Below are 55,010 nucleotides of genomic sequence, written 5' to 3'. Positions count from 1 at the left end.
TCGAGTTCGGCAAGCACCGCGACGTGCTGGGCTTCGACATCAACACGCGGCGCATCGAGGAACTGCGCGCCGGGCGCGACCACACCCTGGAAGTCGATGGTCCGGAGCTCGCCCAGGCCGGGCACCTGCGCTATTCGTCGGACCCCGCCGAGCTGGCCGCGGCGAACGTGTTCATCGTCACCGTCCCCACGCCCATCGACGAGTACAAGCAGCCCGACCTGACGCCCCTGGAGCGCGCCAGCGAGACCATCGGCCGCATCCTCAAGCGCGGCGACATCGTCATCTACGAATCCACGGTCTACCCCGGTGCCACCGAAGAGGTCTGCGTGCCGGTGCTGGAACGCATCTCCGGCCTGAAGTTCAACGTCGATTTCCATGCGGGCTACAGCCCCGAGCGCATCAACCCGGGCGACAAGCAGCACCGCGTTTCCACCATCCGCAAGGTCACCTCGGGTTCCACGCCCGAAGTCGCCGATCTGGTCGACGCGCTGTACCGCCAGATCATCACGGCGGGCACGCACAAGGCACCCTCGATCAAGGTCGCCGAGGCCGCCAAGGTCATCGAGAACACCCAGCGCGACGTGAACATCGCCCTGATCAACGAACTGGCCCTGATCTTCAACCGCCTGGGCATCGACACGCTGGACGTGCTGCAGGCCGCCGGCACCAAGTGGAACTTCCTGCCTTTCCGGCCGGGCCTGGTCGGCGGGCATTGCATCGGCGTCGATCCTTATTATCTGACCCACAAGGCGCAGTCCATCGGCTACCACCCGGAAATCATCCTGGCCGGTCGCCGCCTGAACGATTCCATGGGCGGCTACGTGGTGTCTCAACTGGTCAAGACCATGACCAAGCGCCGCATCCAGGTGCAGGGCTCGCGCGTGCTGGTGATGGGCCTGACCTTCAAGGAAAACTGCCCCGACCTGCGCAACACCCGCGTCGTGGACATCGTGCACGAGCTGGGCGAATACAGCATCGACGTGGACGTCTACGACCCCTGGGTCGACGCGGCCGAGGCGCAGCACGAATACGGTCTCACGCCGGTCGCCAGTCCGGCCGTGGGCGCCTACGACGGCATCATCCTGGCGGTGGCGCACGAGCAGTTCGCCGCCATGGGTGCCGCCGCGCTGCGCGCGCTGGGCAAACCCGAACACGTGCTGTACGACCTGAAATACGTGCTCGCCGCCGGCGAGTCCGACCTGCGTCTCTGAGGCTCCGGCATGACTTCCCGCTACGAATCCGTCCTGGCCGAACTGCAGGCGCACCCCCGTACCTGGCTGGTGACGGGCTGCGCCGGTTTCATCGGCTCCAACCTGCTGGAAACCCTGCTGGGCCTGGAGCAGACCGTCGTCGGCCTGGACAATTTCTCCACCGGCTACCAGCGCAACCTGGACGAGGTCGAATCCCGCGTCCGCCCCGGGCAATGGGCGCGCTTCCGTTTCATCGAGGGCGACATCCGCGATCTGGATACCTGCAACCAGGCGGTCAAGGGCGTGCACCACGTGTTGCACCAGGCGGCGCTGGGCTCGGTGCCGCGTTCGCTGAACGATCCGATCACCACCAACGCGGTCAACGTCGGCGGCCAGCTCAACATGCTGGTGGCGGCGCGCGACGCCCAGGTCGAATCCTTCGTCTATGCGGCCTCCAGTTCCACCTACGGCGACCATCCCGGCTTGCCCAAGGTCGAGGACCAGATCGGCAAGCCGCTGTCGCCCTACGCGGTCACCAAGTACGTCAACGAACTGTACGCCGACGTATTCGCCCGCGCCTACGGTTTCAAGGCCGTCGGCCTGCGCTATTTCAACGTCTTCGGCCAGCGCCAGGACCCGGACGGCGCCTACGCGGCCGTGATCCCGAAATGGGTGTCGTCCATGATCCGCGACCAGGAGGTCGTGATCAACGGCGACGGCGAGACCAGCCGCGATTTCTGCTACATCGACAACGTCGTCCAGGCCAACGTGCTGGCGTCCCTGGCCGGTTCCGAGGGGGTCAACCAGGTCTACAACGTCGCCTTCAACGCCCGCACCTCGCTGAACGAATTGTTCGGGCACCTGCGCGACATCCTGGGGCGCAACGGCGTGGCTTACGCGCGCGAGCCGCGCCACGCCGATTTCCGCGCGGGCGACGTGCGCCATTCCCAGGCCGACATCGCCAAGGCGCGCGGCCTGCTGGGCTACGAGCCGCGATTCGACATCCTGCGGGGCCTGGAAGTCGCCATGCCCTGGTACGTCCAGTTCCTGAGCTGACCGTGGCGTGCGGGTCCGACGCGTGAGGGCTTGTTGACGTGATCGCGCCGCTGAAGCGCCGGCTGGCGGGCCTGCACGCCGATCATCGCCGCATCGCCCTGGGGGCGGCCCGCGTGGCCTTCTTCCTGCTGATGGGCAAGGCCGTGGGCGCGGTCAAGGAAATGGCGGTAGCCTACCGCTACGGTGTCAGCGACGCGGTGGACGCCTATCAGTTCACCCTGACGATCGCCAACTGGCTGCCGGTGACGCTGGTCGGAGCCTGTTCCGTGGTGCTGATCCCGGCCCTGGTGCGCAGCCGCCAGGGGGAATCCGCCCAGCACGGCCGTTTCCTGGGCGAACTGCAGGCCTGGGCCTGGGCGCTGGGCGCCGCGGCGGCCGTCCTGCTGGGGCTGGCCTGGCCGATGGTCCTGGACGTGGCGGGGCAGGGCCTGTCGCCCGCCGTCCGCGACATGAGCCTCCTGCTGATCCTGGGCTTCGCGCCGGCCGCCTTCTTCACGATCTGGACGGGCCTGGGCGCGGCCCGCCTGCGGGCGCACGAACGCCACATCAACACCCTGCTCGACAGTGTGCCGGCTCTGGCGATCCTGATCTGCGTGCTGGCGGCGCCCGCGGGCGCCGGGGTGCTGCCGCTGCTCTGGGGCACGCTGCTGGGCTATGCCATCCAGGCCGTGTGGCAGGATCTCCTGGCCCGGCGCGCGGACCGCGTGCCGGTCCGGCCGCGCCTGAGCCGGCACGCGCCGCAATGGTCCAGCCTGGCGGCCGCCGCCGGGATCATGCTGGTCGGGCAACTGGCCATGAGTTTCGTCGGTCCCATCGACCAGTACACGGCGGCCGGGCTGGGCGCCAACGCCAATGCGACCCTGGGCTATGCGGCGCGGCTGCTGTCGTTGATGATCGGCCTGGGGGCGGCCTCGGTCGGCCGCGCGGCCCTGCCGGTGCTGGCCGACATCCAGGCCCGGGGCGACGCGGCGCACGCCCGCGCCATGGCGCTGAAATGGTCGTTCGCCCTGCTGGGGCTTGGCGCCGTCGCGGTGCTGGTCGGCTGGTGGCTGGCGCCCTGGCTGGTGTCGCTGCTGTTCGAGCGCGGCGCCTTCACGGCGCAGGACACGGCCGCCGTGGCGCACGTGCTGCGCTGGGGCATGCTGCAACTGCCGTTCTATTTCGGCGTGCTGATCCTGGTGCAGCTTTTGGCCAGTCAGAACCGCTATGGCTGGATGGCCGCGATCGCCGTCCTGAATTTCGGCCTCAAGGCCTGGATGAACACTGTGTTCGCGCCGTCCATGGGCGCGGCGGGCATCATGCTGGCGACCGCCCTCATGTACGCCCTGTCCTATGCCTGCTACCTGGGTCTGGCCTGGCGCGTGCGGCCGGAGAAGGAGTCCGCATGACCGCCGACCGGGTCGACCTGATGATCGTGATCCATTCGCTGCGGGGCGGCGGCGCCGAGCGCGTGGCCGTGGACCTGGCCGCCGGCTGGCGCGCGCGCGGCTGCCAGGTGATGATCGTGACCCAGACGGACGACCGCCAGGATGCCTATCCGCTGCCGGAAGGCGTGCAGCGCCACGCCCTGGGTCTGGCCGGAGACAGCGCGGGCCCGGTGGGCGCCCTGTGGGGCAATCTGCTGAGGGTCCTGGCGCTGCGCCGGCTGGTGCAGCGCCATCGTCCGGCCGTCGTGCTGGGCATGATGACCCGGGGCTCGGTGCTGGCGGTGCTGGCCGCGCGGGGGCGCAGCCGCGTGATCGCCACCGAGCACGCCCATCCTCCCAGCCTGCCGTTGCCGGCGTTCTGGGAACGGCTGCGCCGCTGGACCTATCCGCGCGCCGACGCGGTCGTCGCACTGACCCGGGGGACGGCGCAGTGGCTCGACGAGCATCTGCCCGGCGTGCGCACCCAGGTCATTCCCAACGCCGTGCGCTGGCCGCTGGTCGATGGCGTGCCCGCGCTGGAGCCGCCGTGTACGCGCGACCGCCGCCGGCTGCTGGCCGTGGGCCGGCTGCATCCGGTCAAGGGATTCGACGGCCTGCTGCGGGCCTTCGCCCAGCTGGCGGCGCTGTTTCCCGACTGGGACCTGACCATCCTGGGCGAGGGGGAACAGCGCGGGGAGCTCGAAGCCCTGCGCGACGAACTGGGCCTGGGCGGACGCGTCAGCCTGCCGGGGCGCGTCGGCAACATGGCGGCCTGGTACGGCGCCTCGGACCTGTACGTGCTCAGTTCCCAGGCCGAAGGCTTGTCCAACACCCTGATCGAGGCCATGGCCTGCGGGCTGCCGTGCGTGGCCACCGATTGCGACACCGGACCCCGGGAGATCATCCGGGAGGGACTGGACGGCGTGCTGGTCCGGCCGATCGACGATCCGGACGCACTGGCCGCCGGGCTGGCGGCGCTGATGGCCGACCCCGGCCTGCGGACCCGGCTGGCCAGCCGCGCCGTCGACGCGCGCGACCGCTTCGGCACCGCGCGCATCATGGCCCTGTGGGAACAGGTGTTCCAGGGCCGGAGGATCGACTGAAATGCGGCTCTTGTTCCTCGTCAGCTCCCTGCATGGCGGCGGCGCCGAGCGCGTGGCCGCCACCCTGGCCAATGCCTGGGCGCGGCGCGGCGACGAAGTCACCCTGGTGTGCTGCTATTCCGGGCACGGCCGTTGCGATCAGGTCCTGGATCCGGGCGTGCGCCTGCTGTGGCTGGCCGACCGGGTGCGCGGTCCGTCCTGGTTGCGTCCCCTGGTCAAGCTCGCCGCCCTGCGGCGCCTGGCGCGGGAATGCCGGCCCGACCGGGTGCTGTCCTTCCTGACCAACGTCAACGTCACGGCGCTGCTGGCCCTGCGCGGCCTGGGCCTGCCGGTCGTCGTCGGCGAACGCACCGATCCCGCCCACAGCGTCAACCTGGAACCCGTACTGCGCCGGCTGCGGCGCTGGACCTATCCCTGGGCGCGCCGCGTCGCTGTCCAGACCTGGCGCAGCGCGCGCCATCTGCGGCAGGTCGCGCCGGGCGTGCGCCGCATCGCGGTGATCCCCAATCCGCTGCCCGACGGGCTGCCGGAGCGCCGGATCCGCGAGCCGGCGGGGCCACGCCGCACGCTGGCCGCGCTGGGGCGCTTCAACCCCGTCAAGCAGTTCGACCGGCTGATCGAATGCTTCGCCGCGCTCGCCCCGCAGTGTCCGGACTGGGACCTGTGCATCTGGGGCGACGGCCCCCGGCGCGAGGACTGCCTGCGGCGCGTCCGGGATCTGGGGCTGGAATCCCGCGTCAGGCTGCCCGGCTTCAGCCGGACCCCCTGGGAAGACTTGGCCACGGCCCATGCCTTCGTGCTGAATTCCCGCGTCGAGGGTTTTCCGAACGCGCTGCTGGAAGCCATGGCCCTGGGGCTGCCCTGCGTGGCGACCGACTGCCCCTCCGGGCCGTCGGAACTGACGCTGGATGGCCGCCTGGCCGAGCTGGTTCCCCTGGACGACGAGGCGGCTCTGGGTCGGGCCCTGCTGCGGGTGATGCGCGCCGGCTCCGCCGAGCGCGAGGCCCTGGGCCGGGCGGCGGCCGAGTCGGTTCGGGCCCGCTACGGGCTGGACGCCGTCCTGCGAGCCTGGGATGATGCCTGGACGGATGCGGACGGGACGATCGGCGCCGAGGACCAGGGCGGCAACGCGCCCCGGTCGGCGCCCTGAGTGCCCGCGATGGTCCCGATGGTCGAGGAAACTTCATGAACGGAAACGAAGCGGGCCAGCCCGCCAACCCCCGGCCGGCCGGCGGTCCCGGATCCACGGAGGATCGGGCGCCCCTGCGGGTCATGCACGTGATTTCGGGGCTGCTGCACGGCGGCGCCGAGACCGTGCTGTTCCGCCTGGTCACGGCGCCCGGCGGCACGGTCCGGCACACGGTCGTGTCCATGCGCGGCGAAGGCGTCATGGGCGCGCGGCTGCGCGAGGCCGGCGTCGAGGTGGTCTGCCTGGACATGCAGGGCTGGACCGGGAACGTCCGCGGCCTGTGGCGGCTGTACCGGCTGCTGCGCGCGCGTCGTCCCGACGTGGTGCAGACCTGGATGTATCACGCCGACCTGATCGGCGGCCTCGTGGCGCGTCTGACCGGCATCCGCGCCGTGGCCTGGGGCGTGCGCAATTCGGGCGTCAGTCTCGGGGAAAGCAGCCGGTCTTCCCGCGCGGCGGCCTGGGCCTGCGCCCGGGTGTCGGGCTGGGTGCCGGGCGTCATCGTCGCCTGCGCCCGCAAGGCGGCCGAGGTCCATCGGGCCTGGGGATACCGCGCCGACCGGATCCTGGTGGTGCCCAACGGCTACGACCTGGACGTCTGGCACCCGGATCCGGCGGGGACCGCCGGATTGCGCGCCCGCTGGGGCGTGCCCGAGGGTGCGCCGCTGCTGGGCAGCGTGGCGCGCTGGAATCCCTTGAAAGATCATGAGAACCTGCTGGCGGCGCTTGCCCTGTGCGTGCGCGCTCATCCGGACCTGCGCTGCGTGCTGATCGGACTGGGCATGTCGCGCGACAATGCGGACCTGATCGCTCTGGCGCGGCATTACGGCCTGCTGGACCACCTGATCTTTCTGGGGCGGCGCGACGATGTCCCGGAACTGATGCGGGCGCTGGACATTCACGTGCTGTCGAGCAAGGCCGAAGGCTTTCCCAACGTGGTCTCCGAGGCCATGGCCTCCGGCGTGGCCTGCGTCGTGACCGACGTGGGGGACGCGGCCGACATCGTGGGCGAGCACGGCTGGGTCGTGCCGCCGGGCGACGCGGTGGCCCTGGCGGGCGCCATCGATCAGGCGGTGGGCGCCGTGCGCGACGCCGGCTGGCCGGCGCGGCGCGATGCGGCCCGGGCGTCCGTCGAGCGGCGCTACAGCCTGGGGGCCATGGTGGATCGCTACGAAACCGTCTGGCGCCGGCTGGCCGCCGATTTCCCGGCGGCCGGGCCGACCGGCGAAGCGGTTGCGGCGGTTCCGGCCGCGGCCCGGGCTTCGGCGGAAGCGGGCGGACCGGCCCCGGCGCCCCGGCTGCTGTTTTTCATCACCAATCCGGCATTCCTGGTATCGCACCGGCTGCCGGTCGCCCTGGCCGCCCGCGACGCGGGCTACGAAGTGCACGTCGCGTCCATGGGCGGCCCGGCGGTGGCGCGGATCGAGGCGCTGGGCCTGACACACCACGTCCTGCCCCTGTCGCGCACCAGCATGCGGCCCTGGACCGAGGCCCGCAGCCTGTGGGCGATCTGGCGCCTGTTCCGCCGGGTGCGGCCCGGCCTGGTGCACGCCGTCACCCTCAAGTCCGTGCTCTACGGCGGCATCGCCGCCCGCCTGGCCGGGGTGCCCGCTTATGTCGCGGCGATTTCCGGTCTGGGCTACGTGTTCATCCAGGGCTCCGGGCTGCGCGGCGTGCTGCGGCGACTGGCCCTGGTCCTGTATCGCCTGGCCCTGGGGCATCCGAACAGCCGGGTGATTTTCCAGAACACCGCCGACCGCGACGTACTGGAGCGGGCCGGCGCCGTGCGTCCCGACCAGGCCGTGCTGCTGCGCGGCTCGGGCGTCGATCTGGACAGGTTCGCGCCCCAACCCTGGCCGGAAGGGCCCGTGACCGTCGCGATGGCCAGCAGGCTGCTGCACGACAAGGGTGTGCGGGAGTTCGTCGAGGCGGCCCGGACGTCCGCGGCGCGCGGCGAAGGGCTGCGCTGGCGGCTGGCCGGCAGCCTGGATCCGGAGAATCCGGCTTCGGTGACGGCCGGCGAACTGGAGGCCTGGCGGACGGAGGGGACGATCGAGTACGTGGGCGAATGCGCGGACGTCGCCGGCTTCTACGCGCAGGCGCACATCGTGGCGCTGCCGTCCTACCGCGAGGGTCTGCCCAAGTCCCTGATCGAGGCGGCTGCCTGCGGCCGGCCGGTGGTGACCACGGACGTGCCGGGGTGCCGGGACGCCATCGAGCCCGGGGTCAGCGGCGTGCTGGTGCCACCCCGGGATGCGCGGACGCTGGCCGACGCGGTCGCGGCCCTGGCCGGGGACGAGCAGCGGCGGGTCCGCATGGGCGCCGCGGGCCGGGTGCTGGCGGAACGCGATTTCGGCCTGGACCGGATCGTCCGGGCTCACCTGGACGTGTATCGAGAGCTGGCGCCTCCAGGACGTTGAGCCTGTTTTCCGCTCGCCGCATTCGGCGCATGACGATGCATAGCAGCAGACCCCGCCCTGAGAGGCGGGGTCTGTGCGTTTGAGAATACAACGATCGCGGGTCCGTGTTTTCCCTAGTAGTGCATTTTCCATACGAAACTATAATTTGTATACAGAAATTTGTTTTGTATAAAAACTCCATGAACAGCACACAAAAAAACCCGACGGCCCAGTCGGTCTATGAGGATGTCAGAACACTCCTCGGCGGCATGATGCAGGACATCACGGAGCCGGTTCGTGTCCGGGAGGAAGACCTCGCCAATCAGCTGGGTGTCAGCCGGACGCCCGTGCGCGAAGCGCTGATCCGGCTGGAAAGCACCGGTCTGGTCAGCCTGCGCCCGGGGCGCGGGGCCTTGCTCTCGCCGGTGACGGACGAGGAATACATCGAATGGCTGCAACTGCGCGAGATGCTCGAAGGTTTTGCCGCGCACGAGGCCGCGCTGAACGCTTCCCAGCGCGACGTGGAGCGTCTGCGGGCGTTGTTCGCGCCTTTCCTGGTGGAGTCCGGGGAGCGGGATGCGAATGCCTATGCGCAGGCCAACGTGACCTTCCACGAGGAGATCATCGCGCTGGCGAACAACCGCCTGCTGGAAAAAGTGTGGGCCGCCTTCGGGCACCGCCAGACGACGTTCCGGCGGCAGACGATCAAGCGGCTGCATCGCGGCGAGGATTCCCTGCGCGAGCATCTCGCGATGATCGACGCGATCGAGCAGCGCGACGCCGGCCTGGCGGAACGGCTGGCGCGCGATCACGTGCATAGCCTGCTCGTGGCGTTCAGGCGGTTCATCCGGAGCGGGGCTCCGGCGTCCGATGCCTGAGCGGCTCCATTGATGTGTGGCGAGAGGTGATTTTCAAATGAAATTCCTGAGTTTTCTTGATCGAGAAGAGTCGAGGCTCGGCTTGTTGAAGGATGACGGCAAGGTCGTGGATCTTTCCGCGCTGCTGGCGGCCTGTCCTGACCACGGCCTGCCGTTCGTACCGGCGGACGTCGGTGAACTGATCGGGTTGGGTACGGCGGCCCTGGACGCCGTCGAGACCTGCCTGCGGCGGGCTGATGCGGCCGACGCAGCGGGACGTGGTTTCGCGGAGCTGCGTGTGACGGCGCCTCTGCGCCTGAAGAAGAATCTCTTTTGTGTGGGCCGGAACTATCGGGACCATATCATCGAGGGCAACCTGGCGCGCGGCCGGCCGGCTGACCTGTTCCCGACCGCCATCGAGTTTTTTACCAAACCGCCCACGGCGGTCATCGGACACGGCGATCAAGTGCCGAGGTACGCCAGCCTGACGGACAGCCTGGATTATGAGGTCGAACTCGCCATCGTCATCGGTCGCCGTGGCCGGGACATCGCCCGTGCCGATGCGCTGGACCATGTGTTCGGGTACACGATCGTCAACGACATCACCGCCCGCGACCTGCAGCAGCGCCATGGGCAGTGGTTCAAGGGCAAGGGACTGGATGCCACGTGCCCCATGGGGCCTGTGGTCGTCCATCGTTCCGCCATCGCCAACGCGAACGATCTCGATATTTCGCTGACCGTGAACGGGGAATTGCGGCAGTCGGACAACACGTCGTCAATGATCTTCGACGTGCGGACGATCATCGAGCAGCTTTCGGCGGGGATGACGCTGGAGCCGGGCGATGTCATCGCCACCGGCACACCCAGGGGCGTGGGCTTCGCCATGACGCCTCCCGCATGCCTGAAGGTGGGGGATGTCGTCTCGGCCTCCGTGCAGCACATCGGCACGCTGACCAATACCGTATCGGAGTGATGCGCCGGCATCGTGCCGCCATCCGTACACAGGAGAAACACATGACTCTGCCTGAACATCTGGCGCCGTTCGCGAGCGGCGAACTGGCCTCCCGCTACGTTGACGTGGGGACTCTGCTCTGGAAGCCGACGCCCACACCCGGCATCGATATGAAGATCCTTCTGGACATCCCGGAAACCGGTCTGATGACCGCGTTGTTCCGCTGGCAACCCGGTACCGCCTTGCCGTTGCACGAGCATGTGGAGATCGAGCAGACCTATGTGCTCAGTGGCAGCATCGTCGACGACGAGGGCGAAGTCCGGGAAGGTGATTACGTCTGGCGCCCGAAAGGCAACCGGCATATCGCCCGCTCCCCCAATGGAGCGCTGGTCCTGTCGTTCTTTCTGAAACCGAACAAATTTCTCGAAGGCTCGCTGGCCGGGCAGGAACTGAGGTGATCCGGCCACTCGAGGTGGCGGGTTTTAAAAGTCAAAGCATAGGAGACACATCCATGTCGTTCAAAGTGAAATCGACCGCAGTCTGCCTGACGGCGGTTCTGCTGGCTTGCGTGGCCGGACAGGCGTCGGCCGACGTCAAGGACCGCAGCATGAAATTCAGCTACGCGGTCAGCGCCAGCAATCCCGTGGGCCTGGCCGTCCAGAAATTCGTCGACGTCGCACGCGAAAAGAGCGGCGGCAAGTTCAAGATCACCGGCTATCCCGATGCCCAGTTGGGCAACGAAATCCAGTCCATGTCCTCCGCGCAGGGCGGCATCGTCGAGCTGTCGGTGGTGTCCACGGCTGGCGCCGCCGGCAATGTCAAGGAACTGGGGATCTTCGACCTGCCGTTCCTGTTCCATAGTATCGAGGAGGCCGACGCGGTCATCGACGGGCCTGTCGGCCAGCGCCTGCTGGAGAAGTTCTCCGCCAAGAACCTCGTGGGCCTGTGCTATTGGGACTATGGTTTTCGCCAGGTCACCAATAGCAAGCATCCGATTCGCAAGCTCGAGGACTTCAATGACCTGAAGCTGCGGGTTCTGCAGAATCGCATCTATATCGATACATTCAAGGCCCTGGGTGCCAACCCGCTGCCGCTGCCGTACTCGGAGACCTATACGGCGCTCGAAAGCAAGGCCATCGACGGGCAGGAAAGCTCCTTCCTCGTCACCAAGAGCAGCGGCTACCAGGAAATCCAGAAGTACCTGACGGAAACCAAGCATGTGTTTCTGCCCGCCGTGGTGATGGCAAGCAAGCGGTTCTGGGATCGTCTGAGTGCGGAAGAACAGGCCGTGCTGCGCGATTCGTGCGCGGAGTCGGTCACGTATTTCCGCGAAGTCAGCCGCAAGATGGAAAAGGATGTCGTGCAGGAGCTGGTTGGCGCCGGCATGGAGTTCAACAAGATCGATCCGGCGGAAAAGGCCCGCATGGTCGAGGCGACGGCCTCCGTGACCGCGAAGTACAAGACGGAGCTGGGCGCCGAGCTCGTTGACGAGACGCTGGCGGCCATCCAGAAGGTCCGCGGACAGCAGTAAGGACCATCGAAACCCCGCATGCCCGGCTGGCCGGGCATGCCTTCTTGATTGGAGCGCCCATGTCGAAACTGATCGGGGCCTACGACGCTTTATTGAAAGTCGCCATCGTCGCCTGTCTCGTCGCCATGGTCGTCATGGTGTTCGCCAATGTCGTGATGCGCTATGTCTTCAACACGGGGCTGCCCGTATCGGAGGAACTGGCGCGCTGGTGCTTCGTCTGGCTGACTTTCCTGGGGTCGATCCTTGTGTTGCGCGAACGTTCGCACCTGGGCGTCGACGTGGTGGTGCAGGCCCTGGCGCCCAAGGTCCGCAAGCTGTGCCTGATCGTCGCCTGTGTCCTGATGATCTATGCCACATGGCTGATCCTCATGGGCAGCATCGAGCAGACGCGCCTGAATTACGAGGCGACGGCGCCGGCTTCCGGGCTTTCGCAGGCCTGGTTCTTCGGGGTCGGAATCGTGTTCGCGGTGTCGACCGGATTCATCCTGCTGCATCAGTTGTACGTGCTGTTCAGAACGCCCGCCGATCGGCTGGGCGCCATGACGGAAAACATTTCCCCGGGAGCCGATTGATGACGCTCGCCCTGTTCATTTTCGTGCTGTTCGCCGGGCTCGCGATCGGACTGCCCGTCGCCTACGCGCTGATCCTGACGGGCGTCGCCCTGATGTACCAGCTCGATTTCTTCGACGCCCAGATCGTCGCCCAGAACTTGCTCAATGGAGCGGACAGTTTTCCTCTGATGGCGGTGCCGTTCTTCATGCTGGCGGGCGCCGTCATGAATGCGGGTGGTCTGTCGCAGCGCATCGTGAGTCTGGCCCTGGCCCTGGTCGGGCACATCCGGGGCGGCCTGGGGTATGTGACCATTTTGGCCGCCAGCATCCTGGCGAGCCTGTCGGGCTCCGCCGCCGCGGACGCGGCCGCCTTGTCGGCTCTGCTGGTCCCGATGATGATGAAAGCGGGGAACTCCAGGGGGCGGTCCGGCGGGCTGGTCGCCTCGTCGGGCATCATTGCCCTGGTCATCCCGCCGTCGATCGGCCTGATCCTGATCGGGGTGACCGGGAATATCTCGATCACCGGTCTGTTCATGGCAGGGATCTTCCCCGGCATCCTGATGGCGCTGTGCCTGTGCGCCACTTGGTTCCTGGTCTCGCGCAAGGACGATATCCGGCCGTTGCCCAAAGTGCCCGTGAAAGAAGTGCTGGCCTTGCTGGTCGAGAGTTTCTGGGCGCTGCTGCTGCCGGTGATCATCATCGTGGGCTTGCGCTTCGGGGTCTTCACTCCGACGGAAGCCGGGGTCGTGGCCGCCGTTTATGCATTGCTGGTGGCGACCTGCATCTACCGGGAACTGCATCTCCGCGATCTCTATGCTGTCTTCCTGGAATCGGCCAAGATGAGCGCCATGGTGATGTTCCTGGTAGCCGGTGCGCTGGTGTCGGGCTGGATGATCACGGTCGCCGGCCTGCCCCAGCAGGTGGTCTCCATCGTGGAACCGGTCAAGGACTCGCCGACTCTGTTGATGCTGGTGATCGTCGGCCTGGTGCTGGTGGTCGGGACAGCCATGGACATGATCCCGATCGTGCTCATTCTGATTCCCGTTCTGCTGCCCGCTGTGGTGGCCGCGGGCATCGATCCGGTCTACTTCGGCATCGTGTTCATGCTGGCGTGCTCGATCGGGCTGATCACTCCGCCGGTGGGTGCCGTGCTCAATGTGGTGGCGGGTGTGACCAAGGCCAGGATGATCGAAATCATCGTGGGTGTCTGGCCCTTCCTCGTGGCCCAGTGCGTGGCCTTGCTGCTGCTGGTGTTGTTCCCGCAGCTCGTGCTGGCGCCTTACCGATGGATCATGGGCTAGTACATCATCCTGTAAATAGGTTTAATAATTATCGGGTTGCAAATACGGCTGCAAGAGTGTGGCGACCACCTGTGCCATCTCGTCGAGCGAGCCTGTACCTGGCAACGGTTCCCAACGCCCACTATGGCTTCGAAAAGCCGCGCCATAATGATTGCGGCCCAACTCGGTCAGCCGCGCCACCACGGTCAACTGTTCATCGTCCACACGTTTGATCAGCAGATGGTGCCCGTAGGCTTGCGTAGCGATCTGCTCATGGCCGAGCAGGTGGCGCAGTTGTCGTTGCAAGTGGGTGGCGTGTTCTTTGGCGGATAAGGCTGGCATGTCGCTCCTCGTTATGATTCGCCGGTTTGTAGCGGATAGCCCCGGAAACTCCATTTGAACGGGCGTGCCGCCTGATTATGCGTGCGGACAAATTGTGCCGTGCGCTCGCGCAGGTGCGCAGTGCTGGTGTGACTGGCATGGCGCAGCACTCGGCGTGTATACCGGGCAAACCAGAGTTCGATCTGATTGACCCAGCTCGCGTGCAATGGCGTGAAGTGAAAGTGAAACCGTCCGGCATGCCGCGCATTGAACGCCTGCCAGACGGCCTGGGCGCGATGCGTGTTCAAATTATCCCAGACGACATGCACCTGCTGGTCAGGGTACGCAGCGGCCAGACGCTCCATGAAGGCCAGCAAATCGGCCTGGGTGCGCCGATCGCCACAGTCCGCCGTCACCTGCCCGGTATGCACATCCAGCGCGGCGATCAACGACTGGGTGCCATGGCGGACATACTCAAACTCGTGTCGACGCAGCCGCCCCGGCGCGGGATCGCGGCCCCGGTGCTTGCGCTCAGTCGCCTGAATACCGGTCTTCTCGTCGATGCTAAGCACCACCGCATCTCGAGGCGCCCTGCGGTACAACTTGCAAATCTCGTTGACCTTCTCGCGAAAGGCCGGATCCGGACTATGCAGCCATTGCTGGATCCGATGCGGCCGCACGTCGCCGGCCTGCAAGATGCGCTGCACATGGCTGCGGCTGATCCGTGCAACGACGCCGCGCGCCATCGCGCGCGCCACGAGCTCGTCAAGCGTGGGCGTGACTCGCCCATCAGACTCTTGTGCTTCGCACGCCAGTGCGATCAGCTGCAGCCGCTCTTCGTGCGTGATGCGCGCCGGGCGACCGCTGCGTTCGCCTTCACGAATACCCTGGGCGCCTTGCTGAGCAATGCGCTTGCGCCACAGGCAGACCGTTTGCACCGATACCCCCAGTTTGCGCGCAATGACCGTGCTGCCATGGCCCTCATGCGCCTCCAAGGCGATTCGTGCACGCATCACATCGCGCTGCGTAGCGGTCTTGCGCGCGATCAGCGACAGCAGTTCCTGTCGGTCCTTCTTTGCCAGCTTCACTGGGGTTGCAGGGCGGCCTCGGTTCATCTCGTCATGATAGCCGAGGCGATTAATTATTCAAAGCATTTAAGGGACGATGTACTAGTGTCCTGTCTGGCTAATTCCGATCCTTACCTTCGGCGCCTGGGCTGGCCATGCTGCGTTGCTTGTCCACCTCACCGCTTGCAAGCGGTTCGGATTCGTCAGGCACGGAGCAGTCCGCAGGGACTGCTCCGTGTCCAGACTCATCCTCGCGATAGCACCGGCTATCGCTGCGGTTTGCGCCTTGCCTGACAAGCCCATGCATCCGAATTCAAGTGACCAAACTCACCAGACAGGACACTAGGACCGTGGCCGGTCGCGGGCCCGGACGGGCAGCGATCGCGCCGGAAAACGAAGGAGAAATATCGTGCGTGAAACGAATGGTGTGCAAGGGTGCCGGGTCATGGTTTCAGCCGGTGCGTCGGGTATCGGCCTGGCCATCGCACGTGCCTTCCGCCAGGAAGGCGCTCAGGTGCAGGTCTGCGACCTGTCCGAGGACGCGCTGCGAGAGGCGGGGCGCGTCTTGCCGGGCATCGGGACGTTTCGCGCGGATGTTTCCGATCCCGCCGCCGTCGATCGATGGTTCGGCCATGCTCTGGATGCGCTGGGCGGTCTCGACGTCCTCGTCAACAACGCGGGGGTCGCGGGTCCGACCGTGGCGCTGGAAGACCTTTCCGTGGAAGACTGGGATCGGACCTTGAGCGTCAATGTGCGAGGGCATTTTCTGTGCACCCGCCGGGCCATACCGGCACTGAAGCGCTCGGACCGTGGGGCGATCATCAACGTGAGTTCGGTGGCGGGGCGTCTGGGATATCCATTCCGCGTTCCCTACGCGGCTTCAAAATGGGCCGTTGTTGGCATGACGCAGAGCCTGGCCATCGAGCTGGGCGATCATGACATCACGGTCAACGCCTTGCTGCCCGGCATCGTGGAAAGCCGGCGCGTCGTCGAGGTCGTGGCTGCGAAGGCTCGCGTCCGGGGAATATCCGAGGCCGACCAGCAGGCAGAAATGCTGGAACACGTGGCTCTGCGCCGCATGGTGCCCATGGACCACATCGCCGATACGGCGCTGTTCCTGGCTTCGCGCACGGGGCGCAGTATCACGGGACAGAGCATGAACGTGTGCGCGGGCGTGCAGACCTTGCGGTGAGCGCCGACACGCGTGACGTATCAAGGGACGCGGGCGAAGGCCGGCGAGCCTGGCGGATTTCGAGGAGAAGTGGATGAATACCGATTATCTGAAGGAAATTTTCGGCCTGCGGGGGCGGACCGCGTTGATCACCGGGGCGGGATCCGGGCTCGGCCATGCCATCGCTGTCTGTCTGGGGCAGGCGGGGGCGCGGATCGTGGTCAATGATCTGGACCTGCCGCGTTGCGAGGCGGCTGTGGCGGAACTGGCGCGGCAGGGGGTGGATGCCCGGCCCGCGCCGTTCGACGTCTCCGACCACGAGGCGGTGCGGCGGGCCGTGGCGGACTTGGCGGCGCGGGGATGGGCGGTCGACGTGCTGGTCAGCAACGCGGGCAACCAGAATCGCATGCCCCTGATCGAGCAGGCGCCCGAAGCCTGGCGGTCCTTATTCAAGGTGCACGTCGACGGCGCCTTCAATTGCGTGCAGGCGGTGCTGCCGCACATGGCGGCCCGGGGAGATGGACGCATCATCCTGATGTCGTCCGTGGCGGCGATGGCCAGCATGCCGGGCATCTCGGCCTACGCTTCCGCCAAGGGGGCGCTGGCCGCGCTGATGCGTTCCGTGGCCGTCGAGTACGGGGAAAAGGGTATTACCTGCAATGCGCTGGCGCCCGGCTTCGTCAGGACGCGGTTCACGGAGGCGCTGCAGGAACAGGCGCGGTTCAATGCGTTCCTGGAGGATTCCGTGCCCTTGAGGCGTTGGGCCGAACCGGAGGACATCGCTCCGGCGGTCCTGTACCTCGCTTCCAGGGCGGGGAGTTTCGTGAACGGCCACCTGCTCGCCATCGACGGTGGCCTGCTGGCCAGGATGTGAGGGAGGTTCGCCGATGAATGAATCAGGCACGTTCCTGCATGTCGTGATGATGCGGTTCGAGGAAGACGTCGACGAGCGCTTCCATCGTCAGGTCGAGGAACATGCGCAGCGGGTGAGGCGCGAGTGCGCGGGCGTTCTGATGTATCACTACGGCGCGAATGTCGCCGACCGGTCCCAGGGGTACACACATGCGACCAGCGCGCTGTTCGTCGATGCCGCCGCGCATGACGCCTACCAGACGAGCCCGGCGCACGTCGAGATGAAGCGGCTCATGATGGACCGCATCGCCCGCATCGCGGTGTACGACGGCCTGATCCCGACCGGCGTCCGCCTGGGTTAGAGGTCCGGGTCCGCAGGCGGCAGCTCGACGGACGGGACCTGGTCCAGCGGCGCGCTCAGCAGGCGGTCGATCTGGGCGTAGGTCTGGTCGATCAGATCGCGGCCGATGGCGGTCTCGATCAGGCGGTATTGGGCTTCGACCAGCGGGGCGACCCGATCATAGACCGCCCGTCCCCGCGGCGTCAGGCTGATGATGATCCGACGCTGGTCGTGCGGGGAGCGTTCGCGCACGATGAGGTCCTGGGTCTGCATCCGGCTCAGTACCCCGACCATGCTCGGGCTGAGGATCTGGCAGGCGTCGCACAACTGATTGGGTTCCAGCGGACCCTGCTCCCGCAGGGTGCGCACGATCCGCCATTGCTGTTCGGTCAGGCCGTAGTGCGTCAGGATCCCGCGAAAATGGCTCAGCAGGACATCGCGCGCCTTCAGCAGCAGCTGAGGCAGATTTCGGTGGATTTTCGGTGTGCTCATGTCGCTCCGGTTTCAGTGCTTGACATTACTAATATGTTAGCTTTATAGTGCCTGAAAACAATAACATGTTAGTGAATCGGCCATCGTAACGGGCCGATCCCCGCGGAACTCTGATATTGCCCCCGTTTTTCGTAGTCCTTAGTTCGGGGTTCAGGCAGCGATTTTATAGTGATTCGCGTGCCAGATTTTTTCGTATTCCATTGGACTGGTGTAGCCCAGTGCCGAATGCAGTCGCCGGTGGTTGTAGAACGTAATCCAGTCCATCACGGCAACTCTGGCTGCGCGGTGGGAAGCAAACTTTCGGCCATCAAAGCAAGCGGCCTTCAAACGCGCCCAGAGGCTCTCTGTTGGCGCATTATCCCAACAGTCTCCCTTCCTGCTCATCGACGGATGGATCTTCCAGGTGCGCAGCGCCTGCTGGAAGTCATGGCTGCAATACTGGGCGCCCCTGTCGCTGTGGAAGATCAGTCCCGGTGCCGGTCGGCGGCGCAAATAGGCCATCTCCAGGGCATCCTTGACCAAGCTGGTCTGCATGTGCGGCTTCAGGCTCCAGCCAACGATCTTACGGCTGAACAGGTCGATCACGGCCGCCAAGTACAACCACCCTTGGTCCGTACGCAAATACGTGATGTCGCCGCACCAGATCCGGTCCGGTTGCGGCGGATTGAATTGCCGCTTCACCAGATTTGGGGCTACTGGCAAGGCATGCCTGCTGTCGGTCGTCACAACATATTTGCGTTTGACGCGAGCGCGTATTCCGTGGGCTTTCATCAGCAACCGAACCCGCTCCTTTCCTACCTTCAGCCCACGTCGCCGAAGCTCCCGATAGATCCTCGGCCAGCCGTACTCTGCCTTCACCTCACGGTGGATGACGCAAATGTGAGCCAGTACCCGTTCATCGGGCAAGCGAGTACCTGCCGAGACACGTCCAGAACGCTGCCAGCCGTAGTAGCCGCTTTCGCTGACACACAACACCCTGCACATCGCACGAATCGGCCAGCGACCTTTCATTTTTTGAATCCAGGCGTACTTTGCAGCGTGTCCAGCGCAAAGTACGCCGCGGCTTTTTTTGCAATGTCACGCTCCATCCGAAGCTGGGCATTCTCAGCTTTCAGACGGGCAATCTCCATCTGTTCCACCGAGACTGGCGCTGTCGCTTTCGTGGGCCCTGGGCCTAGATCCCCGAGCTCGTGTTGACGTACCCAGTTGCCTAAACTTGCCTTCGGAATCCCCAGCGAATCGGCCACGGCACGGATTGACGATCCCGCCAGCACCTGACGCACACTCTCTTGCTTGAACTCCTGCGTGTACTTCGCACGCCTTCTCAAATCTGTCATTTCTTACTCCTTGAGTTCCAATTTAACTGGAACTAAGGACTTCGTCATTCAGGGGCAAGCTCACTCCCGCCTTCGCCCGGAGAAGACATATGCAACGAAGATTCGCCGCGCTGGCCCTGACGCTGGCCGCCTCCATCTGCACCTCCGCTTCCGCCCAGGAAGTCACCCTCAAGATCGCGCATTTCCTGCCCTCCGGCGCCCCGGCACAGAAACAGGTGCTCGAGCCCTGGTGCGCGGATCTCGCCCAGGCCTCCGATGGCCGGATCGCGTGTCAATTTTATCCAGCCATGCAGCTCGGCGGCACGCCGGGCCAGCTGGCCGATCAGGCCCTGCGGGGCGTGGCCGACATCGTCTGGACGGCGCCCGGCTATTCGGCGGGCCGCTTTCCCGTGATCGAGGCCATGGAACTGCCCTTCGTCGTGCGCGACGCGGCGTCCGGCAGCCGTGCCGCCTGGAAGTTCTACGAGCGGCACGCCCGGAAGGAATTCTCGAAGTATAGGGTGCTGGCCGTGCACGTGGACGGCGGCGTGGCTCTGCACACCGCCAACCGCCCGGTGGCGGGCCTCGCGGACATCAAGGGACTGAAGCTGCGCACGCCCACGCGCATGGCCTCCAGAATCCTGGAGGTCCTGGGAGGGGAGCCGGTTTCCATGCCGCCCGGCCAGGTCACCGAAGCCATTTCCAAGGGTGTGGTCGATGGCGCCATGGGCGCCTGGGAAGTCGTGCTGCCCACCAAGCTGGACGAGGTGACCAAGTACCACATCCAGCCAAAGGCCGGCCAGACCTACCCGTCGACCACGGTGCTGGCGGTGCTGATGAACCAGCAGAAATACGACAGCTTGCCGGACGATCTGAAGACAATCATCGACGAGCGCAGCGGCCCGCCCCTGGTCGAGCGTTTCGGCAAGGTCTGGGACGACGTGGCCGCGCAGACGCGCGCCCGCGTCGAGTCGACCGGCGGCAAGGTGCTCGACATCGGAGAATCCGACCTTCGCGCCATGAAGAACGCGGCCCGGCCGGTCGAGGCCGCGTGGCGCGCGGAAATGGACGAGAAGGGCTATGACGGCCCGCAACTGTCCGACACCGCGCGCGCGTTCGCCCGCGAGTGACGGGGGCCGCCATGGATCGCGCAAATGCGGAAATGACCCGCCGCGGCGGCGGCTGGGGCCTGCTCAGCCGGCTGTCCGAGGCGCTGGCGCTGGGCGGGGGACTGCTGTTCATCGCCCTGGTCGCGATGTCGCTGGTGTCCATCGTCGGGCGCAAGCTGGGCTTCGGATCGATCACCGGCGACGTCGAGATGATGCAGGTGGGAACGGCGGTGGCCGCCGCCGCCTTCCTGCCCTACTGCACGCTGGTGGGCGACCATCTGCGCGTGGACATCTTCACGGAAAAACTGCCCGCCGCGGTCAAGGGCCGCGTGGACGCCGTGTGCGAACTGCTGTTCGGCGCCGTCCTGCTGACGCTGGCCTGGCGCACCGCGCTGTCGGCCCTGCACCTGCATGAGACCGGGGACTACACCACACTGCTGGGCCTGCCCATCTGGATGCCGGTGGCGGCCATGGTGCCCAGCCTGCTGCTGACGGTGGCGTGCTCGGCCTGGCGGGTGCGGGCGGCCCTGGGGCATGCGGGCTACCGCAGTCGCAAGGAGCAGATGGCCGTGGATCAAGGAGTATCGGCATGAGCGGAATCCTGATCGGCCTGACCGGCTTCGCCGGATTGCTGGTGATGCTGCTGTGCCGGGTCCAGATCGCGATCGCCATGCTGCTGGCCGGCGTGGGGATCTATCTGGCCGCCAGCGGCGGGATGGCGACGGGCCTGCTGTATACCTTGAACGACCTGGTCTACGCGCGCCTGTCGAACTACGATCTGTCGGTGGTGCCGCTGTTCATCCTGATGGGCCAGTTCGCCACCCACGGCGGCCTGTCCAAGGCGCTGTTCGACGCGGCCGGCAAGCTGATCGGCCATTGGCGCGGCGGCATGGCCATGGCGTCCGTGGCGGCCTGCGCGTCCTTCGGCGCCATCTGCGGCTCGTCGCTGGCGACCGCCGCCACGATGGGCCAGGTGGCCCTGCCCGAACTGCGCGCGCACGGCTTTCCGGCCGTCTGGCCACGGGCACGCTGGCGGCCAGCGGCACGCTGGGGATCCTGATCCCGCCCTCGGTGCCGCTGATCATCTACGCGGTGCTGGTTCAGGATTCCATCGGCAAGCTGTTCATGGCCGCAGTGATTCCCGGCATCCTGGCCGCGTTGGGCTACCTGGTCGTGATCCGCATCCTCGTCACGCGCGATCCGGAATCCGGCCCCACCGGCACCCGGGCGCCCCTGTCCGAGGCCCTGGCCGCGCTGGTGCGCGTCGTGCCCATCATGCTGGTGTTCCTGGTCGTGGTCGTGGGCATCTATGGTGGCTGGGCCAATCCGACCGAGGCCGCGTCCGTCGGGGCGGGGGCCTGCGGCCTGCTGGCCCTGGCCGGCGGCATGGGCTGGACGGGTGTGCGCGAAAGCCTGCTGGGCACGGCGCGCGTCACCGGCATGATCTTCATGGTGCTGATCGGCGCGGACCTGCTGAATTCCTCGCTGGCCCTGTCGCAGATGCCGACCGAACTGGCCCGGTGGGTGGTGCACAGCGGCATGCCGCCCCTGATGGTGCTGTTCTCGATCCTGCTGGTCTATATTCTGCTGGGCTGTGTCATGGATTCCCTGGCCATGATCCTGCTGACGATCCCGATCTTCTACCCCATGATCATGGGTCTGGATTTCTTCGGCCCGTCGGCGGGCGACAAATCCATCTGGTTCGGCATCATGACGCTGATGGTGGTCGAGATCGGCCTGGTGCATCCACCCGTCGGCATGAACCTGTACATCATCAACAAGCTGGCCAGGGACGTCTCGATGAAGGAAACGGCGCTGGGAGTGATGCCCTTCCTGGCCTCGGATTTCCTGCGGATCATCGTGCTGGCCCTGTTCCCCGGCATCACCCTGTGGCTGATCCACGTCCTGGGCTAGTGTTCTGTTTGAATGGGTCAAACAGGACGCCGGCAACCCGTCCGTCGCCGAAACATGATGAAAACAAAGACCATCCTGCTCCCCGACGCCGCCGTGTACGGCGTCATCATGAACGACACCGTCAGCGTGTCGCGCCTGGGCGAGGCCGCGCTGCAGCCGCCGTACGAGGGGCTGCCGGCCGCTCCGGTCCTGTACCTCAAGCCACGCAACACCTGGATGCCGGACGGCGGCGCCGTGCGGCTGCCGGCCGGCGAGCATGCGGTCGAGATCGGTGCCGTGATCGGCCTGCGCATGGGGCGGGATGTCGCCCGGCTGCGGCTGGAATCCGCTCTGGAGGCCGTCGATGCCTGCCTGCTGGCCGCCGACCTGAGCCTGCCGCACGCCGACTACTATCGGCCGGCCATCCGCCAGAAATGCTTCGATGGATCTCTGCCCATGCGGCTGCTGCCGCCGCGCGCGGTCCGCGAACTGTCGTCCCTGGTCCTCGAAACCTGGATCGACGGCGTCCGCCGCGAGGAGCGCAGCCTGGCCGACCTGCTGCGCGCGCCGGCCAGGCTGCTGGCCGATGTGACCGAATTCATGACCCTGCGCCAGGGCGACGTGCTGCTGACCGGGGTCGTCCACCGATCGCCCGAGGCCCGGGCGGGGGCTTCCGTGCGTGTCGAAGCGCCGGGACTGGCCCGGCTGGGATTCACCGTGGAAACCGAGGAGGAACCGGCATGAGGCACGCGCGTATCGCCTGGCAAGGCGCGATCCATGCGGTGGTCGTCGAGGATGACGGCACGCTGCGCCTGGCCGACGGCCGTGCGGCCCCTTCGGAGGGAGTCGTCTGGCTGCCGCCGGCGCGGATCGGCACGGCCTTCGCGCTCGGGCTGAACTATGCCGATCATGCCGCGGAGCTGGCCTTCAAGGCGCCTGAGGTTCCGCTGGTCTTCCTGAAAGGCCCCAACACCTTCATCGGCCACCGGGCGGCCACCCGGCGCCCGGAGGGGGTGCGCAGCATGCACTATGAATGCGAGCTGGCCGTGGTCATCGGCCGCGGCGGGCGCGGCATCCGCCGCGAGCACGCCTACGCGCACGTCGCCGGCTACACCGTGGCCAACGACTATGCCATCCGCGACTACCTGGAAAACTGGTACCGGCCCAATCTGCGGGTGAAGAACCGCGACGGCTGCACGCCCATCGGTCCCTGGATGGTCGACCGCGATGACGTGCCCGATCCCATGACCCTGGCGCTGCGCACTCGCATCAATGGCCAGGTCGTGCAGCAGGGCACGACCGCCGACATGATCTTCGACATCCCGTTCCTGATCGAATACTTGTCGTCCTTCATGACCCTGTCGCCGGGGGACGTGATCCTGACCGGCACTCCGCAAGGGCTGGCCGAGACCCGACCCGGGGACGTGGTCGAAACCGAGATCGAATCCGTGGGCCGCCTGGTCAACACCATCGTGGGCGACGAGGCCCTCCATTCCCCAATCTCCAACCAGGGATGAGTCATTCATGATCAAGCATCTGATCGCCGGGCGCGAGGTCGAAAGCGCCGACGTTTTCGAAACCCTGAACCCCGCGACGGGCGAAATCCTGGCCGAAGTCGCCAGCGGCGGCGCCGCCGAGGTCGATCGGGCCGTGCGGGCGGCACAAGAGGCCTTTCCGGCCTGGGCGGCCCGGCCGGCCGCCGACCGCGCGGCCATCCTGCATCGCCTGGGCGAGCTGATCACGCGCGACGTGCCCGAGCTGTCCCGCCTGGAAACCCGGGACACCGGCCAGGTCATCGGCCAGACCGGCAAGGCGCTGGTGCCGCGCGCGGCCAATAACTTTCATTTCTTCGCCGAGCAGATCCAGCGGCTGGACGGTGAAAGCTATCCCTCGGACACGGGCCACCTGAACGTCACGATGTGGCAGCCGGTCGGGGTCTGCGCCCTGATCTCGCCCTGGAACGTGCCCTTCATGACGGCGACCTGGAAGCTCGCACCCTGCCTGGCGTTCGGCAACACGGCCGTGATGAAGATGAGCGAGCTGTCGCCCCTGACCGTGGACCGCCTGGGACGGCTGGCCCTGGAGGCCGGTGTGCCTCCGGGGGTGTTCAACATCGTGCACGGCTACGGCGCCACGGCCGGAGAGGCGCTGGTGTCGCATGCCGGCGTGCGAGCCGTGTCCTTCACCGGCTCGACCGCCACCGGCCACCGCATCGTGCGCGCCGCGGGCCTGAAGAAGTTCTCCATGGAACTGGGGGGCAAGTCGCCGTTCATCGTGTTCGACGACGCCGACTACGAGCGGGCGCTGGACGCCGCCGTTTTCATGATCTTCTCGAACAACGGCGAACGCTGCACGGCGGGCAGCCGCATCCTGGTCCAGCGCGGCATCTACGAGCGCTTCCAGGCCGACTTCGCCGCCCGGGCGCAGCGCCTGGCGGTGGGCGATCCGCTTGATCCCAAGACCATCGTCGGGCCGATGATCTCGGCCGGCCACCTGGGCAAGGTCACGGGCTGCATCGAGGCCGGCCGGCGCGAAGGTGCCCGCCTGCTGTGCGGGGGCGGCACGCCGGACGTGGGTGCGGCCTTCCGGGGCGGCAACTGGGTCCAGCCCACTGTCTTCGCCAATGTGGGCAACAAGATGAGCATCGCCCAGGACGAGATCTTCGGCCCGGTGGCCTGCCTGATCCCGTTCGACGACGAGGCCCAGGCCCTGGCCATCGCCAACGACACGCCCTACGGGCTGTCGTCCTACGTCTGGACCGAAAGCACCGGTCGGGCCCTGCGCATGGCGCGCGGCATCGAGGCCGGCATGGTGTTCGTCAACAGCCAGAACGTGCGCGACCTGCGCCAGCCCTTCGGCGGCGTCAAGGCCTCGGGCACCGGGCGCGAGGGCGGCCATTACAGCTACGAGGTGTTCTGCGAAGCCAAGAACATCTGCATCTCATATGGGGATCATCCGATCCCCCGCTGGGGCGTCTGAACTCCAGCCAACATTGCCTCATCATCCCCCTACGGAGGAGACACCATGGGTAAGCTCGCTTTGACCGCGAAGATCACGCACGTGCCGTCGATGTACCTGTCCGAGCTGGACGGGCCGCACAAAGGCTGCCGCCAGGCCGCCATCGATGGCCACGAGGAAATCGGCCGCCGTTGCCGTGAACTGGGCGTGGATACGATCGTCGTGTTCGACACGCACTGGCTGGTGAATTCCGGGTATCACATCAATTGCGCCCCCCATTTCAAGGGCGTGTACACCAGCCATGAACTGCCGCACTTCATTCGCGACATGGCGTATGAATACGACGGCAATCCGGCGCTGGGCAAGCTCCTGGCCGATGCCAGCACGGCGGCCGGCGTGCGCACGCGCGCGCACGAAATCGCCAGCCTGGAACTGGAATACGGCACGCTGGTGCCGATGCGCTACATGAACGCGGATCGCCAGTTCAAGGTGGTCTCGGTGGCCTCGCTGTGCACCGTCCACGACATGGAGGATTCGGCCCGGATCGGCGCGGCCATGCGCCGCGCGGTCGAGGAGCAGTACGACGGCACGGTCGCCTTCCTCGCCAGCGGCTCGCTGTCGCATCGCTTCGCCCAGAACGGCGTGGCGGAGGATTATCTGTTCAAGATCTGGAGCCCGTTCCTGGAAACCGTGGACCATGCCGTGATCGACATGTGGAAGCGCGGCGACTGGGCGACGTTCTGCGAAATGCTGCCCGAATACAACGCCAAGTGCCATGGCGAGGGCAATATGCACGACACCGCCATGCTGCTGGGCGCGCTGGGCTGGGACCGGTATCGGGGCCAGGCGGAAATCGTCACCCCGTATTTCGGCAGCTCGGGCACAGGTCAGATCAACGCGGTCCTGCCGGTCCAGTAAATCCCGGCTTTCCCGGTCCCGCGCGGCCGGCCCCGGCGGGCCGCGCGGATCGCCCCCCGGCGCCGGGCCGGGGACCGATTCCCGCATCCAGGGTCACATACCATGGCACATCTGATTTTCGAATATTCAGGCAATCTCGCTCAGGAAGGCGACATGCCCGGCCTGCTGCGCAAGGCCAACCACGTCCTGATCGACACCGGCCTGTTTCCGCCGGGCGGCATCCGCTCGCGCGCCTTGCGCCTGGAGGAGTATTGCGTGGCCGAGGGCGACCACGACGACGCCTTCGTGCACGCCACCGTCAAGATCGGCGCGGGCCGCGATCCGCAGGCTGTACGCGACACCGCGCAGGCGCTGTTCGACGTGATGAAGCGGCATTTCGATGCGCTGTTCCAGCGCCGCACCCTGGCCCTGTCCCTGGAATTGTCCGAATTCTCCGAGGCGGGTACGCTCAAGCACAACAACATCCATGCCCGCTATGCCAAACGCTGACACGGCCGCCGCCGCGGTTGCCGCCGATCGTCCGCGGACGCCCGCCCAGGGGGGCCTGTCCAGGGACGCCATCGCCCGCGTCGCCGCTTCCCTGCGCGAGGCCGAGCGCACCCGCATCCAGGTGCGCGCGCCGTCCCTGGACCATCCAGAGATCACGATCGAGGACGCCTACGCCATCCAGAGCGAGGGCATCCGCCTGAAGCTCCAGGAAGGCCGACGCGTCATCGGCCGCAAGATCGGCCTGACCTCGCGCGCCATGCAGCGGTCCTCGCGGATCGAGGAACCCGACTACGGTGTGCTGCTCGACGACATGCTGTTCGAGAACGGCCAGGATATCCCCTTTGAACGCTTCATCGCGCCCATGGTCGAGGTCGAGCTGGTGTTCCACCTGACTCGCGACCTGATCGGGCCGGACGTCACGCTGTTCGACGTGCTGGATGCCACCGACTACGTCATGCCCGCCATCGAGCTCATCGATGCGCGCTGTCATCGCGTCGATCCGGCGACCGGGAGGCCGCGCCTGGTGATGGACACGATCTCGGACAATGCCGCCGACGCCGGGCTCGTGCTGGGCGGGCGGGCGATCCGTCCCATGGACCTGGACCTGCGCTGGGCCGGCGCGCTGCTGATGCGCAACGGCGTGATCGAGGAAACCGGGGTGGCCGCCGGAGTGCTGAACCACCCGGCCAACGGCATCGTCTGGCTGGCGCGCAAGCTGGCCCCGCACGGCGTCGGCCTGACGGCGGGGCAACTGATCCTGTCGGGGTCTTTCACGCGGCCGGTGGCCGCCCGTCCCGGGGACACCTTCCACGTCGATTACGGCCCCCTGGGCAGCATCTCCAACCGTTTCGTTTAGGGTCTGTTCACACTAATCTGTCCCTTTCGGCCCTCGCTTAGGAGAACCCGCATGTCCGCACTTCACAATTCGTTCAAGGCCACGCTGCGTGGCGACGGTACGCCGCGCATCGGCCTGTTCCTGGGCCTGGGCGATCCCGGCGTGGCGGAACTGCTGGGCGGCACCGGCTTCGACTGGCTGCTGATCGACGGCGAACACGGCCCCAATGACCTGCGCACCGTCCTTGCGCAACTGTGGGCGCTCCAAGGCGGCGAGGCCGATGTCCTGGTGCGCGTCGTCGACCACGATCCGGCGCGCATCAAGCAGATGCTGGACATCGGCGTCCAGTCCCTGCTGGTGCCGATGGTGGACTCGGCCGAGCAGGCCAGAGACCTGGTGCGGGCCACCCGCTACCCGCCCGCCGGGATCCGCGGAGTGGGCACGGCGATGGCGCGCGCGGCGCGCTGGAACGGGGTGCCGGACTACCTGGGGCAGGCCGATGGCGAGATCTGCCTGATCGTCCAGGCCGAATCCCGCGCCGGCCTGGAGGCCCTGGACGACATCCTGGCCGTGGACGGCGTGGACGCGGTGTTCATCGGCCCCTCGGATCTGGCCGCTTCGATGGGGCGCCTGGGCAGCCCGGACCACCCTGAAGTCCGCGCCGCCGTGCTTGGCGCCATCGGGAAGATCGCCCGCAGCGGCAAGGCCGCCGGCGTGTTCGCCACCCGCCTGGACGCCGCCCGCGTCTACGTCCAGGCGGGCGCCCGTTTCGTGGCTCTGGGCACCGATACGTTGCTGCTGCGGCAGTCGGCGGCCGGCCTGGCGCAGGCCTTTCGCTCCGGCGCCGACCAGGCGGCCGGGACCGGGTATTGACGATTCGGCCGGCGTGCCCGCGCTGTTTCGGGCGGCTTCTTTCCTGTCGCCGGGCACCGCGCCCTGGAGAGGGGTGCGGCCTGCTCGCCGCAAGTCGGATCAATAGTTGATATCGGATCAGTGTTTTCCCGATGGAACAACTCGCAAGGTCATTTGTTCCATTGACGGGACATTAGGACATCCATAGAGTTCCCTTCATGGGAACCTCAATGCCTCTTCCGAAATATCACCAGATCTACCTCGTCTTGCGCGAGCAGCTGCAGGAGGGGCGTTTCGATCTGGACGGCGTGCCTGGTGAGCATGCGCTGGCCGATCAGTTCAATGTGGCCCGCATCACCATCCGCAAGGCGATGGAAATGCTGGTGGCCGATGGGCTGGTGTCGCGTCGGCCCGGACTGGGAACCTGGCCCGTGCGCGGCAAGGTGGGCGCTCACGGTGTCGCGGCGGCCGGCAAGCCGCAGAAGGCGCACCTGACCGGCTTGCTGGAAAACATCGTCAACATGGGATTGCGCACCTCGGTGCGGGTGCTCGACAGCGCGCTGGTCGGCGCGTCGCCCGCCGTGGCGGATGCCCTGGGCATCGACCTGGGCGCGCCCGTGCACAAGAGTCTGCGCGTGCGCAGCACCGAAGCCGGCCCGCTTTCCTACATCACCACCTATGTGCCGCAGGCCGTCGCCGATTTCACCCGCGAGGATCTGGAGCGCGAGCCGCTGCTGATGTTGCTGGAGTCAGCCGGCGTGGAGTTCGGCGGCGCGACGCAGACCATTTCCGCGCGCCTGGCCGATGCGCAGATCGCTCGTCACCTGGACGTGTCGGTGGGTTCGGCCCTGTTGTCGGTGACGCGCGTCGTGCATGACATGAATGACCGGCCCGTGCAGTTGCTGTCGGGTCTGTACCGGCCGGATCGCTATCAGTATCAGTTGCAGCTGTCACGCGTCGGCAGCATTGACGCGAAGGTCTGGGTCAGCGAAGAGCTATCGGCCCAATTTCATTGATTCCCCTGGAGATCTTTCCATGAGCTCGCGTCGTACCTTTCTATGCCAATCCGCCGCCGCCGCGGCGATGTTGTCCTCGCCCTGGATCGTCCGCGCTCAAGGCGTCGCGCCGGTGAAGGTCGGCGTGCTGCACCCGGTGACCGGGGCGCTGGCCTATTCCGGGCAGCAATGCCGGCTGGGCGCGCTGCTGGCCATCGACGATGTCAACCGGGCGGGGGGCATCAAGTCCCTGGGCGGGGCGCCCTTGAAGGCCGTTCTGGGCGATGCCCAGTCCCGCCCGGAGGCCGGTTCGGCCGAGGTGGAGAAGATGAATCAGGAAGGCGTGTCGGCCATCGTGGGCGCGTATGCGTCGGCGATCTGTCTGGCGACGACGCAGACCGCGGCCAAATACGACCTGCCGCATGTGGTGGACGTGGGCGTGGCCGACCAGATCGTCGAGCGCGGCCTGAAGAACACGTTCCGTTTCGGCCCCGGTTATCGGATGTGCAGCGAACGCGCGATCACCGACCTGGCCGCCCTGAACGACGCCGCCGGCAAACCGGCCAAGACCGTGATGATCGTCCACGAGGATTCGCTCTTCGGCACAGGCACGGCGGCGCTGCTGTCCAAATCGTTGCCGCGGCACGGGTTCGAGGTGATGGACGTGCTTAAGCACCCGAATCCCACCAGGGACTTCAACAATATCGTGCTGCGGATGAAGCCGGCGAACCCCGACATTGTGATTCCAGCCAATTATTACAACGAATACGCCCTGCTGCTGCGCGCCATGAGGCAGCAGAAAGTCCAGCCGAAGGCGATCTATTCGGTACTGGGAGGCGCCGCCTCCAGGTAGGAGGCTGCGCTGGACCGCGCGGAATCCTACCTGGAGGCGGGCGCCGATGCACTGTTCGTCGAGGCTTTGCGCACGCCTGAGCACATGCGGGCGGCCTGCGCGCGTTTCGCGCAGCGCGCGCCGCTATTGGCCAATATGGTCGAGGGCGGCAAAACACCGGTGCAGGGGGTCGATGCGCTGGCGGAGATGGGGTTTCGCATCGTCATTTTCCCCGGCGGCACGGCGCGGGCGGTGGCGCATACCTTGCGGGACTACTACGGCAGCCTGCGCCGTCAGGGCTCGACCCTGCCCTGGAAGGACAGGATGCTGGATTTCGACGGCCTGAACGCCGTGATCGGCACGCCCGAACTGCTGGAGCGGGGACGGCGCTACGGTGGCTGAGGCCGTGTCGTCAGAACGGCAGTTCCCGTCCAGGTAGCAGTTCGGCGATAGCGGCGCGGAATTCGTCCTGGATCCGCGCGAGGGCCTCGGGCGTGTCGCCCTCGAAGCGCAGCACCACCACGGGCGTCGTGTTGGACGCCCGCGCCAGGCCGAAGCCGTCCGGATATTCGGCGCGGATGCCGTCGATCGTGACGCGGTCCGTGGCGCCGGGGAAGCGGCCCTCGGTCTGCAGGCGGCGGATGAAGGTGTGCGGTTCGCCCTCGGCCATGGGCAGCTTCAGTTCGGGGGTGGAGACTCCCTGGGGCAGGGATTCCAGCACCTGGCCCGGATCGTCGCTGCGCGACAGGATTTCCAGCAGGCGGGCGCCGGCATAGAGGCCGTCGTCGAAGCCGTGCCAGCGCTCCTTGAAGAAGATGTGGCCGCTCATTTCGCCAGCCAGGGGCGCGCCGGTCTCCGCCAGGCGCGCCTTGATCAGCGAATGCCCCGTCTGCGACATCAGCGGCGTGCCGCCGGCCTCGCGGATGGCCCGGCCCAGGTGGCGGCTGCACTTGACGTCGAAGATGATGTCCGCGCCCGGTTGGCGCCGCAGGATGTCGCGCGCGAACAGAATCATCTGGCGGTCGGGCCAGACGATCTGGCCGGAACGAGTGACCACGCCCAGGCGGTCGGCGTCGCCGTCGAAGGCCAGGCCCAGTTCGCAGTCGGTGTTTTGCAGGTGGGCGATCAGGTCCCGGAGATTGGCAGGGTCCGCCGGATCGGGGTGGTGGTTGGGGAACAGGCCATCGACCTCGCAATACAGTTCGTCGACCGCGCAGCCCAGCGCCCGGAACAGGCGCGCGGCGGCCACACCGCCCACGCCATTGCCGCAGTCGATGGCGATGCGCATGGGGCGCGCCAGACGGATGTGGCCGGCGATCTCGCGGATGTAGGTATCCACCAGGTCCGTGGCGACGCTCAGCCCCGGGGTCGCGCCCGCAGGCGGCTGGATGCCGTCCATGGCCTGGCGCAGGGCCTGGATGTCGTCGCCGTGCAGGGTGCGCCCAGCCATCATCATCTTGAAGCCGTTGTAGTCGGGCGGGTTGTGGCTGCCGGTGACGGCGACCCCCGAACCGCTGCCGTCGCGGCAGGCGGCGTAGTACACCAGGGGTGTGTGCGCCAGGCCCAGATCCACCGTATTGATTCCGCCCGCGTGCAGGCCGGTCTTGACGGCATGGGCCAGCCCGCGGCTGCTCAGGCGCCCGTCGTAGCCGATCGCCAGGCTGCGCACGCCTTCGCGCCGGGCCTGGGCGGCCAGGGCAAGCCCCAGGCGGTGCGCGAAGGGCTCGTTGATCTGTCCGGGCACGGTGCCGCGGATGTCGTAGGCCTTGAAGACGGCGGAAGGCAAGGAGTCGCTCATGGGGTGTTCCGGCGGAAAAATCGGCTAGGGAAGGTCTGAGCCAGTCGGGCGGAAAGCGGGCGCCGCGGATCGGGATGGGATGCAAGGCGCGAACCGCAGCCATCGCCGGTGCTATGGCGAGGATGAGCAACGCCGCAGACCGCCCGAGACCGCAGATGCACGCGGCGTGAGGACTGGTTCAGACCTTCCCTCCATTATCGCCGATTAGAATAGAAGGTTCTTGTCATCGAAAGGCCCCTTCCCCATCGTCGGGCCGCTGGATTACGAAAGCCATGGATCATCTGGATGCTTTGCGCGCGACGGTCGGCGCCGCGCAGGTGCTGACCGGCGCGGATGCGCTGCCCTGGGAAACGGACTGGCGAGAACGCTATCGCGGCCGGTCGCTGGCCGTGGTGCGGCCCGGCACGACCGACGAGGTCGCCGCGGTCGTGCGCCTGTGCGCGCAGGCCGGCCTGCCGGTGATTCCCCAGGGGGGCAACACCGGGCTGTGCGGCGGGGCGACGCCCGACGACTCCGGCCGGGCGGTGATCCTGTCGCTGCGGCGCCTGAACCGAATCCGCGGCATCGATACCGACAACGACACGATGGAAGTCGAGGCCGGCTGCGTCCTGCAGTCCGTGCAGCAGGCTGCGCGCGAGGCCGGCCGGCTGTTTCCCCTCAGCCTGGCGGCCGAAGGCAGCTGCACGATCGGCGGTAACCTGGCCACCAACGCGGGCGGCACGCAGGTCCTGCGCTACGGGAACATGCGCGAGCTGGCCCTGGGGCTGGAGGTCGTCACCGCCCAGGGGGACGTCTGGCACGGTCTGCTCGGCCTGCGCAAGGACAATACCGGCTATGACCTGCGCGACCTGTTCATCGGCAGCGAGGGCACGCTGGGCATCATCACGGCGGCGACCCTGAAACTGCATCCGCTGCCGGTGGCGCGCTGCACCGCGCTGCTGGCCCTGGATTCGATCGAATCGGCCATCGCCATGCTGGGACGTGCCCGCGCGGGCCTGGGCGCTTCACTGACCGGCTTCGAGCTGATGGCGGGCGGTTGTCTCCAGGACGTGGTGCGCTGTTTCCCGCAGCAGCGCCTGCCCTTCGAGGGGCCGTCGGCGGACATGCCCTGGTACGCGCTGCTGGAACTGTCGGACAGCGAGTCCGAGGCCCATGCCCGCGAGCGTTTCGAGGTCGTGGTGGGCGAGGCCATCGAGGCCGGCGTCGTTCTGGACGCGGTGATCGCCGAGTCCATGGCGCAAAGCCATGCGCTCTGGCACCTGCGTGAAAGCATTCCCCTGGCGGAAAAGGAATCCGGCAAGAGCATCAAGCACGACGTCTCGATCCCGGTGTCGCGCATGGCTGAGTTCGTCCTGGGCACCAATGCCGCGCTGCAGGCCGCGTTCCCCGGGATCCGCCACGTGATCTTCGGCCACCTGGGCGACGGCAACCTGCACTACAACGTCGCGCGCGGCGCGGACTGGGCCGAAGGCCGGTTGCTGGCGCGCCAGGACGCGGTCTACGAACTGGTGCACGACCGCGTGCACGCGGTGGGCGGCTCGATCAGCGCGGAACACGGGGTGGGGCAGCTCAAGCGCGACGTGCTGCCGCACTACAAGGATCCGGTGGAAATGGCCCTGATGCATCGCATCAAGTCGGCCCTGGATCCCCGGGGCATCATGAATCCAGGCAAGGTGCTGGCCCCCTGAAATCCGGCCCGGGCTCGCAGCGCCTGCCGGCCGCCCGGCGGATTCGGCGGGTCCCTGAAGGGGTGGCGCCGCGCGGCCGGCCCGGCGCGCCGGCTGCCGGCCGGGGAGGGGTTCCGGGCTATGATGGCGCTTTCCTCCACTCACTTTGGAAGCTGTCGTCATGACCATTCAGCGCATCGAACCGGGCGCCCGCATGAGCGGGGCCGTCGTCCATGGCAATACTGTCTACCTGTCGGGCCAGGTGGGCCACGAGGGAGACGACATCCAGGCCCAGGCGCGCACGGCGCTGGCCAAAGTCGATCGCCTGCTGGCCCAGGTCGGCAGCCACAAGTCCCGCATCCTGCAGGCCACGATCTGGCTGGCCGACATGGCCGACTTCCAGGCCATGAACCCGGTCTGGGAGGCCTGGATCGATCCCGCCAACCCGCCGGCCCGCGCCACGGGCGAGGCGCGCCTGGCCGCGCCGGGCCTGAAGTTCGAGGTGATCATCGTCGCCGCGCTCAACGGTTGAGCTTCGGCGCCCGGGCTTGTCACGTTGCGTTGCAAATGCACCTCGCCACTTGCAAGCGGTGAGGTGGACAAGCAACGCAGCATGGCGAGCCCAGGCGCCGCAGGTAAGGATCGGAATCAGCCGGACAGGACACTAGTCCGATGAAACAGAAGAATTGCACCGGATGCGGTGAGACGGATCTGCGTACTTCCACTTCAGTGGCTTGGCATTCTTGTTGTACCGACGGATATAGCGCATGAGCTTCTTGTGCAAGTCGGTGGTGCTGGTGAAGATGCCGCGAGCGATGACATCGCGCTGGATGCGGCCGAACCAGTTCTCTACCTGGTTCAACCAGGAAGTGTAGGTGGGCGTGAAATGCATCGAGACGTTGGGATGATCGACAAGGAAGGCATCGACCACCGCGGTCTTGTGGCTGCTGACGTTGTCGCAGATGACGTGAATCTCGCGCCCTTTGGGCTGGCTGGCGACCACGTCGATGAGGAAGGCGACGAATTGCGCGCTGGTGTGACGTGCCGCCGTCTTGCCCACCACCTCGCCGGTGGTGGTATTCAATGCGGCAAACAGGCTGAGCGTGCCATTGCGCTTGTATTCAAAGCCATGGCTCTCGGCACGTCCGGGCGACAGCGGCAGCATCCGATCCTTGCGGTCGAGCGCCTGAATCGCCGTCTTCTCATCCACGCAGAACACGGCGGCATGGGTCGGCGGGTTCAGATACAGACCAATCACATCGGCGGCTTTGGCCTCGAAATCCGGATCGTTGGAGACCATGTGCCGATCCACGCGATGGGGCTTCAGGTCATGACGGCGCCAAATACGCTGCACGTCCATGAACGAAATGCCCAACTCGGCCGCCAACTTGCGGCTGCTCCAGTGAGTCGAACCGTCCTTCGGCTTGCGCTTGAGCGTGTAGTCGAGCACGCGGGCCTCCAAGCGCGGCAAGTTGCGGCGCGGCGCACGTCCCGAGTGCCGACCGTACAAACCCGCCAGCCGCTCTTCGCTAAAGCGCGCTTTCCACGTCGCAATGAAGCGCGAATCGCAGCCCAGCGTATTCATGATCGCGTCCCGCGACATCCCGTCATCGAGCAGAAGAATCAGCTTCGCGCGTCGCACCTGCGCCACTGGCGCCGCGCGCTTGCGCTGCAAGCTGGTCAGTTCATCCCGTTCGGCCTTGCTCAGGTTCATTTTTCCCATGCATCCCATATGGGGTGCGATCTCATTGTTTCAATGGACTAGCGCTTCTGGCAGCCCGGGCAGAAATAGGTGGCGCGCTGGCCCTGGACAATGCGCCGGATCGGCGTGGCGCAGCGCGGACAGGGCTGGCCTTCGCGTTCGTAGACGGCCGCGTGCAGCGTGAAGTATGCGCCCGGGGCGCCTTGGGCGTTGACGTAGTCGCGCAGCGTGCTTCCGCCCGATTCCAGCGCCTGGCTCAGGGTCTGCAGGATCGCCGCGTGCAGCCGGGCGCTGCGCGGGCGCGACAGGCGCGCGCCCGGCAGGCGCGGGTCGATACCGGCCAGGAACAGCGATTCGGACGCGTAGATGTTGCCCACGCCCACGACGATCCGCCCGCCCAGCAGCAGTTGCTTGACCGACTGGCGGCGCCCCAGCAGTCCCGCGTGCAGGACGCCGGGGGTGAAGGCCGGGTCGAAGGGCTCGACGCCCAGCCCGGCGAGCAGCGGGTGGGTTTCGGGCGGACCGTCCCCGGCCGGATGCCACAGGACCGCCCCGAAGCGGCGCGGGTCGTGCAGCAGGAAACGGGCATCGTCGAAGCGCCATTCCACGTGGTCGTGCTTGCGCAGCGGCTCGTCCATCGGCACCCGCCGCAGGGACCCCGACATGCCCAGGTGCACGATCTGGGTGCCTTGCGGGAACCGGATCAGCAGGTATTTTCCCCGGCGCTCGCAGGCCAGGACCTCGGCATCGCGGACCCGGTCGGGCAGGTCGTCCGGTACGGGCCAGCGCAGCCGGGATTCGTGTACGATCAGGCGTCGCAGGACACGCCCGGGCATGACCGTGGCAATTCCACGACGGGTTGTTTCGACTTCTGGCAGTTCCGGCATGGCAGGGTGATAACATCCACTTTCGATGACGCAATTTTGCCACCAGACGCGGTTTCTTCCTGCGTTCCGGCCATGGTTACCGCAAATGAGATTTCCCGCTTCCGTGATTCCCGTTGTGCTGGCGCTGGCCGCCGCACACGAGACGGCGTGGGCTGCGCCTCCCGCAGCCGCGCCGGCCGATCCGGTCGAAACCATTCATTTGCGTAGCGGCGAGCCGCCCGCCGTTAATCTCACCCCCGAACTGCTGTACCGCCTGCTGGTGGCCGAACTGTCCGCCCAGCGCGGGCAGTTCGACGATGCGGCCCAGGAACTGCTGTCCCTGGCGCGCGACACGCTGGATCCCCGGCTGGCGCGCCGTGCTTTCCAGATGTCCATGACGGGGCGCAACCTGGCGCTGGCGCTGCGCGCGGCCCGCGAATGGGCCGCCCTGGACCCGTCCAACCCCGAGGCGGTGGCCGCTTCCCTGGCGCTGTCGGCCTCCAGCGGCCAGACCGAAGGCCTGGCCCGGACGCTGTCGCGCCGCATCGCCACGGCCGAGGACCAGGACCAGGCCATCGTCCAGGCCGCCGGGATCGTCTCCAAGATGACGGACAAGCGCCTGGCCCTGGACGTGCTGGACAAGGCCCTGGCGGGCGTGTCGGACACTTCGGCGCTCGCCCGCCTGGCGCTGGCCGACGCCGCGTGGGCGGCGGGCGAGCCCGTGCGCGCCGTCGACGAGGCCCGCCGCGCCCAGGCGCTGGATCCGGATTCGCAGGATGCCGCCCAGCGGGTGCTGGAATATGGACTGCGGGTCGAACCTGTCCAGGCCATCAAGGACACCTACGCCTACCTGGACCGTCACCCGGATCGTCGCGGCCTGCAGTTGCTGCTGGTCAGCCGCCTGACGGGGCGGGGTTCGTTCGACGAGGCCCTGGGCCTGCTCGACCGCATGCGCCGTCGCGCCCCGGAAGACTTCGACCTGCTCTACACCGAGGCGGAGGTCAATGCCCGGGCCGGCCGCTACGACGAGGCCAAATCCCTGCTGGGCCAGTACATCACGATCCAGCAGCAGCGGCGCCAGGCGATCCGCGACGATTCCACCAACGCCCAGGCCGACGTGTCCGATGCGCGGCTGCTGCTGGTGCAGATCGCCGAGCGCCAGAACGACCTGCGCGAGGCCATCCGCCAGTTGCGGAACATCGACGAGCCGTCGTTGCTCTTCCAGGCGCGCACGCACGAGGCCGTGCTGTACGGCAAGCTGGGCGACCTGAGCCAGGCGCGCGCGATCCTGGATGCCATCAAGCCCGCCGACCGCCGCGAGCGGGCCGTCGTGCGCCTGACCCTGGCCTCCATCTACCGGGACGCGGGGCGCACCGACCAGGCGGTCGAACTGCTCAAGGCGTCCGACCTGGAAATGCCCGACACTCCGGAAATCAAGTACGACCTGGGCATGCTGCTGCACCAGCAGGGCAAGACGGCGGAATTCGAGGCTCTGATGCGCCGCGTGATCGAGCTCGATCCCGACAACGCCAATGCCTACAATTCGCTGGGCTACACCTTCGTCGAACAGAACCGCAACCTGGACGAGGCGCGCGACCTGCTGGAGCGGGCCCTGGAACTCGACCCCGACAACGCCTATATCCTGGACAGCGTCGGCTGGTACCTGTTCCGTATCCGCGACTACCAGGGGGCGCTGGAATACCTGCGCCGTTCCTACGACCAGCTGCCCGCCGCCGACGTGGCCGCGCACCTGGGCGAGACATTGTGGGCGCTGAACCGGCACGATGAGGCCCGGCGCATCTGGGCCGAAGGCCGCAAGGCCGATCCCGACAGCGCGGCCTTGAAGGAAACGTTGGACCGCCTGGGAGTCAAGCTGCCATGAGGGCCGGTTTCGCCGCCCGTCCGTTGCACTTCGTGTGCGGCTTCGCCTCGCCTGTCCGACACCTGCGGCGTGTCTGGCCGGCATTGGCGCTGGCCGGCCTGCTGGCCGCCTGCGCCGGCCCCCAGCGCATCGGCGGCCAGGGTCCCGCCTTCGAGCGGCAGGGCCGCTTCGCCGTCAATCTGCAGCCGGCGGGCGCCGCGCCCTACGCGGCCCAGGGCGGGTTTGCCTGGCGCGACGATGGCCGCGTCCTTCGCCTGGACCTGGTCTCTCCGCTGGGCAGTGTCCTGGCGCGGATCCGGGTGGAGCCCGGCCGGTCCGAGCTGGAACGAGCCGACGGCAGCCGCGAATCGGCGCCCACGCCGGACGACCTGCTGGCCCTGGTCTGGGGTCACCCCATGCCGGTGTCCGGACTGCGCCATTGGATGCGCGGCGAGACCGCTCCCGGGATCGTCGTCGACGCGCAGAGGGACGGGCAGGACCGGTTGACGTCGATGCGCCAGGACGGCTGGGACGTGCGTCTCTCGGCCTACGACGGCCAAGGGCCCGGGCGCGTGCGCCTGTCGCGCCTGGACGACCAGGGGCAGTGGCGCCTGCAGCTGATCGTGGACGGTCTTTAGGCCGGAAGCGCGCATGGCGGCCTTGTACGACGTGCCGGCTCCAGCCAAGCTCAACCTGTTCCTGCACGTGGTGGGACGGCGTCCGGACGGCTATCACCTGCTGCAGACGGTCTTCCGCTTCGTGGACCTGTGCGACACCCTCGATTTCGACGCCACGGCCGACGGCGCGTTGTCGCGCGAAGGCGAGGGCCTGGCGGGGCTGCCGGCCGATCAGGATCTGGTGCTGCGCGCCGCGCGCGACCTGCAGCGGGCCACGGGCACCCGGCGGGGCGCTCGCATCCGCTACCGCAAGCGTATCCCGGCCGGCGGCGGCCTGGGCGGCGGCTCCAGCGACGCGGCCACGACCCTGATCGCGTTGAACCGTCTGTGGGGCACGGGCCTGACGCGCGCCGAGTTGATGCGCCTGGCCCTGCCCCTGGGGGCGGACGTGCCGGTCTTCGTTTTCGGCCGTGCCGCCTTCGCCCAGGGCGTCGGCGAGGACCTGACGGCCTTGGACCTGCCCGAGCGGGCCTATTGGATCGTGCGTCCGCCCGCGCACGTGGCGACGGCGGATGTTTTTCGCGATCCTGATTTGACAAGGAATTCTGAATCGGTAAAAATTGCGGTCTTTACTGATTGGCAGACAGGACACCGCGCCGGGCCGTTATTTGGCCGCAACGACCTGGAGGCCGTGGTCTTTCGGCAGCATCCGGACATCGCCGCGCTTGCGCGGGCGATACAGAGCGCAGGGGTCGAAGTCCGCATGACAGGTTCGGGTTCATGCCTGTTCGCGGAATTCCCCGATGTGGTCCAGGCCAGGGTGCATCGAGACCGAATAATCAGTAAAATGGAAAACCCGCCCGATGGGGCGATCGAAGGGTCCTGGATCTGCCGGGGCTTGGGCGATCACCCGTTGCTTGGCTGGGTCGTTGATTGAATTATTGGGGAATCGCCAAGCTGGTTAAGGCACCGGATTTTGATTCCGGCATGCGAAGGTTCGAATCCTTCTTCCCCAGCCATCCTTTCCGCGCCAGAGCGCGTGCTATCAGGCTGTTGAACCGGCCCGCCCCCTGCGGGAAGGCTGTCAACAGCCTTGTCATTTGACACATTGGTTCGACACCATGGCACAAGACAGATTCATGATTTTCACCGGCACGGCCAATCCTCGTCTGGCCGTCGATGTCGTGAATCACCTGGACATGTCCCTGGGCAAGATGACCGTCGGCCGCTTCTCCGACGGCGAAGTCATGGTCGAAATCAATGAGAACGTCCGCGGCAAGGACGTCTTCGTGCTGCAGCCCACCTGTGCGCCGACCAACGACAACCTGATGGAAATCATGGTGATGGTCGATGCCTTGCGCCGCGCCTCCGCGCGCAACATCACCGCCGCCATTCCGTATTTCGGCTACGCTCGCCAGGACCGACGGCCGCGCTCGGCCCGCGTGTCGATCTCGGCCAAGGTCGTGGCCAACATGCTGCAGGTCGTGGGCGTGGACCGCGTCCTGACCATGGACCTGCACGCCGACCAGATCCAGGGCTTCTTCGACATCCCCGTGGACAACATCTATGCCGGGCCGATTCTGCTGGGCGACATCTGGAGCCGCAATTTCCAGAATCTGGTGGTCGTGTCCCCCGACATCGGCGGCGTGGTGCGCGCCCGGGCCCTGGCCAAGCAGCTCGAATCCGACCTGGCCATCATCGACAAGCGCCGCCCGCGCGCCAACGTGTCCGAGGTCATGAACATCATCGGCGATGTCAACGGCCGCACCTGCCTGATCATGGACGACATGGTCGATACCGCCGGCACGCTGTGCAAGGCCGCCCAGGCCCTGAAGGACCGGGGCGCGGGCTCCGTGTATGCCTACTGCACGCATCCCGTGCTGTCGGGCGAGGCCATCAAGCGCATCCAGGAATCGGCCCTGGACGAGCTCGTGGTCACCGACACCATTCCGCTGAACGACGCCGCGCGCGCCTGCGCGAAGATCCGCCAGCTGTCCTGCGCATCCCTGCTGGGGGAAACCATCCTGCGCATCTCGACGGCGGAATCGGTCAGCTCGCTGTTCGCCGACTGACGGCGGACGCGATCGACGTTTTGTGGCCCCGCGCTGGTCGCGGCGCGGGGCGTTTCGCAGCTTCGGCTGCTTTGCTGTCAGGGGCCTTCGAAGGCCCTCGTTTTGGAGTTTTCCATGAAATTCACCGCCACTTCGCGTAGCGTCCAGGGTTCGAGTGCGAGCCGCCGCCTGCGCCGCGCCGGTCGGGTGCCCGCCATCGTCTACGGCGGCAAGTCCGCCCCGGCCAACATCGAGCTCGACCACAACGAGATCTACCATGCCCTGAACAAGGAAGAATTCCACGCCTCCATCCTGGACATGGTCCTGGACGGCAAGACCGAGCCGGTCCTGGTGCGTGCCGCTCAATGGCACCCCTACAAACCCCTGGTCCTGCACGTCGACTTCCAGCGCGTGGACGCCTCCCAGGCCGTCACCACCAAGGTTCCGGTGCACTACCTGAACGCCGACACCTGCCCTGCCGTCAAGCTGGCCGGCCAGATCGTCACCCATGGTCCGACCGAACTCGACATCACCTGCCTGCCGGCCAACCTGCCGAAGTTCATCGAAGTCGATCTCGGCGGACTGGTGGGCAACGCCCGCCTGCACCTGTCGGACGTCACTCTGCCGATGGGCGTGAAGTTCATCCCCCACGGCGAGGACACCAATCCGCTGCTGGCCCAGGCGTCCGCGCCCAGGGGCACCGCGTCGGAAGACGCCGCCGCGCCGGCCGCCGAATAAGCGTCCGTCCGCAAGACCCTACGAAGCCCCCGTCCGGCCGCAAGGCCGGCGGGGGTTTTATCGTATGATGGGTGCTTTTCGGATCACCCCTCCCGATGACGACAGCGCCCATCCGCCTCATCGTGGGGCTGGGCAACCCCGGCCCCGAATACGAAGCCACGCGCCACAATGCCGGATTCTGGCTGGCGGACCATTTCGCCGACGATCTGCGGGCCGCCTTCACCCTGGAAAAACCGTTCTTCGCCTGGGTCGCGCGCGCGCGCCATGCGGGACAGGCCGTGATCCTGGCCAAGCCGGCCACCTTCATGAACAAGTCCGGCCAGGCGGTCGGCGCGCTGGCGCGCTTCTACAAGCTCCAGCCCGAGGAAATCCTGGTCCTGCACGACGAACTCGACCTGCCGCCGGGGGCGGTCAAGCTCAAGCTTGGCGGCGGCCATGCCGGCCACAACGGCCTGCGCGACATCCAGTCCGCGCTGGGCACCCCGAACTTCTGGCGCCTGCGCATCGGCATCGGCCATCCGCGCAGCCTGGGCCTGGCCCAGCAGGTGGTCAACTTCGTCCTGCATCCGCCGCGCAAGGACGACATGCCCGGCATCGAGGACGTGATCAACCGCTGCCGCGTGATCCTGCCGCAGCTGCTGGACGGCGCCTTCGACCGCGCCACCGAACGCCTGCACCAGGCCAACCACTCCTGACTCGGCGCCCATGCCCCTTTTCCAGCGCCCCGCCGGCCTGCCCACCATGGGCCAGGAAATCGTCGATTTTTTGCGCTTCGTCGTGCGCCCGCGCCCCGGCCCTCGCCTGGGAGGACGGCGCACGGGCCCCGGCATGCGGGTGGACCTGTGCCTGAACGCGCCCTGGTGGCGCCTGGCCCACTGGGCCGTGCTGCTGTGGACGGTGAATGTCTTCGTGTTCGCCCCCCTGGCCCTGTCGGCCGCCGACGCGGGCGGAGCGCAGCACCGGCTGGACATCCACAACCTGCCCTGGATGACGGCCCTGATCTGGGCGCCGATCGTCGAGGAACTCACCTTCCGCCACGCGTTGCGCCGTCCGGCCATGCTGTGGTGGTTCGTCCCCCTGATGGCCTCCATCCTGGTCCAGGGTGCCGGCGTCGCCTCGGGCCTGATGGCCGGGGCCGCGGCGCTGCTGGCGCTGGCGCCGGCCTGGTATCCGGCCGACCACCGCTGGCGGGTCGGCTGGCGGCTGTCCTGGCGCGGCCGGCGGCTGGCGCGGCGCGCCTATCCTTTGCTCTTCCACGGTACCGCGCTGGCCTTCGCCGCCGTGCACCTGTTCAATTTCCGCCTCAACGCCATGTCGCTGGTGCTGCTGCCGCTGCTGGTGTTGCCGCAGTGGGTCACCGGCCTGGTACTGGGCTGGATGCGCGTGCGCCGTGGCATCGGCGCCTCGATCGCCCTGCACGCCATCTTCAACGGCGGGCCGCTGCTGCTGATCGGTCTGGTGCTGCATTTCGCGCCGGAACTGGCGGCGGGGTGAGCCCCGCCGGGTTCAGCGCTTGTCCAGGACTTGCTCGATCGCCAGGCCGACGTCCAGGATGCGCGCGTCGGTATGGGCGGGGCCCGCGACCATCAGGCCGACCGGCGCCTCGCCCGCGGCATGACAGGGCAGGCTCAGGGCGCAGCCGTCCAGGAAATTGATCAGGGTGGGATTGCGCAGGATCAGGCCGTTCGCGGCGAAGTAGGCCTCGTCCGAGGCCCGCAGGGACTCGATGGCCGGCGCGACCACGGGCACGGTGGGCAGCAGCAGGGCGTCGTAGCCTCGCAGCCGGGCCTCGACCGCAGCGATCCAGCGCGCGCGCCGGGCGTGCAGCTCGATGTAGTCGGCGGCGTCGATGTCGCGGCCCCGCAGGATGCGCGAGGACACCCGGGGATCGTATTGGTCGCCGTGCGCATCCAGTGCGTCGCGGTGGACCGCATAGGCTTCCGCGCAGACCAGGCCGCCCTTGCGGTTGATCTGCGCCAGTTCCTCGAATTCCGGCAGGTCCAGCGTGTCGATGGCGACGCCCGCCGCGCGCAGCCGCGCGACCGCGGCGGCGAAGGTGTTGCGGACGGCGTCGTCGGCGCCGTCCAGGACCAGCGTGTTCGCCACGGCGAGCCGCAGCCGGGACAGCGGGGGGGCGTCCGGCGGTCGGCGGGCCTCGTCGCCCGAAAGAATGCCGTCCAGGATCGCGCAACATTCCACCGAGGCCGCCAGCGGACCGACGGAGTCCAGGCTGGTCGCCAGCGGGAAGGTGCCGCCGGAGGGCACCCGCGACGCCGTGGGCTTGAAGCCCGTCAGCCCGCAGAACGCCGAAGGGATGCGGATCGAACCGCCCGTGTCCGTGCCCAGGGCGGCTACCGCCATGCCGTCCGCGACCGAGACGCCCGCGCCCGAGGACGAGCCGCCCGGAATTCGGCGGCTGGCGCGGTCCCAGGGGCTGCTGGGCGTGCCGTAGTGCGGATTGATTCCCAGTCCGGAGAAGGCGAATTCCGTCATGTTGGTATGTCCGATCAGCACGGCGCCCGCCCGCGCCAGGCGTTGCACCGGATCGGCGTGACGCGTGGCGGGGGCTTCGTCCTGGCGGACCCGGGAGCCCGCGCGCGTGACGTGCCCGGCGACGTCGAACAGATCCTTGATCGAAACGGGCAGGCCATCGAGGGGGGATCGGACCTGCCCGGCGGCGCGCAGGGTGTCGGACGCCCGGGCGGCGGCCAGGGCCTGTTCCGCCCAGACCGCGGTGAAGGTCCGCACGCCTTCGCCATTCGGGTCCGTGATGCGGGCCAGGGCGGCCTGCGTCAGGGCGACGGACGTGGTCTCGCCCTTGTCCAGGGCGGCTTGCAGTGCGGTGAGGGTGGGCAACATGGCGGTTCCGGAGCGTGATTGGGAAGATCGGGTCAGGCGATTTCGGGCAGGATCTCGACGCGGTAGGCGTGACGGATGCGGCGGTCCAGGACCGGGTCGCACAGTTCCATCTCGAATGTCGTGGATGGACGGATGCCGCCGATGGCGGCCATGGTACCGCAGGTCATCCCCGCGCCGGCCGGCATGCCCGCCGGTCCGAAGCAGCCTTCGATCAGTTCGGTGGGCGGACGCAGCGACGCCAGGGGGCCTTCCTGGTAGAGCACGCGCTGGCCGTCCTCTTCGATCCACGAGCGCAGGATCAGCGCGTCCCAGTGCGCGGCCACCTCGGCGAATGGCCAGGCCGTCCGCGCGACGGGCTTGACGCAGAGCTGCTTGGACAGGGCCACGCTGGTCGATTCGAGCTTGCGGTCGGTGTGGTCGGAGGCGAGGCTCACCAGCAGTTGCCCGTCATGCGTGAAGACGAAGACCTCGGCCTCGCCGGAAGAGTGCGGGCCCACCGCCTGCAGCGCGTCGTCCTGGCTGACCTGGTTGGCGGCGATGCGGTAGTACAGGGGGACCGCGCTGGGGCGCGGCACGCCCAGGGCGGCCAGTTCCTCGATGTGGTGTTCGATGGCGGCCAGGTCGCGGCCGGCCCAGCCGGCCACGATGCATTGGTGGAGATCGATGGTCACGAGTTGCGCGGCGGCTCCAGTGGAGAGCAGGTTGAAAAACAGTTTCATGCGATGTTCCGGTGGTGGAGTATGTGCGGGGTCAGCCGAAGACGCGAGGCGCCCAGAGCGCGATGTCGGGTGCGATCGCCAGCAGGGCGACCATGACCAGCATCATGATCACGAAGGGGAAGGCGCCGGCGATGACGTCGTTCATGCTGCCCGAGGTGCGTAGGCTCTGGACCACGAACAGGTTCAGGCCGACCGGCGGGGTGATCAGCGCGCATTCGACCAGGATGATGATGACGATGCCCAGCCAGACCGGGTCGAAGCCCAGGGCGAACATGATGGGCGCGACGATGGGGATGGTGGTGATCATCATCGCCAGGGTCTCCATGAAGCAGCCCAGCACCAGGTAGAACAGCACCAGGATCAGCAGCATCACCGTGGGCGAGACGCCCAGGCCGCTGATGGTGTCGATCAGCGCGTTGGTCAGGCCGATGGCGGACATGATGAAGTTCAGGAAGGCCGCGCCGATCACGATGAGCATGATCATGGCCGAGGATTTCATGGTGCCTTCGAGGGCGTCGCGCAGCATTGCCCAGTTCAGCCGGCCCTGGAACAGGGCCAGGCACAGCGCGCCGACCACGCCCAGCGCCGCCGCTTCCGTCGGCGTGGCGATGCCGGCGTAGATCGAGCCCACCACCAGCAGGAAAATGCCGATCGGCGGCACGAGCTGGACCAGGCTGCGGACCCGGGCGCCCCAGGACGCCTGGATCCGCTGGCCGCCCCATTGCGGGCGCATCAGGCAGGCGACCGCGATGGCCAGCATGAACAGTCCGGCCAGGGCCAGCCCCGGGACGATGCCCGCCAGGTAGAGCTTGGGCACCGACGTATTGGTGAGCACACCGTAGATCACCAGGTTGATGGACGGCGGGATCAGGATGCCCAGCGTGCCGCCGGCCGCGATGCTGCCGAGGAACAGCGAGGGGTTGTAGCCCTGCTTCCTGATCTGCGGGATGGCGACCGTGCCGACGGTGGCCGCCGTGGCCACGCTGGAGCCGGACGTGGCGGCGAACAGCGCGCTCGCGCCGATGTTGGCGTGCATCAGGCCGCCGGGCAGCCACGACAGCCACAGGCTCATGGCGCCGTACATGCTCTCGGCCATGCCCGAGCGCAGCAGGATCTCGCCCAGCAGGATGAACAGCGGGATGGCGACCATCAGGAATTCATTGCTGGTGCCCCAGGACACCTCGCCCATGGCCTGGGTGAGCGGCAGCATCGAATACAGGGGGTCCAGGATCAGGCCCAGCACGCCGAGCGCGGCGCCGACCGGGATGCTCAGGCCCAGCAGGGCGAGCAGGAGGACGAGGGCGGTGGCGATCATGACGCGTCTCCTTCGACCAGCCGCTTGCCGGCTTCGGCCTCGGCGTCGGCTTCTTCCTTGGTGCTGCGCACGCCGCAGATGTCGCGCACGGTGCGCAGGTCGCCCGTCGCCAGGGCCACGGTCGAACGCAGCAGCATCAGGGCCAGTACCACGCACAGCCACAGCAGGCCCGCGACCCACAGGGTCTGCGGGATCCACAGCGGCGTGGCGAAGGTCGTGTTGGCGGTCGACTGGTTGTCCCAGGACAGGCCGGCGACCGTGGCGGCGTAGCGGGTCCAGTACACGATGAACACGCCCAGGACGACCAGCGCGAGCCAGTCGAAGACGGCGCCGACGCGCGGCGGCAGGTACTGGTACAGCGCGTCGATGCGGATGTTGGCGCGCTGCAGGGTGGCGAACGACAGCGCCCAGGAGATGCTGATGGCGAAGGCGTAGCCGGACAGCTCGTCGGCGCCGCCCAGGGGTTTGCCCAGGAAATAGCGCGCCAGCACGTCGCCCGTGATGTAGAGGGCGCTGGCCAGGGTCAGGCCGCCGGCCACCCAGATGGCGGCGCGGGAGAGCGCGTTCGCCCGGCGCAGCAGGCCGTCGAGCGCGCGGTATCGATCGGATGTGTTCATGATGGGTCCGGAGTCTGGGCGGCCGGCGGAGAACCGCCGGCCGCGGGTCTGGGGACGCGGCGCGGGCCGCGTCCGCCTACTTGGACGCGGTGATGCCCACGATCTTGCCGATCGTGCCATTGAAGTCCTGGACGCACTGCGTGGAGCAGCGCGCGGCCCACTTCGGCACGATGGTTTCGGCCAGGACCTTTTTGAGCAGCGCCTGATCGGTCTCGGAAGGCTGGACCAGCGTCATCTTGCCCTTGACCGCCTGCTTGCAGCCGGCGGCGCCGGTGTTGCAGTCGTAGCCCTGCTGCGTCTCGGCGGCGGCGTCGGCCCAGATCTTCTCGAACATCGCGTCCAGGTTCTTCTGCAGGAAATCGCGGACCTTGGGATCGAGCTTGTTCCAGTACGCCTTGTTGGCGGCGTGGATCTGCTGGTTCCAGTTGATCGGCAGGGCGTACAGGTGCGTGCTGACCTCGTACCACTTGGCCGAGTAGCCCGACATCGAGCCGGTGATGGCGCAGTCGACCACGCCGTTCTGCAGGGCCGGCACGACCTCGCCGAAGGGCAGGGTCACGCTGCTGCCGCCGAAGGCCTCGACGAACTCGGCCTGAGTGCGGCTGCTGGTGCGCACCTTCTTGCCCTTGAGGTCGGCCAGGCCGTTCATCGCGCCGTTGCAGAACAGCACCTGCGCGGGATAGGAGGAGAAGCCGAGCACCTTGATGTTCTGCTTGTCGTAGAAGGCCTCGTAGGCCGGGGAATAGGCGTCGGTCACCTGCTTGGCGATGGCGGCGGTGGGCGCCAGGCCGGCCAGATCGATGGCCTCGTTGATGGGGTTGTCGCTGGCGAAGTAGGCCAGGGTCGAGGTGCCGACCGGGATCACGCCTTGGGACATCAGGCGCAGCATTTCCGGGCCCTTCAGGCCCATCTCGTTGAAGCCCTTGATGGTGGCCGTGACCTGGCCGTTCGACAGTTCGGGCACGGTCCTGGTCCAGAAGGGCTGCTCGAAGTTCTGGTAGAGCGTCAGGTTGCTGAGGGCGCCCGCGACCTGGATCTGGGTCTTGGGCAGGCCGTCCACCTTGTCTTGCGCGGCGGCGGCGGAGGCGAGCAGGACGGCGCCTGCGGTGAGCGTGATGGTGGCCAGATGCTTCATGGGGTCTCCTCGGGATGTCGAGTGCATTGAGTGGGTGGCTCCTCCGGATTGCACCGTGGCGGCCCCCGTCGCGTCCAATCATCAATCGGCATGCCTGGTCATAACGAATCTTTATCAATTCATCGTAATTTGTTGTTTTTAAGGAGATTTAATGTGTTTTTCCGAGCGTTTCATCCGGCGATTTCCGGGAGAAGGCTAGGGTTATCACTGATCCTTCCTGGCCCCCGCCTGGCGCGCGATTTCCTGCGCCAGCCGCGCGACGGTCAGGGCCGTGTGGCTGTCGGGCGTGTCCAGCCAGCAGGCGTGGAAGTCGATGTCGGGCAGGGTGCTGTCGGTGCGCAGGATGCGCAGCTTGCCCTGTTCCAGTTCTTCGGCGATCACGGCGGGCGCGATCACGCAGGGCCCCATGCCGTGGCGCGCCATGTGGACGATGGTGCTGAGCGACGCGCTGCCGTACAGGCGGGGTTCCTTGATCCCCGCGTCCTGCAGGATGCGCTTGACCGCGTGATGCGGCCTGCTGGCCGGCGGGTAGGTGATGATGGGATAGGCCGCCAGTTCCCCCGCCTTGACGGTGCGGCCGTGCAGGCGCAGGCTGGGGCTGGCGACCCAGGCCAGGGAATAGTCCCGGAGGTGCAGGCTGTGCTCGCGCGGATCCTGCGACGTCCCCACCAGCATGGCCAGGTCGATCTGGTGTGACAACAATTGCGCGCGCAGCACGTGGCTGGTGTCCACCTGCAGCTCCACCACCAGCGCCGGATGGCGCTGGTGCAGCCGTTCGAGCAGTTCCGGCAGCCAGGTGTGCACCAGGGTTTCGGCCACGCCCAGCCGGAACAGCCCGCGGACCGGGGACGCCTGCCGGGCGGCCGTCAGCATCTCGGTGCGCATGTCGATGATGCGGCGAGCGTGGGACAGCAGTTCCTGCCCCTTTTCAGTCAGCTTGATGCCGCGCGCGCTGCGCTCGAACAGCCGCACGGACAACGACGATTCCAGCGCCGCGATGCGCTGCGAGATCGCCGGCTGCGTGGTGTGGAGCTTTTCCGCGGCGACCCGGAAGCTCTCGACCTCGGCGACCCATACGAAGGCTTCGATGTGCTTGAAATCCATGATTGATCGCGACGGGAACCCCTGCCCGCGGGTGGGGGAGGATGTCAATGGGCGGGGTACAATCGCAGTTTCCTCCAGGCCGGGCCTCGACCCCGCCTTCCGATACACAAGGATAATCGAATTCATGGCACTGCAATGCGGCATCGTTGGCCTGCCCAACGTCGGCAAATCCACCCTGTTCAACGCCCTGACCAAGGCCGGCATCGCGGCGGAGAACTACCCGTTCTGCACCATCGAGCCCAACGTCGGCGTGGTCGAGGTCCCGGATCCGCGCCTGGCGCAGCTGTCGGTCATCGTGAAGCCCGAGCGCGTCGTGCCCGCCGTGGTTGAATTCGTCGACATCGCCGGCCTGGTGGCGGGCGCGTCCAAGGGCGAAGGCCTGGGCAACCAGTTCCTGGCCAACATCCGCGAAACCGACGCCATCGTCCACGTCGTGCGCTGTTTCGAGGACGAGAACGTCGTCCACGTCGCCGGCCGTATCGATCCGATCTCCGATATCGAGGTCATCAACACCGAGCTTGCCCTGGCCGACCTGGCCGCCGCCGACAAGGCCCTGCAGAAGAACCGCAAGCTGGCCAATTCAGGCGACAAGGAAGCCATCCGCCTGGTGGCCCTGCTGGAGCGCATCGTGACGGTGCTGGACCAGGGCAAGTCCGTGCGCGGCCTGGACCTGGACGAGGACGAGCAGGCGCTGGTCAAGGGCTACTGTTTCATCACCGCCAAGCGCGCCATGTACGTCGCCAACGTCAAGGACAACGGCTTCAAGGACAACCCGCACCTGAAGGCGGTACAGGACTACGCCGCCGCCGAAAACGCCCCCGTGGTCGCCGTCTGCGCCGCCATCGAGGCCGAGATCGCCGACCTGGACGACGAGGACAAGACCGTCTTCCTGGAAGACATGGGCATGACCGAGCCCGGCCTGGACCGCGTCATCCGCGCGGGCTACCAGTTGCTGGGCCTGCAGACCTATTTCACCGCCGGCGTGAAGGAAGTCCGCGCCTGGACCATCCCCGTCGGCGCCACCGCCCCCCAGGCGGCCGGCGTCATCCACACCGACTTCGAACGCGGCTTCATCCGCGCCCAGACCATCGCTTTCGACGACTTCATCGCCTGCAAGGGCGAGCAGGGCGCGAAGGAAGCCGGGAAGATGCGGGCGGAAGGGAAGGAGTACGTGGTGAAGGATGGGGATGTGATGAATTTTTTGTTCAACGTGTAAGTGGTACATACCGTTCATCCACGTTCATCCAAGTTCGGAATGCCCCTGAACCCCGCGTAGATGCGGGGTTTTTTGTTTATTGTTGTTCTCGGTTGTTCGTTGCTATCCACTTCAAAAGCGGGTGTGTTGGCGGGTATGACCCTGAAGCCCGCTATAGAAAAAGCGGGTATGGCAGAAAAGCGAGATTTCCCGTGCTGACTGATACCAAGTGCAGAACCGCGAAAGCCCAGGACAAGCCCTATAAGCTGACCGACGGCAAGGGCCTGTATCTGGAAGTCAAACCCAACGGCGTGAAGGCGTGGCGCTACCGCTTCAAGCTGGTCCGCGAGGGCGTCATCAAGGAAAGCGTGTTTGCCATTGGCGATTACGTCACGGCGCCAAGCGGCGAGACGCCGGAGGCTGCTCATGCCCGCCGGGCTGGCGGTGGCTTCACGCTGGCCGAAGCACGAGATGAGCGGATTAAGGCGCGCGCACTGGTCAAGCAGGGCATCAACCCCGCCCATAATCGCCAACTGGAGCGCGTGAAGCGCGAGCAGGACAGTGCCAACACCTTTGAGGCCGTGGCGCGCGAGTGGGTGGCGCTCAAGACGTGGGAGCCAATCACCAAAAAGCGTCGGCTCGACATGTTGACCCGCGTGGTCTTTCCGAAAATCGGCGTGCTGCCCGTCAAGCAGATCACGCCGGCGCATATCCTCGACGTGCTGAAGACTGCCGCCAAGAAGAACGGGCCGAGCGTGGCGGCGGAGGCCAAGCGCACCATGGCCGGCGTGTTCGAACCGGCGGTGTCCACTCTTCGCGCCGAAATAGACCCGACCTATCCCGTGCGCAAGGCGCTCCCAGCCAACAAGACCCAGCACAAGCGCCCCTCGCGCCTGAAGAAGTCGGGCAACTGCTGCGCGACTTCGACGGCCATGGCGGCAAGTTCGAGACGGCCTGCGCATTCCGCTTGATGTGGTGGACGCTGTGCCGTCCCATCGAGATTGCTGAGGCCAGGTGGGAAGAATTCAACCTGGACGCCGCCGTGTGGCGTATCCCTGAAGGCCGTATGAAGATGCGCCGGGAGCACACCGTGCCGCTCTCCACGCAAGCCGTCGAAATGCTGCGCGCCCTGCACGGTGTGACGGGCCGCTATGCGTTGCTCTTCCCCAACCGTGATGACCGCAAAAAGGCAATGGCGACGGCCTCTTTCCGGCAAGCCTTGCTGGTGCTGGTGCTGGGTTGGGCTGGCAAGTTCAGCCCCCACGCTACTCGTACCACGGACAGCACGCTCTTGAACGGAATGGGATACCTGGCGGACTGGATCGAACGCCAGCTCGCGCACACGGAGCCTAACGCTGTGCGCCGCACATACAACCGTGCGGACTATCTGGCCGACCGGGCCAAGATGATGCAGCAGTGGGCCGATACGCTCGATGCGTGGAAGCAGAGCGAGCCGGGGAGGGTGGTGCCGCTGCGCGCCACGGCGGCGTAACTATGGCGGGCAGGATACCTTTCAGAGGTGGGGGGCGGCACGCATCACGCTTCGGCCATACTTCCGAGTTCGGGGATGAACTCATCGAGTCGCTTACCCGCATTCTCGGAAAGAAAATCACTCAGAAAGACTGGGGCTATCTGGCTCAAGCCATCGCCATGGCGAAAGCGGATAACGACCGACAAACCAGAAATCGAGCAACCCGAAAAGACGCACTGGCACAACTCAAAGCCATGCTGCGGATGAAGTGCCATTTTGGCATGACACTGAGGGTGTGAGCACCCTTGCGATTAATGCTGTCATATGTAATACTATGTGTTATAGATAATTTACCGGGGCCAGTACGTGAGGGTTTTCAAGAACGCTTGGTTCGAGCGCTTTGCCCGCAAACAGGGCATCGCGGACAAGGCGCTTCTGGAAGCCGTTGGGCGTGCCGAGCGAGGCCTGGTTGACGCTGACCTTGGTGGCGGCGTCATCAAGCAGCGCGTGGCGCGGCCTGGGCAGGGCAAGTCAGGCGGTTTCCGCACCATCATCTTGTACCGCACGGCCGGGCGGGCTTTCTTCGTGTACGGGTTCGCCAAGAGCGACCGCGACAACATCGACGATGACGAAGAGGCCAATTTCAAAAAGGCGGCGGAGCATGTGCTGGGGCTGTCGGAAACGCACTTGGCCGAGTTGATCGGCAAGGGGCAATTGACGGAGGTACACGATCATGGCGAAGAATTACCGGGGTGAAGCCTACGCGGCCATCCACGAGACGATGGAGGCCCTGCATGAAGTGGGCGCCATCGACAAGCAGACCATGCGCGAGTTCGACGAAAGCTGCCTGACGCCGGCGCAACCCATGCCGCCTGAGCGCATCCGCGCGCTGCGCGAGCGCGAGCACTTGTCGCAGCCAATCTTTGCCCTCTACCTGAACGTGAGCAAGAACCTTGTCTCCGACTGGGAGCGCGGTGTAAAGAAGCCCGGCGGCCCGGCCTTGCGCCTGCTGACCGTGGTGGAAAAAAATGGCATCCAGGCTATTGCCTGATCGGTTAGATGAATTTCGGACGTTAAGAGAGGATGTCCATGGGGCACTTTGCTGTTGGAATCGTTTCCGTCGTTTTTGCGGTTGCATTGCCTGTGGTTTATTTTTTTGGTTTTCAGGTGCGTCGTCTTGGTGCTTGGTCGAAGCGGCAGGACGGCCCGAAGGATCGCGTGTGGTTTTTCCTGCTTGTGTTTGCGATTGTAGGCTTTGGCTTTGGCAGTTTCGCGCAGCCCTTGTGGGACGCGGGTATCGAATGTCAGGCGGCAGGACAGCCGTTGGTTTCATGCGTTCTTTCACCTATGTAACGTGGTGATGTACTTTTTCAAAAGCGGGTATGAAAGCGGGTGCGAAATGACCATGCCAGCCAGTACAGCAAGCAATGGCGCGGCTCGTAGTGCCCCGCTCTTCCCGTTCAACGTGTGAGAATAGGGCAATCGAGCCGCAGAAATAAGGTATCCACGAGGAAAATACCCCATTTCAGCCCGATGCCCTCCCAACACGCGAGCGGCGAATAATCCCATAATCACCGCATTCTCTGCGGTGAATCCCTTGTCCTCGCACCAAATCCGCCCCATAATTACCGCATGAATAGCGGTGATTACCTCTACATTTGGCAAGCTCCCGACTGGCCGGACTGGCGCTACGATCTGGCGGCGCTGGCCGAGCCCCTGTCGCGGGTCAGCCGCGCGCAAGGCTTGCTGCTGGGGCGCCTCGCCGACGTCGGCCTGGGCCTGCGTGACGAGGTCAGCCTGGCCGCGCTGACGGACGACGTGCTCAAGACCAGCGAGATCGAAGGCGAACATTTGAACGCCGCTTCGGTGCGCTCGTCGCTTGCGCGCCGTCTCGGGGTGGATATCGGTGCGCTGACCCCGGCCGATCGGCATGTGGAAGGTGTCGTGGAGATGGTGCTCGACGCCACGGTCAGCAATGCCGACCCGCTGACGGTCGAGCGTCTGTTCGGGTGGCATGCCGCGCTGTTCCCGACGGGTTATTCGGACTTGAGCCGGATCGTCACTGGTGCCTGGCGGGATGATGCGCATGGGCCGATGCGGGTGGTGTCCGGTCCCGTGGGTCGCCAGAAAGTGCACTATGAGGCCCCTCCCGCCGCGCGCCTGCCGGCGGAACTCGCGCGCTTTCTGGGGTGGGTGAATGCGCCCGATGCGGCGGCGCCGGCACTGATCCGGGCCGGGCTCGGTCACCTGTGGTTCGTCACGCTGCATCCTTTCGAGGATGGCAATGGCCGTGTGGCTCGGGCCATCGGCGACCTGCTGTTGGCCCGGGCCGATGGCAGTCCGCAGCGCTTCTATAGCCTGTCGGCGCAGATTCGGCGCGAACGCAAGGCGTATTACGACATCCTGGAGCGCACGCAAAAAGGGACGCTGGATGTGACCGAGTGGCTGCTGTGGTTCCTGCGGATGCTGGACGAGGCAGTGGGCTATGCGCATCGGTCGCTGGATGCCGTACTGGACAAGGCGAGATTCTGGCAGCGCGTGTCGGGCGCCTCGCTGAATGCCCGACAGGTGCGGGTGCTGAATCGCCTGCTCGATGGCTTCGAGGGCAAGTTGACCAGCGGAAAATGGGCGGCGCTCGCCAAGTGCTCGCCTGACACCGCGCTACGGGACATCAACGAACTGGTCGCCATGGGCGTATTGCAGCGCTCGGAGGCGGGCGGGCGCAGCACCAGCTACGCTCTCAAGCCACCCCATTCTCCCGCGCCCTGAACCGGGGCCGCTCACCCAAATGCCGGTAGTAGGCCTCGACCGCCGGCGGCGGGGAATGATTGACGTGCATCTCGGACCTGCGGTTCGCGGACAGCCCGATGGCCCGCCCCCCAGACCGCCATCCTGTTATAAACGGTCATCGACAGTCGAATGGGAGTATCTCGATGACCGCTCGGAAACGTTCCTTCCCGATTCTGTGCGCCGGCCTGCTCGCGTTCGCCGGTCTCCAGGCCGCACCGGCCGCGGATGCCTGCACGCGTCTCGTCTACCTCGGCGCCGGCGATCAGGTGATCACGGCGCGATCCATGGACTGGAAGACCGACGTCGGGACGAATCTGTGGGCGTTCCCGCGCGGCATGCGGCGGTCCGGAGAGGCGGGGCCGAACTCGATCGAATGGACGTCGAAGTACGGCAGCGTCATCGCGTCGGGCTACGATATTTCGACCACCGACGGCATGAACGAGGCCGGGCTCGTCGCCAACGTGCTGTGGCTGGTCGAGTCCTCCTATCCCGAATACGATGGCACGACGCCGGGCCTGTCCCTGGCGGCCTGGGCACAATATGCGCTGGAC

58 protein-coding genes, 1 tRNA gene and 3 pseudogenes (2 of these 62 cut by a window edge) are annotated in these 55,010 nt (G+C 66.8%); 49 read left to right on the top strand and 13 right to left on the bottom strand.

The window, feature by feature from the left end; genetic code table 11:
* The 13 genes and pseudogenes from tviB to ACTPOE_RS15460 all read left to right on the top strand — a co-directional run.
* Positions 1-1,211: the 3' portion of a Vi polysaccharide biosynthesis UDP-N-acetylglucosamine C-6 dehydrogenase TviB gene (gene tviB / locus ACTPOE_RS15520; protein WP_458873135.1), read on the top strand. The gene continues 64 nt to the left of window position 1, outside the view; 1,211 of the gene's 1,275 nt are visible here — the last part of the coding sequence; the start codon falls outside the window, past its left edge; it ends in the stop codon at positions 1,209-1,211.
* A gap of 9 nt (positions 1,212-1,220) precedes the next feature.
* Positions 1,221-2,246, top strand: a complete 1,026-nt coding sequence (locus tag ACTPOE_RS15515; RefSeq protein WP_458873134.1) for an SDR family oxidoreductase — start codon at positions 1,221-1,223, stop codon at positions 2,244-2,246.
* 41 nt (positions 2,247-2,287) lie between these two features.
* Positions 2,288-3,634, top strand: a complete 1,347-nt coding sequence (gene murJ, locus ACTPOE_RS15510; protein ID WP_458873511.1) for a murein biosynthesis integral membrane protein MurJ — start codon at positions 2,288-2,290, stop codon at positions 3,632-3,634.
* Positions 3,631-4,755 carry a glycosyltransferase family 4 protein gene (locus tag ACTPOE_RS15505; RefSeq protein WP_458873133.1) on the top strand — a complete coding sequence of 375 codons (1,125 nt, stop codon included), beginning with the start codon at positions 3,631-3,633 and terminating at the stop codon, positions 4,753-4,755. Before murJ ends, ACTPOE_RS15505 begins: the two co-directional genes overlap by 4 nt.
* Position 4,756: 1 nt before the next feature.
* Positions 4,757-5,905 (top strand): glycosyltransferase family 4 protein, encoded by a 1,149-nt coding sequence (locus tag ACTPOE_RS15500; RefSeq protein ID WP_458873132.1) that lies wholly within the window; start codon positions 4,757-4,759, stop codon positions 5,903-5,905.
* Positions 5,906-5,940: 35 nt separating this feature from the next.
* Positions 5,941-7,005, top strand: a pseudogene (locus ACTPOE_RS15495) (glycosyltransferase); the annotation flags it as partial.
* Between the two features lie 237 nt (positions 7,006-7,242).
* The gene (locus tag ACTPOE_RS15490; RefSeq protein ID WP_458873510.1) at positions 7,243-8,364 is read left to right on the top strand and encodes a glycosyltransferase family 4 protein; all 1,122 of its coding nucleotides are present in this window, start codon (positions 7,243-7,245) and stop codon (positions 8,362-8,364) included.
* A gap of 179 nt (positions 8,365-8,543) precedes the next feature.
* Positions 8,544-9,221 (top strand): GntR family transcriptional regulator, encoded by a 678-nt coding sequence (locus ACTPOE_RS15485; RefSeq protein ID WP_458873131.1) that lies wholly within the window; start codon positions 8,544-8,546, stop codon positions 9,219-9,221.
* Positions 9,222-9,258: 37 nt separating this feature from the next.
* On the top strand, positions 9,259-10,173 hold the full coding sequence (locus tag ACTPOE_RS15480; protein WP_458873130.1) for a fumarylacetoacetate hydrolase family protein: 915 nt from the start codon (positions 9,259-9,261) through the stop codon (positions 10,171-10,173).
* Positions 10,174-10,214: 41 nt separating this feature from the next.
* Positions 10,215-10,610 carry a cupin domain-containing protein gene (locus tag ACTPOE_RS15475; protein ID WP_458873129.1) on the top strand — a complete coding sequence of 132 codons (396 nt, stop codon included), beginning with the start codon at positions 10,215-10,217 and terminating at the stop codon, positions 10,608-10,610.
* Between the two features lie 53 nt (positions 10,611-10,663).
* The gene (locus ACTPOE_RS15470) at positions 10,664-11,683 is read left to right on the top strand and encodes a TRAP transporter substrate-binding protein (protein ID WP_458873128.1); all 1,020 of its coding nucleotides are present in this window, start codon (positions 10,664-10,666) and stop codon (positions 11,681-11,683) included.
* Positions 11,684-11,742: 59 nt separating this feature from the next.
* Entirely contained in the window at positions 11,743-12,255 is a 513-nt protein-coding gene (locus tag ACTPOE_RS15465; RefSeq protein WP_458873127.1) for a TRAP transporter small permease, read from the top strand.
* Positions 12,255-13,535 carry a TRAP transporter large permease gene (locus ACTPOE_RS15460; RefSeq protein ID WP_458873126.1) on the top strand — a complete coding sequence of 427 codons (1,281 nt, stop codon included), beginning with the start codon at positions 12,255-12,257 and terminating at the stop codon, positions 13,533-13,535. Before ACTPOE_RS15465 ends, ACTPOE_RS15460 begins: the two co-directional genes overlap by 1 nt.
* Before the next feature lie 21 nt (positions 13,536-13,556).
* Here the strand turns inward: ACTPOE_RS15460 and ACTPOE_RS15455 are convergent, their stop codons facing one another.
* Positions 13,557-13,856 carry a hypothetical protein gene (locus tag ACTPOE_RS15455; RefSeq protein ID WP_458873125.1) on the bottom strand — a complete coding sequence of 100 codons (300 nt, stop codon included), beginning with the start codon at positions 13,854-13,856 and terminating at the stop codon, positions 13,557-13,559.
* Positions 13,857-13,867: 11 nt separating this feature from the next.
* A complete protein-coding gene (locus ACTPOE_RS15450) occupies positions 13,868-14,950 on the bottom strand; it encodes an IS630 family transposase (protein WP_458873124.1) in 1,083 nt (360 codons plus the stop codon).
* Between the two features lie 397 nt (positions 14,951-15,347).
* Here ACTPOE_RS15450 and ACTPOE_RS15445 point away from each other — a divergent pair, with 397 nt between their 5' ends.
* From ACTPOE_RS15445 to ACTPOE_RS15435, 3 genes are all read left to right on the top strand, one after another.
* Positions 15,348-16,094: an SDR family oxidoreductase gene (locus tag ACTPOE_RS15445; RefSeq protein WP_458873509.1), complete on the top strand. Its 747-nt coding sequence runs from the start codon at positions 15,348-15,350 to the stop codon at positions 16,092-16,094.
* A gap of 73 nt (positions 16,095-16,167) precedes the next feature.
* On the top strand, positions 16,168-16,947 hold the full coding sequence (locus ACTPOE_RS15440) for an SDR family NAD(P)-dependent oxidoreductase (RefSeq protein WP_458873123.1): 780 nt from the start codon (positions 16,168-16,170) through the stop codon (positions 16,945-16,947).
* 13 nt (positions 16,948-16,960) lie between these two features.
* The gene (locus ACTPOE_RS15435) at positions 16,961-17,287 is read left to right on the top strand and encodes a Dabb family protein (protein WP_458873122.1); all 327 of its coding nucleotides are present in this window, start codon (positions 16,961-16,963) and stop codon (positions 17,285-17,287) included.
* On the opposite strand, the gene hpaR is transcribed toward ACTPOE_RS15435, so the two are convergent.
* Positions 17,284-17,757 (bottom strand): homoprotocatechuate degradation operon regulator HpaR, encoded by a 474-nt coding sequence (hpaR, locus tag ACTPOE_RS15430; protein ID WP_458873121.1) that lies wholly within the window; start codon positions 17,755-17,757, stop codon positions 17,284-17,286. The two genes, ACTPOE_RS15435 and hpaR, sit on opposite strands and share 4 nt — an antisense overlap.
* 150 nt (positions 17,758-17,907) lie before the next feature.
* Positions 17,908-19,094, bottom strand: a protein-coding gene (locus tag ACTPOE_RS15425) for an IS3 family transposase (protein WP_458869997.1) whose coding sequence is annotated in 2 segments (ribosomal slippage) — positions 17,908-18,830 and positions 18,830-19,094 — 1,188 coding nt in all. Because the reading frame shifts where the segments join, the coding sequence is not laid out codon by codon here.
* A gap of 89 nt (positions 19,095-19,183) precedes the next feature.
* Here ACTPOE_RS15425 and ACTPOE_RS15420 point away from each other — a divergent pair.
* From ACTPOE_RS15420 to ACTPOE_RS15355, 14 genes and pseudogenes are all read left to right on the top strand, one after another.
* A complete protein-coding gene (locus ACTPOE_RS15420; protein WP_458873120.1) occupies positions 19,184-20,203 on the top strand; it encodes a TRAP transporter substrate-binding protein in 1,020 nt (339 codons plus the stop codon).
* Between the two features lie 11 nt (positions 20,204-20,214).
* A complete protein-coding gene (locus ACTPOE_RS15415; protein WP_458873119.1) occupies positions 20,215-20,775 on the top strand; it encodes a TRAP transporter small permease in 561 nt (186 codons plus the stop codon).
* Positions 20,772-21,242: a TRAP transporter large permease subunit gene (locus ACTPOE_RS15410; RefSeq protein ID WP_458873118.1), complete on the top strand. Its 471-nt coding sequence runs from the start codon at positions 20,772-20,774 to the stop codon at positions 21,240-21,242. Before ACTPOE_RS15415 ends, ACTPOE_RS15410 begins: the two co-directional genes overlap by 4 nt.
* 11 nt (positions 21,243-21,253) lie before the next feature.
* Complete coding sequence (locus ACTPOE_RS15405; RefSeq protein WP_458873117.1) at positions 21,254-22,096, top strand: TRAP transporter large permease; 843 nt, start codon at positions 21,254-21,256, stop codon at positions 22,094-22,096.
* A 54-nt stretch (positions 22,097-22,150) separates the two neighbouring features.
* The gene (locus ACTPOE_RS15400) at positions 22,151-22,819 is read left to right on the top strand and encodes a fumarylacetoacetate hydrolase family protein (protein ID WP_458873116.1); all 669 of its coding nucleotides are present in this window, start codon (positions 22,151-22,153) and stop codon (positions 22,817-22,819) included.
* Complete coding sequence (locus ACTPOE_RS15395) at positions 22,816-23,592, top strand: fumarylacetoacetate hydrolase family protein (protein ID WP_458873115.1); 777 nt, start codon at positions 22,816-22,818, stop codon at positions 23,590-23,592. Before ACTPOE_RS15400 ends, ACTPOE_RS15395 begins: the two co-directional genes overlap by 4 nt.
* A 7-nt stretch (positions 23,593-23,599) precedes the next feature.
* Positions 23,600-25,054, top strand: a complete 1,455-nt coding sequence (gene hpaE / locus ACTPOE_RS15390) for a 5-carboxymethyl-2-hydroxymuconate semialdehyde dehydrogenase (RefSeq protein WP_458873114.1) — start codon at positions 23,600-23,602, stop codon at positions 25,052-25,054.
* A 45-nt stretch (positions 25,055-25,099) separates the two neighbouring features.
* Positions 25,100-25,951: a 3,4-dihydroxyphenylacetate 2,3-dioxygenase gene (gene hpaD, locus ACTPOE_RS15385; RefSeq protein ID WP_458873113.1), complete on the top strand. Its 852-nt coding sequence runs from the start codon at positions 25,100-25,102 to the stop codon at positions 25,949-25,951.
* A 102-nt stretch (positions 25,952-26,053) separates the two neighbouring features.
* Positions 26,054-26,440, top strand: coding sequence for a 5-carboxymethyl-2-hydroxymuconate Delta-isomerase (locus tag ACTPOE_RS15380; RefSeq protein WP_458873112.1), 387 nt, complete (start codon positions 26,054-26,056; stop codon positions 26,438-26,440).
* On the top strand, positions 26,418-27,296 hold the full coding sequence (gene hpaH, locus ACTPOE_RS15375) for a 2-oxo-hept-4-ene-1,7-dioate hydratase (protein ID WP_458873111.1): 879 nt from the start codon (positions 26,418-26,420) through the stop codon (positions 27,294-27,296). Before ACTPOE_RS15380 ends, hpaH begins: the two co-directional genes overlap by 23 nt.
* Positions 27,297-27,347: 51 nt before the next feature.
* Positions 27,348-28,148 carry an HpcH/HpaI aldolase family protein gene (locus tag ACTPOE_RS15370; RefSeq protein ID WP_458873110.1) on the top strand — a complete coding sequence of 267 codons (801 nt, stop codon included), beginning with the start codon at positions 27,348-27,350 and terminating at the stop codon, positions 28,146-28,148.
* A gap of 197 nt (positions 28,149-28,345) precedes the next feature.
* Positions 28,346-29,143: a GntR family transcriptional regulator gene (locus ACTPOE_RS15365; protein ID WP_458873109.1), complete on the top strand. Its 798-nt coding sequence runs from the start codon at positions 28,346-28,348 to the stop codon at positions 29,141-29,143.
* Positions 29,144-29,162: 19 nt separating this feature from the next.
* Positions 29,163-29,969, top strand: a pseudogene (locus ACTPOE_RS15360) (ABC transporter substrate-binding protein); the annotation flags it as partial.
* Positions 29,970-29,975: 6 nt separating this feature from the next.
* Positions 29,976-30,356, top strand: a pseudogene (locus ACTPOE_RS15355) (isocitrate lyase/phosphoenolpyruvate mutase family protein); the annotation flags it as partial.
* 10 nt (positions 30,357-30,366) lie between these two features.
* On the opposite strand, the gene ACTPOE_RS15350 reads toward ACTPOE_RS15355, so the two are convergent.
* Entirely contained in the window at positions 30,367-31,752 is a 1,386-nt protein-coding gene (locus ACTPOE_RS15350; RefSeq protein WP_458873108.1) for a phosphomannomutase/phosphoglucomutase, read from the bottom strand.
* A gap of 272 nt (positions 31,753-32,024) precedes the next feature.
* On the opposite strand from ACTPOE_RS15350, the gene ACTPOE_RS15345 reads away from it, so the two are divergent.
* Both ACTPOE_RS15345 and ACTPOE_RS15340 read left to right on the top strand, forming a co-directional pair.
* A complete protein-coding gene (locus ACTPOE_RS15345; protein WP_458873107.1) occupies positions 32,025-33,440 on the top strand; it encodes an FAD-binding oxidoreductase in 1,416 nt (471 codons plus the stop codon).
* 160 nt (positions 33,441-33,600) lie between these two features.
* Positions 33,601-33,951 carry a RidA family protein gene (locus tag ACTPOE_RS15340; RefSeq protein ID WP_458873106.1) on the top strand — a complete coding sequence of 117 codons (351 nt, stop codon included), beginning with the start codon at positions 33,601-33,603 and terminating at the stop codon, positions 33,949-33,951.
* 132 nt (positions 33,952-34,083) lie between these two features.
* On the opposite strand, the gene ACTPOE_RS15335 is transcribed toward ACTPOE_RS15340, so the two are convergent.
* The gene (locus ACTPOE_RS15335) at positions 34,084-35,142 is read right to left on the bottom strand and encodes an IS630 family transposase (RefSeq protein ID WP_458873105.1); all 1,059 of its coding nucleotides are present in this window, start codon (positions 35,140-35,142) and stop codon (positions 34,084-34,086) included.
* A gap of 38 nt (positions 35,143-35,180) precedes the next feature.
* Positions 35,181-36,008, bottom strand: coding sequence for a bifunctional DNA-formamidopyrimidine glycosylase/DNA-(apurinic or apyrimidinic site) lyase (gene mutM, locus ACTPOE_RS15330; protein ID WP_458873104.1), 828 nt, complete (start codon positions 36,006-36,008; stop codon positions 35,181-35,183).
* 85 nt (positions 36,009-36,093) lie between these two features.
* Between mutM and ACTPOE_RS15325 the strand changes: the two genes are divergently transcribed.
* The 8 genes from ACTPOE_RS15325 (at position 36,094) to ACTPOE_RS15290 (ending at position 42,748) form a co-directional block, all read left to right on the top strand.
* On the top strand, positions 36,094-37,869 hold the full coding sequence (locus ACTPOE_RS15325) for a tetratricopeptide repeat protein (RefSeq protein WP_458873103.1): 1,776 nt from the start codon (positions 36,094-36,096) through the stop codon (positions 37,867-37,869).
* A complete protein-coding gene (locus ACTPOE_RS15320; protein ID WP_458873102.1) occupies positions 37,866-38,486 on the top strand; it encodes an outer membrane lipoprotein LolB in 621 nt (206 codons plus the stop codon). The genes ACTPOE_RS15325 and ACTPOE_RS15320 overlap by 4 nt, the downstream gene beginning before the upstream one ends.
* A 13-nt stretch (positions 38,487-38,499) precedes the next feature.
* Positions 38,500-39,402 (top strand): 4-(cytidine 5'-diphospho)-2-C-methyl-D-erythritol kinase, encoded by a 903-nt coding sequence (gene ispE, locus ACTPOE_RS15315; protein ID WP_458873101.1) that lies wholly within the window; start codon positions 38,500-38,502, stop codon positions 39,400-39,402.
* Positions 39,403-39,407: 5 nt separating this feature from the next.
* Positions 39,408-39,484: transfer RNA gene (locus ACTPOE_RS15310), tRNA-Gln, on the top strand.
* A gap of 102 nt (positions 39,485-39,586) precedes the next feature.
* A complete protein-coding gene (locus ACTPOE_RS15305) occupies positions 39,587-40,537 on the top strand; it encodes a ribose-phosphate pyrophosphokinase (RefSeq protein ID WP_458873100.1) in 951 nt (316 codons plus the stop codon).
* A 114-nt stretch (positions 40,538-40,651) separates the two neighbouring features.
* Positions 40,652-41,254: a 50S ribosomal protein L25/general stress protein Ctc gene (locus ACTPOE_RS15300; RefSeq protein WP_458873099.1), complete on the top strand. Its 603-nt coding sequence runs from the start codon at positions 40,652-40,654 to the stop codon at positions 41,252-41,254.
* A 95-nt stretch (positions 41,255-41,349) separates the two neighbouring features.
* Positions 41,350-41,949, top strand: coding sequence for an aminoacyl-tRNA hydrolase (pth, locus tag ACTPOE_RS15295; RefSeq protein WP_458873098.1), 600 nt, complete (start codon positions 41,350-41,352; stop codon positions 41,947-41,949).
* Between the two features lie 10 nt (positions 41,950-41,959).
* Positions 41,960-42,748 (top strand): CPBP family glutamic-type intramembrane protease, encoded by a 789-nt coding sequence (locus ACTPOE_RS15290; RefSeq protein WP_458873097.1) that lies wholly within the window; start codon positions 41,960-41,962, stop codon positions 42,746-42,748.
* A gap of 12 nt (positions 42,749-42,760) precedes the next feature.
* On the opposite strand, the gene ACTPOE_RS15285 is transcribed toward ACTPOE_RS15290, so the two are convergent.
* The 6 genes from ACTPOE_RS15285 to ACTPOE_RS15260 form a co-directional block, all read right to left on the bottom strand.
* Positions 42,761-44,113: an amidase gene (locus tag ACTPOE_RS15285; RefSeq protein WP_458873096.1), complete on the bottom strand. Its 1,353-nt coding sequence runs from the start codon at positions 44,111-44,113 to the stop codon at positions 42,761-42,763.
* 32 nt (positions 44,114-44,145) lie between these two features.
* Positions 44,146-44,832, bottom strand: coding sequence for a DUF2848 domain-containing protein (locus ACTPOE_RS15280; RefSeq protein ID WP_458873095.1), 687 nt, complete (start codon positions 44,830-44,832; stop codon positions 44,146-44,148).
* 31 nt (positions 44,833-44,863) lie between these two features.
* Positions 44,864-46,147, bottom strand: coding sequence for a TRAP transporter large permease (locus tag ACTPOE_RS15275; RefSeq protein ID WP_458873094.1), 1,284 nt, complete (start codon positions 46,145-46,147; stop codon positions 44,864-44,866).
* Positions 46,144-46,764, bottom strand: coding sequence for a TRAP transporter small permease subunit (locus tag ACTPOE_RS15270; RefSeq protein ID WP_458873093.1), 621 nt, complete (start codon positions 46,762-46,764; stop codon positions 46,144-46,146). The genes ACTPOE_RS15275 and ACTPOE_RS15270 overlap by 4 nt, the downstream gene beginning before the upstream one ends.
* A gap of 76 nt (positions 46,765-46,840) precedes the next feature.
* Positions 46,841-47,899, bottom strand: coding sequence for a TRAP transporter substrate-binding protein (locus ACTPOE_RS15265; RefSeq protein ID WP_458873092.1), 1,059 nt, complete (start codon positions 47,897-47,899; stop codon positions 46,841-46,843).
* Positions 47,900-48,103: 204 nt separating this feature from the next.
* Entirely contained in the window at positions 48,104-49,006 is a 903-nt protein-coding gene (locus ACTPOE_RS15260) for a LysR family transcriptional regulator (RefSeq protein WP_458873508.1), read from the bottom strand.
* Between the two features lie 121 nt (positions 49,007-49,127).
* Between ACTPOE_RS15260 and ychF the strand changes: the two genes are divergently transcribed.
* The 9 genes from ychF to ACTPOE_RS15215 form a co-directional block, all read left to right on the top strand.
* A complete protein-coding gene (gene ychF, locus ACTPOE_RS15255; protein WP_458873091.1) occupies positions 49,128-50,219 on the top strand; it encodes a redox-regulated ATPase YchF in 1,092 nt (363 codons plus the stop codon).
* Positions 50,220-50,410: 191 nt separating this feature from the next.
* Entirely contained in the window at positions 50,411-51,169 is a 759-nt protein-coding gene (locus ACTPOE_RS15250) for a tyrosine-type recombinase/integrase (protein ID WP_458873090.1), read from the top strand.
* A complete protein-coding gene (locus ACTPOE_RS15245) occupies positions 51,109-51,690 on the top strand; it encodes a tyrosine-type recombinase/integrase (protein WP_458873507.1) in 582 nt (193 codons plus the stop codon). The genes ACTPOE_RS15250 and ACTPOE_RS15245 overlap by 61 nt, the downstream gene beginning before the upstream one ends.
* 2 nt (positions 51,691-51,692) lie before the next feature.
* Positions 51,693-51,968, top strand: a complete 276-nt coding sequence (locus ACTPOE_RS15240; RefSeq protein ID WP_458873089.1) for a hypothetical protein — start codon at positions 51,693-51,695, stop codon at positions 51,966-51,968.
* Between the two features lie 67 nt (positions 51,969-52,035).
* Positions 52,036-52,425: a type II toxin-antitoxin system RelE/ParE family toxin gene (locus tag ACTPOE_RS15235; RefSeq protein ID WP_458873088.1), complete on the top strand. Its 390-nt coding sequence runs from the start codon at positions 52,036-52,038 to the stop codon at positions 52,423-52,425.
* Complete coding sequence (locus ACTPOE_RS15230; RefSeq protein WP_458873087.1) at positions 52,403-52,720, top strand: helix-turn-helix domain-containing protein; 318 nt, start codon at positions 52,403-52,405, stop codon at positions 52,718-52,720. Before ACTPOE_RS15235 ends, ACTPOE_RS15230 begins: the two co-directional genes overlap by 23 nt.
* 38 nt (positions 52,721-52,758) lie before the next feature.
* Complete coding sequence (locus ACTPOE_RS15225) at positions 52,759-53,022, top strand: hypothetical protein (protein WP_458873086.1); 264 nt, start codon at positions 52,759-52,761, stop codon at positions 53,020-53,022.
* A gap of 279 nt (positions 53,023-53,301) precedes the next feature.
* Positions 53,302-54,438, top strand: a complete 1,137-nt coding sequence (locus tag ACTPOE_RS15220; protein WP_458873085.1) for a Fic family protein — start codon at positions 53,302-53,304, stop codon at positions 54,436-54,438.
* Positions 54,439-54,602: 164 nt separating this feature from the next.
* Positions 54,603-55,010: the start of a linear amide C-N hydrolase gene (locus ACTPOE_RS15215; protein ID WP_458873084.1), read on the top strand. 660 nt of this gene lie beyond the right edge of the window; the window shows 408 of its 1,068 coding nt (coding positions 1-408); the start codon lies at positions 54,603-54,605; its stop codon lies off the right edge, out of view.

It is taken from the genome of Castellaniella sp. WN (assembly GCF_054457555.1).
The sequence above is the reverse complement of the archived record's forward strand: the minus strand, read 5'-3'. Positions and strand labels throughout refer to the sequence as shown.

Coding starts and splice junctions, on each gene's coding strand:
- pth (WP_458873098.1), top strand. CDS start 41,350: ATGACGACAGCGCCCATCCGCCTCATCGTGGGGCTGGGCAACCCCGGC.
- ACTPOE_RS15415 (WP_458873119.1), top strand. CDS start 20,215: ATGGATCGCGCAAATGCGGAAATGACCCGCCGCGGCGGCGGCTGGGGC.
- ACTPOE_RS15435 (WP_458873122.1), top strand. CDS start 16,961: ATGAATGAATCAGGCACGTTCCTGCATGTCGTGATGATGCGGTTCGAG.
- ACTPOE_RS15500 (WP_458873132.1), top strand. CDS start 4,757: ATGCGGCTCTTGTTCCTCGTCAGCTCCCTGCATGGCGGCGGCGCCGAG.
- ACTPOE_RS15220 (WP_458873085.1), top strand. CDS start 53,302: ATGAATAGCGGTGATTACCTCTACATTTGGCAAGCTCCCGACTGGCCG.
- ACTPOE_RS15230 (WP_458873087.1), top strand. CDS start 52,403: ATGGCGAAGAATTACCGGGGTGAAGCCTACGCGGCCATCCACGAGACG.
- ACTPOE_RS15265 (WP_458873092.1), bottom strand. CDS start 47,899: ATGAAGCATCTGGCCACCATCACGCTCACCGCAGGCGCCGTCCTGCTC.
- ACTPOE_RS15505 (WP_458873133.1), top strand. CDS start 3,631: ATGACCGCCGACCGGGTCGACCTGATGATCGTGATCCATTCGCTGCGG.
- ACTPOE_RS15225 (WP_458873086.1), top strand. CDS start 52,759: ATGGGGCACTTTGCTGTTGGAATCGTTTCCGTCGTTTTTGCGGTTGCA.
- ACTPOE_RS15325 (WP_458873103.1), top strand. CDS start 36,094: ATGAGATTTCCCGCTTCCGTGATTCCCGTTGTGCTGGCGCTGGCCGCC.
- ACTPOE_RS15280 (WP_458873095.1), bottom strand. CDS start 44,832: ATGAAACTGTTTTTCAACCTGCTCTCCACTGGAGCCGCCGCGCAACTC.
- ACTPOE_RS15460 (WP_458873126.1), top strand. CDS start 12,255: ATGACGCTCGCCCTGTTCATTTTCGTGCTGTTCGCCGGGCTCGCGATC.
- ACTPOE_RS15410 (WP_458873118.1), top strand. CDS start 20,772: ATGAGCGGAATCCTGATCGGCCTGACCGGCTTCGCCGGATTGCTGGTG.
- ACTPOE_RS15455 (WP_458873125.1), bottom strand. CDS start 13,856: ATGCCAGCCTTATCCGCCAAAGAACACGCCACCCACTTGCAACGACAA.
- ACTPOE_RS15345 (WP_458873107.1), top strand. CDS start 32,025: ATGGATCATCTGGATGCTTTGCGCGCGACGGTCGGCGCCGCGCAGGTG.
- hpaD (WP_458873113.1), top strand. CDS start 25,100: ATGGGTAAGCTCGCTTTGACCGCGAAGATCACGCACGTGCCGTCGATG.
- ACTPOE_RS15380 (WP_458873112.1), top strand. CDS start 26,054: ATGGCACATCTGATTTTCGAATATTCAGGCAATCTCGCTCAGGAAGGC.
- mutM (WP_458873104.1), bottom strand. CDS start 36,008: ATGCCGGAACTGCCAGAAGTCGAAACAACCCGTCGTGGAATTGCCACG.
- hpaE (WP_458873114.1), top strand. CDS start 23,600: ATGATCAAGCATCTGATCGCCGGGCGCGAGGTCGAAAGCGCCGACGTT.
- ACTPOE_RS15300 (WP_458873099.1), top strand. CDS start 40,652: ATGAAATTCACCGCCACTTCGCGTAGCGTCCAGGGTTCGAGTGCGAGC.
- ACTPOE_RS15485 (WP_458873131.1), top strand. CDS start 8,544: ATGAACAGCACACAAAAAAACCCGACGGCCCAGTCGGTCTATGAGGAT.
- hpaR (WP_458873121.1), bottom strand. CDS start 17,757: ATGAGCACACCGAAAATCCACCGAAATCTGCCTCAGCTGCTGCTGAAG.
- ACTPOE_RS15285 (WP_458873096.1), bottom strand. CDS start 44,113: ATGTTGCCCACCCTCACCGCACTGCAAGCCGCCCTGGACAAGGGCGAG.
- ACTPOE_RS15370 (WP_458873110.1), top strand. CDS start 27,348: ATGTCCGCACTTCACAATTCGTTCAAGGCCACGCTGCGTGGCGACGGT.
- ACTPOE_RS15475 (WP_458873129.1), top strand. CDS start 10,215: ATGACTCTGCCTGAACATCTGGCGCCGTTCGCGAGCGGCGAACTGGCC.
- ACTPOE_RS15440 (WP_458873123.1), top strand. CDS start 16,168: ATGAATACCGATTATCTGAAGGAAATTTTCGGCCTGCGGGGGCGGACC.
- ACTPOE_RS15470 (WP_458873128.1), top strand. CDS start 10,664: ATGTCGTTCAAAGTGAAATCGACCGCAGTCTGCCTGACGGCGGTTCTG.
- ACTPOE_RS15305 (WP_458873100.1), top strand. CDS start 39,587: ATGGCACAAGACAGATTCATGATTTTCACCGGCACGGCCAATCCTCGT.
- ACTPOE_RS15320 (WP_458873102.1), top strand. CDS start 37,866: ATGAGGGCCGGTTTCGCCGCCCGTCCGTTGCACTTCGTGTGCGGCTTC.
- ACTPOE_RS15515 (WP_458873134.1), top strand. CDS start 1,221: ATGACTTCCCGCTACGAATCCGTCCTGGCCGAACTGCAGGCGCACCCC.
- ACTPOE_RS15350 (WP_458873108.1), bottom strand. CDS start 31,752: ATGAGCGACTCCTTGCCTTCCGCCGTCTTCAAGGCCTACGACATCCGC.
- hpaH (WP_458873111.1), top strand. CDS start 26,418: ATGCCCGCTATGCCAAACGCTGACACGGCCGCCGCCGCGGTTGCCGCC.
- ACTPOE_RS15335 (WP_458873105.1), bottom strand. CDS start 35,142: ATGGGAAAAATGAACCTGAGCAAGGCCGAACGGGATGAACTGACCAGC.
- ACTPOE_RS15340 (WP_458873106.1), top strand. CDS start 33,601: ATGACCATTCAGCGCATCGAACCGGGCGCCCGCATGAGCGGGGCCGTC.
- ACTPOE_RS15395 (WP_458873115.1), top strand. CDS start 22,816: ATGAGGCACGCGCGTATCGCCTGGCAAGGCGCGATCCATGCGGTGGTC.
- ispE (WP_458873101.1), top strand. CDS start 38,500: ATGGCGGCCTTGTACGACGTGCCGGCTCCAGCCAAGCTCAACCTGTTC.
- ACTPOE_RS15275 (WP_458873094.1), bottom strand. CDS start 46,147: ATGATCGCCACCGCCCTCGTCCTCCTGCTCGCCCTGCTGGGCCTGAGC.
- ACTPOE_RS15420 (WP_458873120.1), top strand. CDS start 19,184: ATGCAACGAAGATTCGCCGCGCTGGCCCTGACGCTGGCCGCCTCCATC.
- ACTPOE_RS15450 (WP_458873124.1), bottom strand. CDS start 14,950: ATGAACCGAGGCCGCCCTGCAACCCCAGTGAAGCTGGCAAAGAAGGAC.
- ACTPOE_RS15400 (WP_458873116.1), top strand. CDS start 22,151: ATGATGAAAACAAAGACCATCCTGCTCCCCGACGCCGCCGTGTACGGC.
- ACTPOE_RS15290 (WP_458873097.1), top strand. CDS start 41,960: ATGCCCCTTTTCCAGCGCCCCGCCGGCCTGCCCACCATGGGCCAGGAA.
- ACTPOE_RS15480 (WP_458873130.1), top strand. CDS start 9,259: ATGAAATTCCTGAGTTTTCTTGATCGAGAAGAGTCGAGGCTCGGCTTG.
- ACTPOE_RS15270 (WP_458873093.1), bottom strand. CDS start 46,764: ATGAACACATCCGATCGATACCGCGCGCTCGACGGCCTGCTGCGCCGG.
- ACTPOE_RS15465 (WP_458873127.1), top strand. CDS start 11,743: ATGTCGAAACTGATCGGGGCCTACGACGCTTTATTGAAAGTCGCCATC.
- ACTPOE_RS15365 (WP_458873109.1), top strand. CDS start 28,346: ATGGGAACCTCAATGCCTCTTCCGAAATATCACCAGATCTACCTCGTC.
- ACTPOE_RS15240 (WP_458873089.1), top strand. CDS start 51,693: ATGGCGGGCAGGATACCTTTCAGAGGTGGGGGGCGGCACGCATCACGC.
- ACTPOE_RS15445 (WP_458873509.1), top strand. CDS start 15,348: ATGGTTTCAGCCGGTGCGTCGGGTATCGGCCTGGCCATCGCACGTGCC.
- ychF (WP_458873091.1), top strand. CDS start 49,128: ATGGCACTGCAATGCGGCATCGTTGGCCTGCCCAACGTCGGCAAATCC.